This window comes from Shinella sp. M31 (genome assembly GCF_049199205.1).
Taxonomy (GTDB): domain Bacteria; phylum Pseudomonadota; class Alphaproteobacteria; order Rhizobiales; family Rhizobiaceae; genus Shinella.
In genome coordinates this window covers 1-54,424 of sequence record NZ_JBLZPH010000135.1, presented here as the reverse complement: position 1 = coordinate 54,424, position 54,424 = coordinate 1, and the positions used below count along the sequence as shown (strand labels likewise).

The following is a 54,424-nucleotide window of genomic DNA, read 5'->3' as shown; positions in this document are numbered from 1 at the left end:
CATCCTCGCCGATGCCGGTTACAAGGAAGTCGAGGGCTACGGCGCGCTCTATGCATCGCTCGACGATGCCGCGATCCAGCAGGTGAAGGCCGATCTCGACAGGAACGGCCTCACCATGCCGACCGCCCATTTCGGCCTCGACATGATTGAGGGCGAGCCGGACCGCGTCATCGAGATCTGCCGAACGCTCGGCATCGAGGCGGTCTATTGCCCCTATCTGCTGCCCGAACACCGCCCGACGGATGCCGCCGGCTGGCACGCTTTTGGCGCACGGCTTCAGAAGGCCGGCGAGCCGCTGCGTAAGGCGGGCCTGACCTTCGGCTGGCACAACCACGATTTCGAGTTCTTCGCGCTGCCGGACGGCTCTGTGCCGCAGGACCATATCTTTGCCGGCGGCCCGGATCTCACCTGGGAAGCCGATATCGCCTGGGTCATTCGCGGCGGAGCCGATCCCTTCGCCTGGATCCAGAAATACGGCAGCCGCATCACCGCCGTGCATGTCAAGGACATCGCGCCGAAGGGCGAGGCCACCGACGAGGACGGCTGGGCTGATGTCGGCCACGGCACCGTCGCCTGGGGCGATCTTGCCAAGGCGCTAGCCGGCACGCCGGCAAAACACTTCATCGTCGAGCATGACAATCCCAAGGACATCACCCGTCTCGCCACCCGCTCGATCAAGACCATCAAGGCATTCTGAGGACTGACCATCATGAGCAAGGAATACGGAGTCGGCATCATCGGCTGCGGCAACATTTCGGGCGCTTATTTCAAGCTGATCCCGATGTTCAGGAACCTGAAGCTTGTCGCCTGCGCCGATATCAACCCCGCAGCCTCCAAGGCGCGTTCGGAAGAGTTCGGCGTAGAGGCTGAGGAGATCGACGCGCTGCTCGCCAATCCGGCGGTCGACGTGGTCGTCAACCTGACGATCCCGGAGGCGCACTATCCCGTCTCGAAGGCCGCACTTGAGGCGGGCAAACACGTCTATTCGGAAAAGCCCTTCGTTCTGTCCATCGAACAGGGCGAGGACCTGCGCCGCATCGCCGACGCTAGGGGTCTCAAGGTCGGTTCGGCGCCGGATACCTATCTCGGCGGCTCGCACCAGTTCGCCCGCCATCTCATCGACAGCGGCAAGGTCGGCAAGATCATGTCGGGCACGGCGCATGTGCTCTCGCCCGGCATGGAGAGCTGGCATCCGAATCCGGACTTCTTCTTCGCGCCGGGCGGCGGGCCGATCCTCGATCTCGGTCCATACTACGTCAACAACCTCGTCAACCTCGTCGGCCCGGTCAAACGCGTCGTGGCGCTCGCCAACAAGGCGCGCGAGGAGCGCATCATCGGCAACGGTCCGCGGCTTGGCCAGGCCGTGCCGGTCATCGTGGCCACCAACATCCATGCCATCCTGGAATTCGAGAACGGCGCGCAGATCGCGCTGATGGCGAGTTGGGATGTCTGGGCGCATCGCCATCAGAATATGGAACTCTACGGCACCGACGGCGCCCTCTTCGTGCCGGATCCAAACTTCTTCGGTGGTAAGGTGGAAGTGGCCGGCAACGACCGCGAGCCGAAGGAAGTGGAGATCTGGGATCACCCGCTGACGGCGCAGAACTACCAGTTCGACTGGGGCCGCCAGGCCAATTACCGCGGCATCGGCCTTGCCGACATGATGGAGGCGGTGACGACCGGCCGCGACTATCGCTGCTCGCTGGATCGTTCGCTGCACACGATCGACGTTCTGACGTCGATCCTGCGCTCGGCGGAGGAGGGCAAGGCCGTCGATATCGTGACGACCTGCACCCAGCCGGAAGCATTGGGCATCGAGGAAGCGCGGTCACTCTTGCGCTAGCCTGCGAACAACCGGCCGGTGAGGGCGGATGTCCCTTGCCGGCTGGCATGTCCGGGCTGTACGAAACACGTCCCGATTCAAATAAAGGAATTTTACAATGGCCTGGCAGCCGGCGGACAACCGTTACGACAAGATGATCTACAACCGCGTTGGGCGCTCCGGCCTGAAGCTGCCGGCGGTGTCGCTCGGCCTGTGGCACAATTTCGGCGATGACACGCCGCATGACCGCAAGGTCGACATGTGCCGCACCGCCTTCGATCTCGGCATCACCCATTTCGATCTCGCCAACAACTACGGTCCTCCCGGCGGAACGGCCGAAACGGCCTTCGGCGAAATCCTGCGCACCGATTTCAAGCACCTGCGCGACGAGTTGATCGTTTCTTCCAAGGCCGGCTACGACATGTGGCCGGGTCCCTATGGCGAATGGGGCAGCCGCAAGTACCTGATCGCCTCCTGCGACCAGAGCCTGAAGCGCATGGGTCTCGACTATGTCGATATCTTCTACTCGCACCGCTTCGACCCGGAGACGCCGCTGGAAGAGACCTGCGGCGCGCTCGACCATATCGTGCGCTCCGGCCGTGCGCTCTATGTGGGCATCTCCTCCTACAATTCGCAGCGCACCCGCGAAGCCGCCGCGATCCTGAAAGACCTCGGCACCCCCTGCATCATCCACCAGCCGAGCTATTCCATGCTCAACCGCTGGATCGAGGAGGACGGCCTTGTCGACACACTCGATGAACTCGGCATGGGCTCCATCGTCTTCACGCCGCTGGCGCAGGGTCTGTTGACGGCAAAATATCTCGGCGGCATTCCGAGCGACAGCCGCGCGGCGCTGAACCATTTCCTGAAGTCGGATTCCATCCGTCCCGAAATTCTCGACAATATCCGCAAACTCAATGGCATCGCCGAGAAACGCGGCCAGACGCTGGCGCAGATGGCGATCGCCTGGGTGCTGCGCGGCGGGCGCATCACTTCGGCGCTGATCGGCGCCAGCCGCTCGTCGCAGATCGTCGATTGTGTCAAGGCCCTGGACAACCTCGACTTCTCGTCCGCCGAACTTGCCGAGATCGAGACCCTTTCGAACGGCGCCGATGTCAATCTCTGGAAGCGCTCGGCCGAAATCGATTGACGTTCTGGCCGCCCGGCAAAACCGGGCGGCCTTTTTCGCGCATAATCTGACGTACGTGCATCATTTTGGAGGAGACGATGATCCGCAACCCGATCCTGCCAGGCTTCAACCCGGACCCCTCGATCTGCCGCGTGGGGGAGGACTACTACATCGCGACCTCGACCTTCGAGTGGTATCCGGGCGTGCAAATCCATCATTCGCGTGATCTGGTGAACTGGACGCTGGTGCGGCGGCCGCTGGAGCGCAGGAGCCAGCTCGACATGCGCGGCAATCCCGACAGCTGCGGCGTCTGGGCGTCGTGCCTGTCCTACGCCGACGGGCTGTTCTGGCTGGTCTATACCGACGTCAAGCGCTTCGACGGCAGCTTCAAGGATGCACACAACTACATCGTTACGGCCGCGTCGGTAGAGGGTGAGTGGTCGGACCCGGTTTACGTCAATTCCTCCGGCTTCGACCCCTCGCTCTTTCATGACGAGGACGGGCGAAAATGGTTCGTCAACATGCAGTGGAACCACCGGCTGGAAAACCATACGGGTGCTGCGCACAATGCCTTTGACGGCATCCTGCTTCAGGAATGGGATGCCGGAGCGCGGCGTCTGGTCGGGCCGGTGAAGAACATCTTTCCCGGCACAAGGCAGGGCCTGGTGGAGGCGCCGCATCTCTTCCGCCGCAACGGCTGGTATTATCTCACGACGGCGGAGGGCGGCACGGGTTACGACCACACTGTCACCATGGCGCGCTCGCGGACGATCGACGGGCCCTATGAAACGCATCCGGATCTTTACCTGATCACCGCCAAGGATCACCCCGAGGCGCCGCTCCAGCGGGCAGGGCATGGACAATATGTCGAGACGCCGGAGGGCGAGGCCTATCACACCCATCTCTGCGGCCGGCCGCTGGCGCCCTTGCGCCGCTGCACGCTGGGCCGCGAGACGGCGCTGCAGAAATGCGTCTGGCGCGAGAACGACTGGCTCTATCTGGAGCATGGCTCGCCGGTGCCGGAGGTTGAGGTCGCGGCGCCGGGCGGAGCCGTCGCCATCGAGAAGCCGGCGAGCGTATCCTATGATTTTTCCGACGGCACGTTGCCGGCGGATTTCCAGTGGCTGCGCACGCCGGAGCCGGAGCGGATCTTTTCGCTCTCCGCCCGGCCGGGGCATCTGCGGCTGTTCGGGCGCGAAAGCATCGGCAGCTGGTTCGAGCAGGCGCTGGTGGCGCGGCGGCAGGAGCATCATGATTTTCGCGCCGAGACGGTGATCGAGGCGGAGCCGGAGGTCTATCAGCAGGTTGCGGGCCTCACCCACTACTACAACCGCTACAAGTTCCATGCGCTGGGGCTGACCCGGCACGAGGTGCTGGGCCGCACGCTGACCATCCTGTCCTGCCCGGGGGATTACCCGAACGGAAACCTGACCTTCCCGGCCGGCAGCGGCGTGGCGGTGGGCGAGGGGGCGCTGGAACTGGCGGCAGAGGTGCATGGCAACGATCTCCAGTTCTTCTGGCGCCCCGCCGGTACCGACGCCTGGCAGGCGATCGGCCCGGTGCTGGATGCCGGCGTGGTGTCCGACGAAGGCGGGCGGGGCGAACATGGCTCGTTCACCGGCGCCTTCATCGGCCTTTTCGCCTTCGATATTACCGGAGGCGGGCGCGGCGGGGATTTTGCCGGCTTCCGCTACACCGCGCTCTCCTGATCAGCCGGCCTGCCGGATCCAGGCGGGAAACGGGTCCGGCAGGTTCGCCCAACGGGCGGGCTCGAAGCTTTCCGCCGCGACGAGGCAGGCGTCCAGCCGGCGGCGGATGTCGTTTTCATCCATCGGGTCCGCGCCGATGAAGACGAGCTCCTGCCGCCGGTCGCCCCAGACGGGATCGGTGTTGGTCGCGATGGCCTCAAGCGCTGCCTTGTCCTCAGGCCAATGCTGGCGCGGCACGGCGGCCCACCACAGGCCGAGCCGGTCGCTCCTGACCAGCGCGCCCGCCTGGCTCATCTCTCCGACATGGTGCGGCCGCGTCGCCAGCCAGAAGAAGCCCTTGGCGCGGATGACGCCCGGCCAGCTTTCATCGAGAAACGCCTTGAACCGCGCCGGGTGGAAAGGCCTTCTGGCGCGGTAGACGAAGGAGCGGATGCCGTATTCCTCCGTCTCCGGTACATGGTCCCTGAAGCCGTGCAGCTCCTTGAACCACAGCGGATGTTCGCTCGCCTTGGCGAAATCGAACAGCCCGGTGCCGAGGATGTCGGTAAGTTCCACACGGCCGAAATCCGTCTCGATTATGCGGGCGGCGGCGTTGAGGCCGCCGACGATCTGGCGGGCGGCGATGAGATCGGTGGGGCTTGCGGCACCCGTCTTGTTGAGCACCACCACATCGGCGAATTCGATCTGCTCGACGAGGAGTTCCACCAGCGTGCGCGTATCGCCTTCGCCGGCCGTCTCGCCGCGCTGGGCCAGGAAGTCCTGGGAGCCGTAGTCTTTCAGGCGGTTTGCGGCATCGACCACCGTCACCATCGTGTCGAGCCGGGCGACATCCGACAGGCTCCAGCCGCTTTCGTCGCGGAAATCGAAGGTGGTGGCGACGGGCAGCGGCTCGGAAATGCCGCTCGATTCGATCAGCAGGTAATCGAAGCGGTTCATCTCGGCCAGCCGCCGCACCTCCGCCAGCAGGTCGTCGCGCAGCGTGCAACAGATGCAGCCATTGGTCATCTCCACCAACTGTTCGTCCGTGCGGGAAAAATCGGCCCCGCCTTCGCGGATGAGGGCGGCGTCGATGTTCACTTCGCTCATGTCGTTGACGATGACCGCCACGCGCAGGCCGCTGCGGTTGTTCAGGATATGGTTGAGCAGCGTCGTCTTGCCGGCGCCGAGGAAGCCGGAGAGCACGGTGACGGGGAGGCGGTTGTCCATCGTTTCTTGCCTTTAATGTTATACAATTACATTTTTCGGGCTGAAAAAGGCGGGATGGTCCCGCCGATTTTCTTGAGTTTGGGGCCTGCGCCGAAGGTTCATGCGGCGCTTGTGGTTGTGGATGCTCGGGTCGAGCCCGAGCATGACGGAGGAGAGGTGAGGCGGCGCGGCAAAGTTTAGGGGAAAAAACCGCTTGGGCGGTTGTTCAAGTTTCCGATGCTCTCGCGTCGTGCCCCTCAAGGTTTTTGCGTGCGATGATCTTTGCCTTGCCATTCTCATCCGGCCATGTTTCTCGCGTCGCCTTGACCATCCCCACCACGTCATCCTCGGGCTTGACCCGAGCATCCATGCGGCAACTATTGCCCCTCCAAATCAGCTCGGCTGTCCCAGGCAATCGCGCAGTGAGGTGGCGATGCTGCGCATCAGCGTGAAGTAGAGCTCCGGACCCGGCTCCAGCGTGGCGGCTTCCGGGTCGAGCACGCCGGACTTGGCAGACGTTCCCTCGATTACCACGTTGACCAGCTTCGGCTCGAACTGCGGTTCGGCGAAGACGCAGGTGGCGCCGAGGGTTTTGACCTTGTCGCGGATCTGCGTCAGGCGTTCGGCGCCCGGCAGGGTTTCCGGGCTGACCGTGATGGAGCCGGCGGCGTGCACGCCGTAGTGATGCTCGAAATACTGATAGGCATCGTGGAAGACGATGAAGGGCTTCTCCTTCACAGGGGCGACGGTCTCGGTGATTTCGGTGTTGAGCGCGGCGAGCTTGTCGGTGAGGGCCGCGAGGTTCTTGTTGTAGATCTCGGCATTGGCCGGGTCCTTCTCCGAAAGCGCGCGGGCGGCCTCGGTGGCGATGGCGCGGGCATTGTCCGGGCTCAGCCACAGATGCATGTCGAATTCGCCATGCTCCTCATGCTGATGGCCGGCTTCCTCTTCGTGATCGTGACCGGCGTCTGCCGCCTTGGCGTGGTCGTGACCTTCTTCCTCATGGGCATGATCGTGCCCTTCCTCGCCCTCATGCGTATGCGCCTCGAACGGGCCACCCTCGCGGAATTGCAGCTTCTCCAGGCCGGGCGCATCGTTGAGCTCGACGATGGTCGCCTTGCCGCCAAGCGATTCCAGCGGCTTTTCGAGGAAGGCTTCCAGCCCGTGGCCGACCCAGAAGACGAGGTCCGCATCCTGAAGGGCGGCGGCATTGGACGGCTTCAGCGAATAGGTATGCGGCGAAGCCGCACCCTCGACGATCAGCTTCGGCTCGCCCACGCCCTGCATGACGGCGGCGACGAGCGAGTGGATCGGCTTGATCGACACCACCACATCCGGCGCTTCGGCGCGCGCGGCAAGGGTGCCGGCGGCAAGGAGGGCGGTGGAGAGAAGGAGGGTGCGCACGGTCTTTTGCATGGGATACTCCGCTTGAATTCGAATGTAATGTTATTACATCAATTGCGTTATGCTATAACGTGTGCCATATCCTCACGCAACAGGCATTTTGGAAAAATCATGCTGCAGACCCCAACCAAGACCGTTCAGCCGCTCGTCTCGCTTGCGGGTGTCGGCGTGCGCCGTCAGGGCCGCTGGCTCGTGCGCGGCGTGGAATTTTCCATAGCACCGGGCGAAATCGTCACGTTGATCGGCCCGAATGGCTCGGGAAAATCGACGACCGCCAAGACGGCGATCGGCGTGCTGAAGGCCGACGAGGGCAGGGTGGAGCGCAAGGCGGGCCTCAAGGTCGGCTACGTGCCGCAGAAGCTTGCGGTCGACTGGACCATGCCGCTCACCGTCGACCGGCTGATGACGCTGACCTCCTCGCTCAAGGGCGCGGAGATCGATGCCGCGCTCGAGGCGACCGGCATCCGCCATCTTGCCCGCGCCGAGGTGCAGCATCTTTCGGGCGGTGAATTCCAGCGCGCGCTGCTCGCCCGTGCCATAGCCCGCAAGCCGGACCTGCTGGTGCTCGACGAACCGGTGCAGGGCGTCGATTTCTCCGGCGAGATCGCGCTCTACGATCTCATCAAGACCATTCGCAACACGACGGGCTGCGGCATCCTGCTGATCTCGCACGACCTGCATGTCGTGATGGCCGAGACGGACACCGTCATCTGCCTCAACGGCCATGTCTGCTGCCGCGGCACGCCCGATATCGTCAGTCAGAGCCCGGAATACCAGCGCCTGTTCGGCGTTCGCGGCGGCCAGACGCTGGCCTTCTACAATCACAACCACGACCACACGCATCTGCCTGACGGCCGCGTGCTGCATGCCGATGGCTCGATCACCGACGATTGCCGGCCTGACGACGGGCATCACCGCGATATCCTGCCGTCCGGCGGCCGCGCCGGGCCGATGCGCCTGGGGCTGGGCAGCGGACACGTTCACGGGCCGAATTGCGGCTGTGGTCCCGACACCGCGCCCCGGCCGGCAGACAGCAAGGGAGCGCGGCGCGATGCTTGACGACTTTTTCATGCGCGCGCTCGTCGCCGGCGTCGGGCTTGCGCTCACCGCCGGGCCGCTCGGCTGTTTCGTCGTCTGGCGCCGCATGGCATATTTCGGCGATACGATGGCCCATTCGGCGCTGCTGGGCGTGGCGCTTTCGCTGCTGATGGATTTCAACCTGCTGATCAGCGTCTTCATCGTCGCCGCCACCGTCTCGATCCTGCTGCTGCTGCTCCAGAAGCGCGGCACGCTTTCCACCGATGCGCTGCTCGGGATTCTCTCGCATGCCACGCTGGCGATCGGCCTTGTCATGGTCTCCTTCATGACCTGGGTGCGCATCGATCTCGTCGGTTTCCTGTTCGGCGATATCCTCGCCGTCTCGCGCGCCGATGTGGATCTGGTCTGGGGCGGCGGCATTCTCGTCACCTTCGCCATCGTCTGGATGTGGCGTCCGCTGATCGCCTCGACGGTCAATCCGGAACTGGCGGAGGCCGAGGGCATGGAGCCGGAGAAGACGCGGCTGGCCTTCATGCTCCTGATGGCGCTCGTCATCGCCATCGCCATGAAGATCGTCGGCATTCTGCTCATCACCTCACTTTTGATCATTCCCGCCGCCACGGCGCGGCGCTTTTCGACGAGCCCGGAGATCATGGCGGTGCTCGCCTCCGTCATCGGGGCACTTGCCGTCATCGGCGGGCTGTTCGGCTCCCTGAAATTCGACACGCCTTCCGGCCCCTCGATCGTCGTTGCAGCGCTTGGCCTGTTCATTCTAAGCCTGCTGACCAAGCCGAGGACGAGCGGCGTCGATTCTTCAACCGCCAGCCAGAGAGGCCAGGCATGACGACCCAGACTTTGACGCGCAACCAGGGCCTCGTGCTCGATGTGCTCTCGCATTCCCAGGGGCCGCTCAGCGCCTATACGATCCTCGACAAGCTGCGCGACAGCGGGTTTCGCGCGCCGCTCCAGGTCTATCGCGCACTCGACAAGCTCCTGGAGTTCGGCCTCGTGCACCGGCTGGAAAGCATCAATGCCTTCGTCGCCTGCGCCCATCCCGACGAGAGCTGCCACGCCCACGGCATCACCGCCTTCACGATCTGCGAGACCTGCGGCAAGGTCACCGAGTTCCACGACCATGTGATCGAGGACCGGCTGAAAAGCTTTGCGAAGGACCGCAATTTCAAGACCGGCAAGACGACGATCGAGATCCGCGGCACCTGTGCGGGCTGCGCTTAGGCGATCGGTTTCAACCCCTTCTTGAAGCGCTGCCAGTTACGGACATAGCTTTCGGCCGAGCGCTTCAGGCCCTCGACGGCCTCCGCGTCCAGCGTGCGGATGGCCTTTGCCGGGGAGCCGACGATCAGCGAATTGTCCGGAAAGATTTTGCCTTCCGTCACCAGCGCATTGGCGCCGACCAGGCAATTGTTGCCGATGACCGCGCCGTTCAGCACGGTCGCGCCCATGCCGATGAGCGAATTGTTGCCGATCGTGCAGCCATGGATGATGGCGCTGTGGCCGATGGTGCAGCCTTCGCCGATGACGACGGGTTTTCCGGGGTCCGTATGCACCACCACGCCCTCCTGGATATTGGAGCGGGCACCGAGGATGATCGGCTCGTTGTCGCCGCGCAGCGTCGCGCCGAACCAGATGCCGACATCCTCGCCGACGATGACCTTGCCGATGACATTGGCATCCGGCGCCACCCAGTAGCGGTCGTCGGCGGGCAGTGTCGGGGCGCGGTCGTCGAGGGCGTAAAGCGGCATGGTTTCCTCCGGCGGTTTGATTCCTCAGCCCACTCTAGCACCCGCCCGCCGGGACGGGGAAAGGGCGGAGGGTGGTTTTTGAAGACGGGATGGAGTATGAGCCCGGCCATGACGAAGAGAGCGACATTCTACAGCCAGGCCGTGACCGCGGGGACGAAGATTTTCGCCACCGCGCCGATGATCGATTGGTCGGACCGGCATTACCGCGTCTTTGCGCGGCAGCTCACGAAGCATGCGCTGCTTTTCACCGAGATGATCGTCGCCGATGCCATCCTGCGCGGCAATCGCGAGCGCCTGCTCGGCTTCGATGCCGTGGAGCAGCCGGTCGCCTTGCAGCTTGGTGGCAATAGCCCAGAGAAATTGGCGGAAGCGGCGCGGATCGGCGCGGATTTCGGCTATGCCGAGATCAACCTCAATGTCGGCTGCCCCTCGGACCGGGTGCAGTCCGGCACGTTCGGCGCCTGCCTGATGCGCGAGCCGGACCTCGTGGCCAATTGCGTGGCCGCGATGAAGGCGGCGGTGACCATTCCCGTCACGGTGAAATGCCGCATCGGCGTCGACGACCAGGACCCGGAGGTGGCGTTGCGCGACCTCGTCTCCCGCGTGAAGGCCGCCGGGACGGATGCCGTCTGGGTCCATGCCCGCAAGGCGTGGCTGCAAGGCCTGTCGCCGAAGGAGAACCGCGATATTCCGCCGCTGGACTACGATCTGGTGCGGCGGCTGAAAAGTGAAAACCCCGGTCTTTTCATCGGCCTCAACGGCGGGCTTCATAGTTTGAGTCACGCTGTCGAAGAGATGGACGGGCTTGACGGTGTCATGCTTGGCAGGGCCGCCTATCAGGATAGCGGTGTTCTCACGGGCGTGGATGAGCTTTTTCCGCATCCCCTGTCGGGTGGCCAGCCATCCGGTGCTTTCTCCGATCCGCAGGGGCTTCCCGTCGAGCGGTGGGAGGCGGTGCGGGATGCCATGGTGGCCTATGCGGCCGAGGTGATCGCCCGGGGCGGGCGGGTGGCGCATGTCACGCGGCATATGGTCGGGCTGTTCCAGGGCTTTCCGGGTGTCCGGCGCTACCGGCAGATCCTCTCCACCGATGCCACCAAGCCGGGCGCCGGGCCGGAGGTGATCGCCAATGCCTTCGCGGCGGTGCTGTCGGCGCGGGGCGAGGCGCGCGACGCGGCGGAGTAGCGCTTTCTGTGCATCGTCGCGGCGTGACCACAATTTCGTCCCCTCGGGGGCGGAAAACGGCGTAAACAACAAACGACGCATTCGAAGAACAACAGGTGCCTGCGTGATCGATCCCTACACCATGCTCGGACTGGAGCGCGATGCAGACGACAACGCGGTGAAGGCTGCCTATCGCAAGGCCGCCAAGGGCATGCATCCCGATTCGGGCGGCGACGCCGACCAGTTCGCCCGTTTGCAGACGTGTTACGATCTCCTGCGCGATCCCGTGCGCCGAAAAGTGTTCGACGACACCGGCTTCGACCCGCAGCTGGCCGATCCGCGCGACCTCAAGGGCCTGATGCTGCTCGAACCGCTGGTCAACGAGGTCATCCTCGACGAGCGCGAGCCGGGCAGCTTCGACCCGCTGGCGGCGATGCGCCGCAAACTCTCCGACGACATCGTCAAGAGCCGCTTCCACATCCTGGAGCTGGAACGCCACCGCAACCGCGTGCGCCAGCATATCGACCGCCTCGGCCGCAAGGCCGGCACGGACTTTTTGGGCTCCATGCTGCGCGCCCGCTCGCAATCGATCGCCGAGGCGATCCGCAATGCCGAGACCCAGATCCAGTCCATCGAGCAGGCCTATGCCATGCTGGAAGGCTATTCCTACGAACTGGCCGCCGCGCTCGAGCCCGGGCCGGTGCTCGTCAAGGGCGAGGCGGCCGAATAGGCCCGTTCACCAGTGCTTCGGCAGCGGCGGCGCCTCGCCCTCGTATTTCGGTGCGGGCTGCGCCGCGCGCATCTTTTCGAAGGCGCGAAAGGCCTTTCGCTTGCGGCCGGAAACGAGCGCGTGGGCGGTCTCGACGGCAGCGTCCTGATGGGCGCGCGTCTCGCGGTAGGACGAGCTCATCCTGATCTTGCTCGCGAGATAGCCGAAATGCTCGGCATCCGCCACGGTCTGCGCCAGTTCGTCGAAGAGGCGGCGCTGGTCGGCGTCGAGATTGGCAAGGCAGCAGGGCTGCTGCGTCGCAGGGAAGAACCAGTTGCAGCGATGCCGGCGCCGGCAGTCGCGACGGCGGCAGATGCGCTCCGGCAGAGCCAGCATTTCGGCGGTGCGGGCGAGCAGCTGGCGGCTGAGCGGGAGGGGTTCGCAGGGCATGGGGACTCCTGTTTTCGGGAAGGGAAGGCGGGCGATGCGCCCGGCGCGCGACATCCGGGGTGGTTTTCGCCGGGCCGGATCGGCCGTCGCCGGGCGCCGCCTTTGCGGCCTGCCGCTCGACGGGACGCGCGAAAAAACCGTCCCGCGCGTGAAACGCCACGCCGGGGTCTGGATCAGGCTTCGGACGGGGCGCTCAAAGCTGTCTCGTCAAAAGTTATAGAAGTGACACCTTTCAGCGCCCCGTTCAGCGTTTTTTGCCTGCGACTCCGGTCTCTCTGCAAAGGCTGGATTGGCGGCGGTTTGCCGTCGGTTTCCGGGGCGGGCCTTGGACCGGTTTTGACATCCGCGCAGAACTCTTCATCGAGCCCGGCCCGGACGGAAAGACTCATCGCCTTTCCCGGGAAGACACCGCTCCGGCGGACGATGCCGACGCATCCGCCAGTCCCAGCCCCCTTGTGTGCCGCACAGGCACATCCGGCGCGCCGTCAGGGGATGAAACCACGGGACCGGTCCGACGCCCCGCCGCTTCCCCCATGTCGCCGGAGGGAGACCACTTTCCGCAGACCCTTCTGGAGACGGCTTACGTCCGTCCCTCCCCAAAAGCGCCGACCCCGCCTCGCCGCAACGCCTTGCGGTGTATCCGCGGCGGGATGAGGGGAGTATGGCATGAGGCGTTGAGGCGGGAATTAAGTAGGGAAAATTCTCTGTATCGATCACCTTGGGCTAAATTCAAGGATAAATAAATTATGCAGCAAAATCAGATGGTTTGTTGGCGCAGGCGAAACCAAAGAAATACGATATGAATAAATTTTCTAATTTTGAATCCACGGAATAAGCTAAAAATGATCACCTAACCGGAGTCGACTGTTTTTCGTGCAAATTGGGTGAGTAGCGAAACTTCCGAAGAGTTATATTTAATTGTTCAAAAAAATGCATGATTGTATCGTGTGAAGAGTCATTTTAATTTGCAATCTTTCTAAGGTGGTTTTCCAGTGAAAATTCGAGTTTCTTATAAGGCCAAATCAATTCTTCATTTGGTTGAAAATTGGCCAGTTCAGAGAGATGGTTATGAGGTAAATTTTCGGCTTAATGGCAATAACGTTGTTGGAATAATAGTTGAATTTAACGTCACGGAAGATGATCTGCCTTCCGTTGAGTATGGAGAAGATAACTCAAGTGTAGCTGCACATATAAGTGTTCCCGAAATTAAGAAGCTGGAACACGTGCGTCCCTATGTGAGGCGAATACAGTCGTTTCTTGACTCTATGGCTCCAACAGAAGTCGATTTCAAGTCGGAAAGCATTGAGTGGGTTCCTGAAACTGAAAAGGAGCGGAGGGATCTGAAGTTACATCAATTCTCTCTTGCATCAGAAGGGACGCGATATGACTCTCAAATTGAGCTGACGTATGATTTCATAGCCGCCCTCACTTACCATGCTTATTCTGCTGTTCCTCAAGAAATATCTCTTTCATTTGTTCACAATGGGAACAAGGACTATGATGACGGTAAGTATATATCTGCATTCTATAACTATTTCTTCTCTTTGGAGACGCAGTTTTTTCCAGGGTATTCAGATCCAAAAAAAGTAAAAGTAAAATTGAAGGATAGTCTGAAGATTCGCGAAGCAATAAAAGATCTTCGGGAGGCCTTGGAAGTGCAGCGGAATCACGATCGCAATCAATTCGCGAAATTTAAAAAAATGAATGATGATCAGCTATTAGAGCATCTCGTTGATACCCGGGGGCATCTACATCACCATGCGCCTAGGGGCCCGGCTTCATGGCATCCTGACGAACAAGACGTTTACATGGAAGATGCGTTTGCATTGAAGGTTTTGTCAGCAAGCGTGGCCAACTCCTTCATCCTTGAGTCTGTCTATGCGACAGAAAAAGGGAAAGAATTCTTTCAGGCTTGCGAAGCGGTCGGTGCTATTGTTTGTATTACGGCGCGTGGAATTGAGGTAACCTTATCGGGCGATGAGCGTGATTTTGAGATGCGTATGAGAATACCAAGCAAAAATCCGCATCCCGCTTTAATTGAGAGCTTGAACAATAAGGTTCGTGAGCATCTATCGAAAAATAAATGCACTCCGAGGAGCTATAAAATGTATTCCGAAAATGGAGATGTCGTTGCTGAATATAATAATTTCAATTAGCTCTTTTATAGGTGCTCACTCTGTTTGCGCATTTCGGGTCCGTAAATAGATCCCATTTTTTTAAAAATCCATTTGGGTAGTATTTTATGTCTATCATTTCAATTATTTTTTGCTCTGCCATGTGTATAGCATGTGTAGGGATTTTCCCGTTCCTAAATGCGGAAGAGGGCACATCGTCTACCTTTATTTCAAAAAATTCTCTTTTACTGATAGTGCGTCGTTCGCCTTCTATATATTCGATCGCAGTAACTTCTGCGATTGCATAGAAACAGACGCGCAATTTTTGATCAATCGCTGATTTTCGCGTTGTCATACAATCGTTCCAGATTCTCGTTTCTAGCGGCCCGGCCGCCCCGTTTTCCCCTTCGTTCGCGCTTTTCGCTTCGCCTCCGCCGGGTCCTCATAGCTCCCCGCGCCAATCTTCCCTCGCCGGACCGGCTTTGCGTCGTCGGCACCGTCTGCACGCTCGGGCTGGCCTTCGAGGAGGGGGGCGTGGCGTTTTTTCGTGGAGAGGGTTTCCTCCGGGCGGGCGGGCAAGTCTCCGGTGACGGGTTTTTCGGTGCGGCCGACGGTCATTTCGTCGAGCGTGTTGCGGCGGAAGAGGGATTTGCCGGCGGGGGTGGCGACGTCGCGGCCCATTTCGTCCAGCGAAGGCTTGCGGAAGAGGGGGCGTTCGGTGTCGGTGCCCGGGCCCATGTCGTCGAGCGAGGGTTTCTGGAAGAGGGATTTTGACGGGGTGCCGGGGGCACCCCCCTCTGTCCTGCCGGCGTTCGTCGCTGCAATCGATTCACTGGATCGATTGCTCCGCTGCGCGGACCGTTCCTCACCCCCCTGGGGGGAGATTGACGAGGGGCTGGCGCCGGATTTCCCGCCGCCCTGTGCCTTAGCCGGGCTTTTGCCCTTTCCGCCACTTTCCTGACTTCTCGCTTCTTCGCGCGCCATCGGGTCGTCCATGACGGCGAGTTCGGCGGCCTTGAGGCGTTTGATTTCGTCGCGCAGGCGGGCGGCCTTTTCGAAGTCGAGATCGGCGGCGGCGTCGCGCATGGCTTTTTCCAGCGCGTTGAGATGGGCCTGCAGGTTGTTGCCGACGAGGTTGCCGCCATCGGCAAAGCCCTTGCCGGAGACGCCGGAAATGTCGGCGCGGACGTGGTCGCGCTCGTAGACCGAGTCGAGGATGTCGGAAATCTTGGCCTTCACCGATTCTGGGGTGATGCCGTGCGCCTCGTTATAGGCGACCTGCTTTTCGCGGCGGCGGGTCGTCTCGTCCATGGCGCGCTGCATGGAGCCGGTGATCTGGTCGGCATAGAGGATGACCTTGCCGTCGACGTTTCGCGCCGCGCGGCCGATGGTCTGCACGAGGGACGTTTCCGAGCGCAAAAAGCCTTCCTTGTCCGCATCGAGGATGGCGACGAAGCCGCATTCGGGAATGTCGAGGCCTTCGCGCAGCAGGTTGATGCCGACGAGCACGTCGAAGGCGCCGAGGCGCAGGTCGCGGATGATCTCGATGCGCTCCAGCGTGTCGATGTCGCTGTGCATGTAGCGCACGCGAACACCCTGTTCGTGCAGGTATTCGGTGAGGTCTTCGGCCATGCGCTTGGTGAGCACGGTGACGAGCGTGCGGTAGCCGGCCTGCGCCGTCTCGCGGATTTCGCCCAAAACGTCGTCCACCTGGCTTTTCGCCGGGCGCACCTCGACGGGCGGGTCGATCAGGCCGGTCGGGCGGATGACCTGCTCGGCGAAGACGCCGCCGGCCTGCTCCATTTCCCAGTTGCCGGGCGTGGCCGAGACGGCGATCGTGTCGGGGCGCATGGCGTCCCATTCCTCGAAGCGCAGCGGGCGGTTGTCCATGCAGGAGGGCAGGCGGAAGCCGTATTCGGCCAGCGTCGCCTTGCGGCGGAAGTCGCCGCGGTACATGCCGCCGATCTGCGGGATCGTGACGTGGCTTTCGTCGATGAAGATCAGCGCGTTGTCGGGGATGTATTCGAAGAGTGTCGGCGGCGGCTCGCCGGGGCGGCGGCCGGTGAGGTAGCGTGAATAGTTCTCGATGCCGGCGCAGGAGCCGGTGGCCTCCAGCATCTCGATATCGTAGCGCGTGCGCTGCTCCAGGCGCTGCGCTTCCAGCAGGCGGCCGGCCTTTTCCAGCTCGGCGAGGCGGAGCTTCAGTTCCTCCTTGATCGCCTTGATGGCGCCGTTCAGCGTGGGGCGCGGGGTGACGTAGTGGCTGTTGGCGTAGATTTTCACCGATTTCAGGTCGCCGGTCTTCTGGCCGGTCAGCGGGTCGAATTCGGTGATCGCGTCGATCTCGTCGCCGAACATGCTGATGCGCCAGGCGGCATCTTCCAAGTGGGCCGGGAAGATTTCGATCGTGTCGCCGCGAACGCGGAAAGAGCCGCGCTGGAAATCCATCTCGCGGCGCTTGTATTGCTGGGCGACGAGATCGGCGAGCAGCTGGCGCTGGTCGAGCCGTTCGCCGACCTCCATCTGGAAGGTCATGGCGGTGTAGGTCTCGACCGAGCCGATACCGTAGATGCAGGAGACCGAGGCGACGATGATGCAGTCGTCGCGCTCCAGAAGCGAGCGCGTCGCGGAGTGGCGCATGCGGTCGATCTGCTCGTTGATCGACGATTCCTTCTCGATGAAGGTATCGGAGCGGGGGACGTAGGCTTCCGGCTGGTAATAATCGTAGTAGGAGACGAAATATTCGACCGCGTTTTCCGGGAAGAAGTTCTTGAACTCGCTGTAGAGCTGGGCGGCCAGCGTCTTGTTCGGTGCGAGGATGACGGCGGGGCGCTGCGTCTCCTCGATCACCTTGGCCATGGTGAAGGTCTTGCCGGAGCCGGTGACGCCGAGCAGGACCTGGCTGCGCTCGCCCGAGGAGAGGCCCTCGACGAGATCGCGGATGGCGGTCGGCTGGTCGCCGGCGGGCTGGTATTCGCTGATCATGCGGATCGGGATGCCGCCTTCCGACTTGGCCGGGCGGGCCGGGCGGTGCGGCGTCCAGAGCTTGCCGTCCTTGAACAGCGGGTTGCCGCTCTCGATGAGCGCGGACAACGCTTCCACCGTGGCGGTCACGGCCGTGCCGGCATTGAGCGATGCGGCGTCTTCCAGCGAGACATCCATGCCGGAGACCGGGTTGAGGCCGGCGGCGGCGCGGGTCTTCGGATCGGACGAGCCGCCGATCGAGACGCCGCGGGAAGTTTTCGATGCGGTGACGTTTTCCGTGTGGCGACGGGCGGCGTTCTCCACCGTCTTGCGGTGCTTGCCGGCCTTGGAGGCGACCTCGCGGCGGCTTTCGACGCTTGCCGCCTCCGCTTCCGCCTCGAGCTGCTTCACCCAGTCGGAGACGCTGCCGGACAAAGGCTCGCCCTCGAAGGGCGCCCCAGTCAAAGGCGACTGCGGGGCTTCCTCGAAACCGGAGTTCGGGGCGGTGGGTTTTTTCGGAGCTTTGGCCATGCGGAGAATATGGAGAGAGTCATACGGAAAGAAAAGGGGTTTTGAGTACAAAAGGGAAACGAATTTGCGGCCGCCTCCGGCCGTTATGCGGGAAGGCAGGGCGAGGGGCGATCATGGATACGGTGATTGACGAGGCGGCACTGATGCCGAAGGCGGGCGCGCTGGAGGCGCTGCACACCGCGGTGGCGGCCTACAATGCCGAGCGCGGCCGGGTGACGAACACGCTCTATGTCAACATGGTGCTGCTATTCGGCGGCTATGTCGTCCTGGCCGGCATCTTCGCCTATATCGCCTTCACCGAAATCGACAAGGATATCGTCGGCATCGTGCTGGGGCTGCTGTTCTTCGGCGGCACGGTCGTCTGGCGCGTCGCGCGGGCGCCGTCGAAACGCTTCCAGCAGGATTTGCGCGACCGCCTGCTGCCGCTGGTCTTCGGCTTCATCGACGAGGTGCAGTATGGGCACGGCGTCGAGCCACGATTCATGGGCCGGATGCCGGGCAAGGAACTCGTGCGGCGTGACCGCAGCGAACATGGCGACATGATCGTCGGTCGTCATGAGGGGCTGACCTTCACGCTGTCGGAGACGGAACTGATCGCCGGCAGCGGCAAGAGCCGCGAAACCACTTTCAAAGGCCTGATTTTCTATTTCACGCGGGACGAAGAATTTCCCGGTGTGCTGCTGGTGGCCCGCAAACCGAATACCGTGCAATTGTTCATACGCGATCTTTTCGGCGGCAGCACGATGCCGCTGGTGACCAGCAGCAATCCTGAAATCGATGCCGCGCACGAATTCCGCACCGACCGGCCGGATGCCGCCACGCCCATCGTGCAGGGCGCGCTTGCCAAGGCGCTCGACTATCTCTCGACGGAATGGCGCGGCGACGTCGTGCGTCTGGCGCTGCGGCGGCGGGATTGTTTCATGCTGCTGCCCTCGAAGAAGGACTTTTTCGAGCTGCCGCCGGTCGATACGCCGATCGATTTCGACCGGCACCTGAAGCCGATGATCCGCGACCTCGTCGCCTTGCTGGCGATGGCGAAGCTGGTCAGCAAGATCGGTTAGGTCGTCAACGCGCCGAAAAGCGTCCGCACTTCATCCGCCACATGCCGCACCGCGCGGTCCTTGTCGCGGCGGCGGTGCCAGGCAAGGTGGAGGGGGAAGCCGGTAACGGGGATGGGCGGAAGGGCGACGTGGAAGCGCGTTGCGGCCTCGGGCGGCAGGCAGTGGCTGGGCATCATGGCGATGAGGTCGCTGTCTTCCAGAAGCGCGGGCACCATCAGGAAGCTCGGCACGACGATGCCGACGCGGCGGGTCTTGCCGAGGGCGGCAAGCTGGTCGTCGAAGGGCGTGCGCGTGTCGCCGCGGCCGGAGACGAGGATGTGCGGAAAGGCGAGCCACTGCTCCAGCGTGAAATTCATGGCGGCGGGATGGTCCCTGCGCATGGCGACGGCATAGTGCTCCTCGACCAGCGTCTCGCGGTGGAAGGCGGCCTCGTCCAAGGTCGGGAAGACCGAGAGGGCAATGTCGCTGGCGCCGCGGGCCAGCGATTCCAGTGCCTCGGGCGCGCCGTGCCAGGGCTGGATGACCAGGTCGATGCCGGGGGCCGACCGGGCGAGCGCGCGGTGCAGGGCGCCGGCGATCAGTATGCCGGGAAAATCGGCGGTGAGAATGCGCACGGTCTGGCGGATTTCCGAAAGCGGTTCCTCCGGCGCATCGACCACGGCGGCGATGCCGATGAGGAGGGCTTTTAGCGGGTCGCGCAGGCTTTCCGCCTTCGGCGTCAGGCGCATGCCGCCCTTGCCGCGCTCCAGCAACGGATCGCCGAAGAGATGGCGGCAGCGGTCGAGCGCGCTCGACGTGGCGGGCTGTGACAGGTTCAGCTTGGCGGCGGCGCGCGAGACATGGGCCTCGTCCAGCAGGGCATCGAGGATAACGAGAAGGTTCAGGTCGACGGATCTTAAATTCATGAAATCGATAATAGCATATATAAATCATCCATTGGAATGATTTCGGCATGCGCGGCATCCTGATGGCGTCAACACAGGAGACGACGCCATGAGCAAGACCTTGATCCTTCTCTTCCACCCCGATCTCAACCGCTCGCGCGCCAATGCGGCGCTGGCCGCTGCGGCTGCCCGCCTGCCGGGCGTGGAGGTCGCCGACATGTATGCGCTCTACCCAGATGGCGCGATCGATGCGGATCGCGAGGTGGCGCGGCTGCTCTCGGCCGACCGGATCGTGCTGCAGTTTCCGATCCAGTGGTATGCCACGCCGCCGCTGCTGCAGGCGTGGAAGGATGCGGTGCTGACCCGCATGTTCTACATCACCTATCCGACCGAGGGCCGCCTGCTGGAGGGCAAGCCGCTACTCGTCGTCGCGACCGCCGGCAATGTGCCGGAGGCCTATCAGCGCGGCGGCGCCAACAAGTTCACCATGGAAGAGCTGCTGCGTCCGCTGGAGGCGACGGCCCATCGGTGCAGTCTGCCGTGGCAGGCACCGTTCCTCGTCTATCGCGCGGACAAGCTCGACGATCTCTCGCTGCACGGCGCGGCGAAGGACTATGCGGCGATCCTCGAAACGTGGCGGCGGCAGGATGCGCAGCGCTTCCTCGTCGAAGCGTGGGGGTAGGCCATGACAATCATTGATTCCCCGGCGGCCTCTAAAACGCGGGCGGTGACACCATTCTGGTATGGGCAGGTGGCGCGCGCGGTGCCGGTGGCTATTCTCCTGCAATACCTGCTGGCGGGGCTCGGTTTATTCCACGATGGCCGGTTCTGGAGTTGGCACGGTGGGCTTGGCCTTCTCCTTTTGCTGCCTATCACGGCGATGGCGCTCGCCGCATGGCTGGGGCGGGCGGCTCGTCCCTTGCGCTGGTGGGCCGGATTGCTGGTGGCGCTCTATCTTGTGCAGGTGGCGTTGATTGCAGTCGGAAAGAGCAGCGGTTCGGGCGTTTTACAGGCGCTGCACCCGTTCAACGGCGGCCTGATGCTGGCGGTTTCGCTGGTTCTACTGGCCAAGGTAGAGCGGAACCGGGCACGGGCTGTGCGTGCTGGGAGAGCGTGACAAGCTGCTATGTCGATGGAATGCGGGGTCGGGCGCTTTGCCCGGCCATGTCTTCGCAGAGATGCGAATCTGCGACGGCGCCCAGGTGGACTACCCCGATCTGATGCGAAAGATTTTATTCCGGCGATTGAAAGTCTTGTTCGCTTTCCAACGCGTGGCTCTGTGCCAAAGACCTCGCTGTGCACGATAGAAAGCTGTTTTTGTTAACAATTTTGTGACGGCGGCCGCTTTCTCATGCAACCTGCTGATGGCAAAGGCTATTTTTGCTCGATTGACACTCCCGAAACGTCGGATCAGATAGCTCGCACAGGGTTCAAACGTCAGGAGGGATTAGGATGACGATACCACCCGGGGCATCACCGCAACTGTATAACGAGGACCTTGCGCCCGCGAAGGAGCGTAACTGGGGGGCCTTTTCCATTTTCAACGTCTGGACATCGGACGTGCACAGCCTGTGGGGCTATTACCTCGCCGCCAGCCTGTTTCTGTTCTGCGGAAGTTTCGTGAACTTCCTGCTCGCCATCGGCGTCGGCTCGCTGATCATCTTCTTCCTGATGCACATGGTCGGCCTTGCCGGTGTGCGCACCGGCGTGCCGTTCCCGGTTCTCGCCCGCGCCTCCTTCGGCATCTGGGGCGCGAACTTTCCGGCCATCGTGCGGGCCATCGTCGCCTGCTTCTGGTATGGCGCACAGACGGCGGCCGCTTCCGGCGCCATCGTCGCGCTGCTCATCCGCAACGAAAGCCTGCTGCAGTTCCACCAGTCGAGCCATATGCTCGGCCATTCGACGCTGGAACTGATCTGCTATGTCGTCGTCTGGGGTCTCCAGCTTCTGATCATCCAGAACGGCATGGAAACGGTGCGCAAGTTCCAGGACTGGGCCGGTCCCGCCGTCTGGGTCATGATGCTGCTGCTTGCCGTCTATCTGGTTGTCAAGGCCGGTGGTTTCTCGCTCAGCCACACGATCCCGATGGACGTGCTGCTGGAAAAGACCAAGGATGCCGGGGTTCCGGGCGTGCCGGGCTCGCTTGCCGCTCTCGGTGCGGTCGCCGCGATCTGGGTCACCTATTTCTCGGCGCTCTATCTCAACTTCTGCGACTTCTCGCGCTACTGCCCGAGCGAGCGTTCGCTGACGGTCGGCAATCTCTGGGGCCTGCCGGTCAACCTCATCCTGTTCTCGCTGGTGGCCGGCGTCACCACGATTGCGGCCTATAGTGTCTATGGCGAGGTGCTGCTGCATCCCGACCAGATCTCGGCCAAGTTCGACAGCGTGTTCCTGGCGCTGCTCGCCGCGCTCACCTTCGCGGTAGCCACGCTCGGCATCAACGTCGTGGCCAACTTCGTCTCGCCGGCCTTCGATTTCGCCAACGTCTTCCCCAAGCATATCGACTTCAAGAAGGGCGGCTATATCGCGGCGTTCATCGCGCTGGTGCTGTATCCCTTCGCGCCCTGGGAAAGCGGTGCGGCGCATTTCGTCAACATGATCGGCAACACGATGGGCCCGATTTTCGGCGTGATGATGGTCGACTATTACCTCATCCGCAAAGGCCGGGTGAATGTCGAGGCGCTCTACCGTGAAGACGGCGAGTTCCGCTTCGAGAACGGCTGGCATGTCAACGCGCTGATCGCGGCCGGTGTCGGCATCGTCTTCTCGTCGATCCTGCCGGGCTTCACCAGCATCATGCCGTCCTGGTGGGGTGTCTATGGCTGGTTCTTCGGCGTCGCCATTGCCGGCGTCATCTACTACGGCCTGCGCGCCTCCAGCCTGCGCAAGGCTTTGCCGGCCTGATCGCAGGCGCGGCGAGGCTCCTAGGCATCGCTTCAAAGGCCCCGGGCGGAAACGCTCGGGGCTATTTTTTGCCTTACCGGAAGGAAAATCTAGTGTTCGCCGGTCGTCTTGCGGGCCATCTGCGCGGCGTGCTGATCGAGCCAGCGCGGGATGTCGGCGGCCGGCATCGGGCGGGCGAAATGGTAGCCCTGGGCATGGCGGCAGCCGAGCATGCGCAGCACTTCGGCCTCTTCCTCGTTCTCGACGCCTTCCACGACGATATCGATGGACAGCGCATGGCCGATGCCGATGAGGGCGGCGATGAGGGCCTGGTTCTCGCGGCTGGTGGCGATGCCCGTGACGAAGCTGCGGTCGATCTTCAGCCGGTCGATATGCAGGCTGACGAGATAGGCGAGCGAGGAATGGCCCATGCCGAAATCATCGACCGCCAGGCGGAAGCCGGCCGCTTCCAGACGGGCGAGTTCGGCGCCCGCCGCCTGCGTGTCGAGCGTCGCCTCCTCGGTGATCTCGATTTCCATCAGCGCCGGGGAAATAGCGTGGGCCTTAACGATATCGGCAAGCAGGCGCGACAGCGTATCGCCGGAGAATTCGCGCGGCGAGACATTCACGGCAACCGCGGCTTCGGGCAGGCCGAGCCGGGGCAGGGTCTGCAAAAGCTCGGCGGCGCGGGTCGCGACATAACCGGTCAATGACGGCGAGATGTGCAGGGCATGGGCGGCGCGCACGATATCCGGCGGGCTGACGGCGCCGAGTTCAGGATGCATCCAGCGCAGCAGCGCCTCGAAGCCGGTGACGCGGCCGGTGGCAAGCTCCACCTGCGGCTGGAAGACGACGGTCAGGTCACGGTTCTCGATGGCCTCCGTCAGGCCGGCCTCGACAAGGCGCTGGCGCTCGATGCGGGCCTTGAGGATCGGATTGAACAGGCCGAGCCGGCGGCGGCCGCCTTCCTTGGCGGCGTAGAGCGCGATATCGGCACTGGCGAAGAGGTCGTCGGCCGTCTCGCCGTGCTGGGGATGGAGCGCAAGGCCGGCGCTGGCGCCGACGGTGACGGGACGCCCGTCGATGACGATGGGATCGGCGGCCAGCCGGACGATGCCGTCGCCGATTTCGCGGCCACGAGCCTCGGCATTGTCGCCTTCGATGATGACGGCGAATTCGTCGCCGCCGAGGCGCACGACCGTATCGTCAGGTCCGGTGAGGCCGGCGAGGCGGGTGGCGATCTGCGTCAGCACGGCATCGCCGGCGCCGTGGCCCATCGTGTCGTTGATCGCCTTGAAGCGGTCGAGATCGATCACCAGCAGGGCGAGCGTGCCGGCGGGCACGGTCCCGTCGAGCAGATCGCGCAGGCGCTGGTTGAACAGTGCGCGGTTGCCGAGCCCGGTCAGCGGGTCACGGTTGGCGAGCGAGGCGAGCTGCTCGTAGGACTGGCGGATTTCCGTATTGGCGTCCGACAGCGAGGCGGCGAGCGCCACGGCGTTCAACCGGTCGATCTGGCTGCGGATGAAGCCGGCCTCGCTGACTTGGCTGACGCGCAGCATCATGACGGCGAGCAAAAGCACGTCGGCGGTGACGACAAGGGTGGCCGTCGTTCCGGTGAGCAGGAGGGAGAGGGTGATCGTGGCGAGTGGCGGTCCCGCAAAGACGAGGGCGGTGCGGGCATAGGCGGTGCTCTGCATGAGGGAGCCTGCGCAGATGCCGGCGATGATGAATATCAGATAGGGGTTGAGGCCGGTTGCCCCGTAGGCCGCGCCGATGAAGGGCGGCAGGCTCCAGGCGAGGCCGCCGCCAAGCGCACCGAGCGACAGCACGCCGAGTGCGCGCTTCGGCCGCTCCACGGCGCAGTTGAGCCGGTGGACGATCCGCACGCCGATATAGCGGGCGAGATTGATGGCGAAGACGGTGGCGAGCCAAGCCAGGATGCCGATGCCCGGTTCGTCGAGCCAAAGCACGGCGGCGGTGGTGGCGGCGAGGAAGCAGTTCGCGCCAAGCGACAGCGTGATGCCGTCCAGCACGGACAGGGCCTGTGCGGAGAGTATCTGCCGTCGTGTCGCTTCGTCCTCCGGCATCAGCCGGGCCGCATCCGTCATGGTCTTCCCGGTCCGCAGGAATCGCCGCCGCGGCGATGTGGGCGGATGGTGTGGCGGTGGGCATAAGATTGTCTTAACGGGGGATCGCGAGAATCCATGACGTTCCGGCCTTGACGACGGCTGCCGCTCGGATATCTCGGGGCAGACAGTGTCTCCCAGCGTCAGGAATCGCCCATGCCCTTCAGCCTCAACCCCGCGGCCGTCTGGCCGATCGTGCTTCTCGCCCTTTCCAACGTCTTCATGACCTTCGCCTGGTACGGCCACCTGAAGTTCAAGTCGGCGCCGCTCTTCATCGCGATCCTCGCCAGCTGGGGCATCGCCTTCTTCGAATATTGTCTGGCCGTGCCGGCCAACCGCATCGGCCACGAGGTCTATTCGGCTGCCCAACTGAAGACGATCCAGGAAGTCATCACCCTCCTCGTCTTCGCCGGCTTCTCCGTCTTCTGGCTGAAGGAAAGCCTGACCTGGAACCATGCCGTTGGCTTCATGCTGATCGCAGCCGGCGCGGCCTTCGTGTTCAAGGGGTGAAGCGTCTCCCAAAATAGTCGCAATTCCACGCAAGATGAGTGGATCGGAATGAGGCTGTCGCGTGACCAGAAGCTTTGAGACCATGGCGTCGATGCGTTACGGCTATGGCCGTCGACCGGATGAGCAGCCACCGGGCAGTGTCGATGACCTGATCGCCCAGGTGAACCGGGGCGCGCGCGAACCCTGCTTCTTCCCCTATGAAGGTATAGAAGGACGCCGGGCGCGATTTCCCGCCTATCGAGCAGCCCAGCTGGCCGACGCCGACGCCCGCAAAAAGAATACGTCGATGCTGATCGGCGCGCGTGTCGTATATCCCTACACCGTGGCTCTGGCCAATGCGGTCCAGCGGGACCGGCATGCGAAAGTCCGGCAGGCGACCTTGTCCATGAATGGCTTTTTTGAAAGGCTCTCGACGTTCTGGGCTGGACACTTTGCCGTCGATGCCCGCAAGGGCGGCTATATGCGCGTTCTGACGTCGTTGCATGAAGCCGAGGCGATCCGGCCGAACCTAGCGGGCCGCTTTTCCGATCTTCTGAAGGCGGCGGTTCTCCACCCCGCCATGCTTTTCTATCTTGATCAGGCACGGTCGGTCGGCCCCAACTCCGAGCAAGGCATGAAAGCTCGCCTCGGACTCAATGAGAATCTTGCACGGGAGCTCATAGAACTGCACACGATGGGGGCGGGGACCGGTTACGATCAGAAGGATGTGCGCGCGGCGGCCCTCGTTCTGACCGGTGTCACATTCGGTATACCGGCCTTCAAGACCGTCTTTCGTCGGCGGCTCGCCGAACCGGGCACCCATACGGTGCTGGGCCGCCAATATGGCGGTGACAAACGGGATATGGTGCAGGTCTACGACCTGCTTGACGATCTCGCATCGCGACAGGAAACGAGCCGGCACATCTGCCGCAAGCTGGCCTCGCATTTCATTGCGGACGATGCGCCTGGGCCGGTGGTGGATAGCATGGTTGCGGCTTGGCGACAGCATGATGGACAACTCCTTGCGGTCTATCGCGCGATGTTGGATCATCCGCGCAGCTGGGAGGAGGGCGGTCTCAAGGCGCGGCAGCCCTTTGACTTCGTGGTCGCCGCGCTTCGTTCGCTGAATGCGCCAGAGGCCATGTTCGAGCCGCGCAAGCTCGACAAGGAAGCAAACTGGCGGCCTGCATCAGATGTCATGAATCTCGGTGACGTCATGATGATCACCGCTGACGGCAAACCCGCGCTCGGCGCCAATCCTTTCTCCGTCGGCGCGATCGAACGCCTCGGGCAGCCGATTTGGTCGGTACCGAGCCCGGCGGGCTGGGAAGAGGGGCTCTCGGCCTGGATAACTGCATCGCAGATTACCGAGCGCATCGCGTTTGCACGACGGCTCGTGGCGCGCTTTGGCGGTAACCTTGAGCCGAGTGCCTTTCTGGAGGCGACGATGGCGGATGCGGCACGGGCAGATACGATTGAAACCGTCGCGCGTGCGCCGAATCGTGAAGTGGCGATGGCGATGGTGTTGGCGTCACCGGAATTCAACAGACGTTAGGAGCTGACGATGACGAGCGAGATCAACCGTCGAGCCTTTCTGACGGGAGCCTGCTGCCTGGCGGCCGCACCGCTCGTGACGCCCGTCAGCTTTGCCGCCATGCCCGGCGACAACCGGCTGGTGACGATCGTGCTGCGTGGTGCGATGGACGGGCTGGCATTGGTGCAGCCCCATGGCGATCCGCTGCTGCGCCAGATGCGGCCGACGCTTTCGCTGGGGACAGATGACGGTCTTATTGATCTCGACGGCTTTTTCGGTCTGCATCCCGCGGCAAAGGACCTGTTGCCCCTCTGGAAGGCCCGGGAACTCGGTTTCGTGCATGCCGTCTCCACGCCCTATCGTGAGGCACGCAGTCATTTCGATGGGCAGGACATGCTGGAGAGCGGCGGGGCAACGGTAAAGGCGGAACGTACCGGTTGGCTCAACCGTGCTATTAGCACCATCCCACGGCCAGCCGAGCGCCGGGCGATCGACATCACCACGACGGCGGAATTGATCCTTTCAGGTAGAAATCCCGTCGATGTCTGGTCGACAAGGGCCAACCTCGCGTTCACGGAGGACGAGCAAGCCTTCTTCGTCCTGCTCTATAGGAACGACCCCGCTTTTGCGGCGGCTCTTAGCGAAGCGACGGAGACGGATATGTCCTCCGACCTCATACGCGCGGAAGAGGAAAAACGCAGCGCGGGTATTCGCGCCGTTGCGGAACTGACGGCCGGTATGCTGGCCGGCGATCACCGCATCGCGAATTTCTCTATCAACGGGTGGGACACGCATGTCAATCAGGCGAAGCTCTTTCCGAAGCCGCTCAAGGATCTTGTGACGGCCATCTCTACGCTGAAGGAAAAGCTTCCGCCTCCCGTCTGGCGCAAGACGGCGGTGCTTGCCGTCACGGAATTCGGTCGCACCGCACGTGAAAACGGTTCCAAGGGCACCGATCACGGCACGGGTGGTGTCGCCATTCTTGCCGGTGGTGCGGTGGCCGGTGGCAAAGTCTATAGCGAATGGCCATCGCTTGCCGAGGGCGATCTGCTCGAAGACCGTGACTTGAGGCCGACGGCGGATTTGCGACAGTTGGCGGCGGCGATGCTCTACCAACAGTTCGACGTTTCTCCCAACGATCTGGAGACCGCGGTTTTCCCCGGCTTAAGTTTCGACAAGCGGGCGTCCTTCCTGCGCGGTTGACTATTCCAGCATGTCGAACGCGCGAAAAATCCAGCTTAGCTGGTAGAGGATGCCGAGCGTCACGAAAGTGGTGTGGTAGCGGCGGCTGGCGGTCCAGGCGGCGGTGAGGCAGAGCAGGATGAAGACGGCGTTGCGCAACGGGTATTCGTAGCCGAAGGAGCCGAAATAGGCTTCGCCCTTGAGGGCCGTGTCGAGCAGATCGACGGCGAAGACGACAGCGAAGACGCCGAAGAACCATTTGCGGCGGGAGTAGAAATAGTCCTCGTAGCCGGCATAGTCGTCGAGCAGGGTGGGGAAGAGCAGCACGGCGAGCAGGAAGAACAGGCAGCAATAGCTGATCAGGAAGAGATAGACGCCGAAGCCGATCGTCGTCAGCGCCTGCAGGCGGAACTCCCACCACCAGAAATGCAGGAGGAACAGCAGGAGGAAACCCGCCCAGGCGAGATGTACGGGATAGGGCTTCACCTTGCCGGGATGCTGCACCAGAAGGGCGATGCCCGTCAGGATGCGGGCGATGCTGAGACTGACCACCATGCCGATGACGACACGAACATGACCGAACAGGGCGGGATCCGGGGCGGTGTGCTCCATCGCGCTGGCGTCCTCTATTCGACCGGAACCGGAGTGGGCTGGCCGGACTGGTCGAGCGCGACCATGATGAAGGTGGCGCCGGTGACCTTTTCCAGTGTCGTCGTCAGGTAGCGCTGCGCCCAGGCCTCGACGCTGAGCGTGATCGAGGTGCGGCCGACGCGGGCGATGTCGGTGTAGATGCTGAGCGTGTCGCCGATCTTTACCGGTAGTTCGAAGGCCATTTCCTTGACGGCCGCCGTGACCACGCGGCCGCGGGCGCGTTCAGCTGCACGGATACCGGACGCCAAGTCCATCTGCGCCATGACCCAGCCGCCGAAAATATCGCCGGCGGCATTGGCATCGCCGGGCATGGCGAGCGTGCGAAGGGTGAGCTGGCCGTTCGGCGTGCGGGTCTCTGTCATGCGGGTCCTCTCCATTTTCGAAAGGTCTAGCCGAATGCGGACGAGGGAGAAAGAGGCTGCTGCCACGCAGATACCCGGCTTTGTCGCGTATATGCGCGATCCCAAAATTGATGATTGCAATTTTAGACGATTTTAAAAGGTTTCCCGGACCCTCGGGCACAAGGCGCAGTGCGCCACAAGGTGGAGGAGAGCCCGGTGAAGAATTTCAGAATATCGACACGTCTATCGCTGCTGGTCGGACTTGCCTTGACCATCTTCGCTGCGGCTCTCGTCTATAGTCTTTATCATTATCAGGATGCGATGGTGGCCGAACGCAAGTCGAAGCTTGCGGCGATGGACCAGAGCATGCTGACATTGTTCAAGCATTACAACGATCTGGAAATGGCCGGCACGCTGACGCGCGAGGAAGCGCAGACCCGCGCCAAGGATGCGGTGCGGGCGCTGCGCTACGAGGGCAGCGGCTATTTCTGGATCAACGATATGAACGCGGTGATCGTGATGCATCCGATCAAGCCGGCGCTCGACGGCACGGACCAGTCGGCCATGGCTGACCCGACCGGCAAGAAGATTTTCACGGAATTCGTCAAGGCCGTGAAGGGCAGCCCGGACAGCCAGGCCTTCGTCGATTATCTCTGGCCGAAGCCGGGTTTTGACGAGCCCGTCCTGAAATACTCGCATGTCGCCGGTTTCGCGCCCTGGGGCTGGGTCGTCGGCACGGGCGTCTATGCGGATGACCTTGCGGCGATGTTCCGCAGCAATGCGATCGAGATGGCGATGATCCTCGCTATCGGTGGCCTTGCCATCATCCTCGCCGCCTACGGCATCGTGAAGAGCGTCACCGGCCCGATCCTGCGCCTCAAGGCATCGATGCAGTCGATTGCCGAGGATGATGTGTCCCGCGACGTGCCGGAAACGGAGCGCAAGGACGAAATCGGCGCGATGGCGAAGGTCGTTTCGGTGCTGCGCCAGTCGGTTGCCGAGCGGGCGGAGCTGCGCATCCGCGAAGGCGAGCAGCAGGGTCGTCTCGATGCCGAGCGTTCGGAAGGCGAGCGCCGCCAGCGGGCGGTGAGCCAGAGCCAGTCGGATGCCATGCAGACGGTCGGCGAGGCGCTGGAGCGTCTTGCGGCCGGCGACCTCACGGTGTCGATCAATGCGATCGCACCGGAATATGCCAAGCTGCGTGACGACTTCAACCGCGCCGTTGATGCGCTTTCGGGCACCGTCAACGCGATCGCCCGGTCCACGGACGTCGTCTATGGCAGCGCCGGCGGCATTGCCGAGGCGGCCAACAACCTGTCGCACCGCACCGAGCAGCAGGCGGCCTCGCTGGAGGAAACCGCAGCCGCCCTCGACGAGATCACCGCCACGGTGCGCAGCGCCTCCGAGCGGGCTGCCGAGGCAAGCCGCATGGTGGCCGAGACGAAGCAGTCGACCAGCCGCTCCGGCACGATTGTGCGAGATGCCGTCGCCGCGATGAGCCGCATCGAGGATGCTTCGAGCCGTATCAGCCAGATCATCGGCGTGATCGACGAGATTGCCTTCCAGACCAACCTTCTGGCGCTGAATGCCGGCGTGGAGGCTGCGCGTGCCGGCGAGGCGGGGCGCGGCTTTGCGGTCGTGGCGCAGGAGGTGCGCGAACTGGCGCAGCGTTCGGCCAATGCCGCCAAGGAGATCAAGGGCCTGATCAGTAACTCGGCGGCCGAGGTCGGTACCGGCGTGGCGCTGGTGCGCTCGACCGGCGATGCGCTGACGGAGATCGAAGCGCTCGTCAACAAGGTGAACGAGCAGGTCAATTCGATCGCGACCTCGGCGCGCGAGCAGGCGACCGGCCTTGCCGAAGTGAACACCGCCGTCAACCAGATGGACCAGATGACCCAGCAGAACGCCGCGATGGTGGAGGAAACCAACGCCGCCGGCCAGACGCTGACCCAGGAAAGCGAGCAGCTGAAGCGGCTGCTCGGGAACTTCCGGCTCTCGCCAGCCGGAGCGGCGGACCACCGGCGCCGCGCCGCATAAAAGCAAAAGACTTTTCTCCGGAAAACCTCGCCCCGGCGCCCCCGCGCCGGGGTTTTTCGTTCGGAAAGACAACGGTTCCTTTACCCTGTTGCGAGAAAATCCAGTGGAATTGCGGGGGTATGGTTCCCCGCGTCCGGTTTCGTGCCTGTGCTGTCCGAATGCGGACAAAAGCGGACTGCACCATTGCCGGACAGACACGGGACATCACGGACCTCGCATCGGGCGGGGCGGGTGCCAGGCGGAAGTGACAATGGGTATTGCGTTCGTTTCTCGTCTCCGCAGGCCGCTCGGGCTGCTTCTCATCCCGGCGATGCTGGCCGCCTGTTCGGGCGGCCTGGCGCCGCCCGAGGATATCGACGGCGGCGGCGTCGGCGCTATCCGGCCGATGAAAGAGGTTTCGCGAAACCAGGCCAGGGACATGGGGGATACGGGCGAGGACGTCAGCGTCTATCCCGTCAGCGAACCCACCGGAGGCAGCGACAGCATAGACACGGCAATGAATGCGCCGGTCGCCGAGAAGAAACGTCTGCCGATGATCGATAGCGACGAGGCCATGGGGATTTCCGATCCCGTCCAGGCTTCTTCCGGCGTGCTGACCCTGCCCGAGGGCGGCGTCAACATGGATGAGGGGCTGGGTGTCCAGCGCGTCGAGGGGCTGGCGGAAGCGCAGGCGAACGAAATTGCCGAGGGCAACGCCACGCAGGTCGTCGTCGATGGCATCGGCTCGGACACGCCGCAGCAGGTCGGCCAGCCGGACGGCATTCCGATGTCGGAGGCCGGTATGGAAATGAGCATGCCGGCGGAGAATGACGGTTTCCTGCGGGTGCCGGACAAGGCGACGACGCGCAAGCGTCAGGCCGTCGAGGGCGAACAGGTCGCCTTTCTGCCGCGGCTTTCCAATCCCATGCAGATGCCCGAAACGATGGGCGGCATGCCGGCGTCCGAAAAGGCCTGCCGGCAGCGGTTGCAGCGGCTCGGTGTGAAATTCCGTGATGTCCCGCGTATTTCGCGCGGGCGTTCCTGCGGCATCGAGTGGCCGGTCGAACTATCGGGGCTTTCCGGCGGCATCCAGATCAAGCCGGCCGCGCAGGTGAACTGCCAGATTACCGAGGCCTTCGCCCGCTGGGTGAAGGACGAGCTCGTGCCCTCCAGCCGCATGCGCTATCTCTCGGGCGTTGCGGCTATCCACCAGATGTCCTCCTATTCCTGCCGCACTATGAATTCGCAGAAGGGCGCCGCCATGTCGGAGCATGCCAAGGGCAATGCGATCGATGTCGGCAAGATCGTGCTGAAGAACGGCAAGGCCATCGTCATCGAGAAGAAAGGCTTCTTCGCCTTCCGCGAGAAGGGTCTCCTGAAGGCGGTGCGCGGCGACAGCTGCAAGTATTTCTCGACCGTGCTCGGGCCGGGCAGCGACCGTTTCCACAAGGACCATTTCCACTTCGACCTGCGCGCCCGCAAATCCGGCTATCGCCATTGCAGCCTTTAGAGGCACTTGCAAAAGTTCAGGCCTGATGTCGGAATTCTCCCCGGCCAACCGTCTTTCAGACGAGCAGCCAGGGAGAGAGACGATGACCGCCACGATCACCGCATTCGAAAGCTCGCCGGATCGCGGGCAGGGGCTGGCGCGCGACATGCGCGTGCGCTGGGCTCTGGAGGAGGTCGGCAAACCCTATGACGTGCGTCTTTTGACCTTCAAGGCGATGAAGCAGCCCGGGCATCTCGCGCTCAATCCCTTCGGGCAGATCCCGACCTATGAGGAAGGCGATCTTGCGCTCTTTGAATCCGGCGCCATCGTGCTGCATATCGCCGAGCAGCACTCCGGCCTGCTGCCGAGGGATGCGAAGGGCAGGGCGCGGGCGATCATGTGGATGTTTGCGGCGGTCGCGACGGTGGAGCCGCCGATCGTCGAGCGCTCGATGGCCGTGATCGTGGAGCGCGACAAACCCTGGTATGCCGAGCGGCTGCCGATGCTCGACGACCGAATTCGCGCGCGGCTTGGGGAACTCTCCCGCCATCTCGGGGAGGGCGAATGGCTCGACGGTGCCTTCAGCGCCGGGGATCTGATGATGATCCACGCGGTTCGCCGGCTGGAATCCTCCGGCCTGCTGCCGGAATATCCCCTCGTTGCCGCCTATATCGCCCGCGGAAAGAAGCGGCCCGCCTATCAGCGCGCCTTTGCCGCGCAGCGGTCGGTTTTCGATGCGGCGGTCGCCGGCAAATGACGGGTTTTGCGGGCAAAAAAAGACCGGCAGGGGCGCCGGTCAAAGAGGGGTTGGCAATCCGCCTTGGGGGAACGGATGCCTGGAACGTCACATTCCGACATCCCGGCCGGGCGACCGGCAGGGCTGGATGCGGTGCTTCCACGGGGAAGCGTGGCGGATGGGGCCGCCGGGGACTCCCTCAGGGTTCGGGAGCGAGGCCGTTGCGGAAGCAGGGGAACGGCAGGTGCGCGGGGTGCAAAACCGTCCCTTCGGCCTCGTCGCGACCATGCTGGATGCGGGTCACGGTTTGATGACAGGCGGCCGTCGGACCCTGAGAATTTTTTGCTGCCTGCGGGTGAAAACCTGGAAAGGACACGCCATATAGGGTGTCCTTCCGCATGACATCTCCTCTTTCCGGAGCCACCGATGGCGCCCATCGTTTCCATACGCAATCTCACCAAGAGCTATGCTTCCGGGTTCCAGGCGCTGAAAGGCGTCGACCTCGATATCGAGCAGGGCGAAATCCTCGCGCTGCTCGGGCCGAACGGCGCCGGCAAGACGACGATGATCTCCATCATCTGCGGCATCGTCACGCCGAGCGGCGGCACGGTCACCGTCGGCGGCCATGACATTCTCAGCGACTACCGCAAGACGCGCTCGATCATCGGCCTCGTGCCGCAGGAGCTGACGCTTGACGCCTTCGAGACGGTCGAAAACACCGTCGCCTTCTCGCGCGGCCTGCATGGCTGCCCGCCGAACCCGGCACTGATCGAGCGCATCCTGAAAGACCTCTCGCTCTACGACAAGAAGGACACGGTGCTGCGCCATCTCTCCGGCGGCATGCGCCGGCGCGTGCTGATCGCCAAGGCGCTGTCCTACGAGCCCAAGGTGCTGTTCCTCGACGAGCCGACGGCGGGCGTCGACGTTTCCCTGCGCAAGGACATGTGGCAGCTCGTCGAGCGGCTGCGGGCCAACGGCGTGACGATCATCCTCACGACGCATTATATCGAGGAGGCGGAAGAGATCGCCGACCGCATCGGCGTCATCAACCACGGCCGGATCCTGCTCGTGGAGGAGAAGAAGGCGCTGATGGCCAAGCTCGGCCGCAAGCAGATGACCGTCGAGCTTGCCGAGCCCATCGCTGCCGTTCCCGATGCCCTGGCGCCCTATGGGCTGGCACTTTCGGACGAGGGTACGCGGCTGACCTATGAATTCGTATCGTCCGGCGAGCGGACGGGCATCTCGTCGCTCTTGTCGGCGCTTTCGCAGTGCGGGTTGCGGGTCAAGGACATATCCACCGAGCAGAGTTCGCTGGAAGACATCTTCGTGGAGCTGGTGGGAGAGGGCAAATGAACTTCGAGGCGATCAAGTCCATCTACGCGTTCGAGATGGCGCGCACGCGCCGCACGCTGCTTCAGAGCATCGTCTCGCCCGTCATCACCACCTCGCTCTATTTCATCGTCTTCGGCGCGGCCATCGGCTCGCGCATGCAGGAGGTGAACGGCGTGTCCTACGGCGCCTTCATCGCGCCCGGCCTCATCATGCTGACGCTGCTCAACCAGTGCATCGGCAACGGTTCCTTCGGCATCTATTTCCCGAAATTCACCGGCACGATCTACGAAATCCTGTCCTCGCCGATCTCGATGATCGAGATCGTCATCGGCTATGTCGGGGCGGCCGCCACCAAGGGCCTGATCGTCGGCACGATCATCCTGATCACCGCCTCGCTCTTCGTCGATATCTCGATCAAGCATCCCTTCATGATGGTGCTTTTCTTCGTGCTGACGGCCGTCAGTTTCTCGCTGTTCGGTTTCATGATCGGCATCTGGGCGAAGGATTTCGAACAGCTCAACCTGTTCCCGATGCTGATCATCCCGCCGCTCGTCTTCCTCGGCGGCTCGTTCTACTCCATCGAGATGCTGCCACCGTTCTGGCAGACGGTCAGCCATTTCAACCCGGTGCTCTATCTCGTCTCGGGCTTCCGCTGGAGTTTTTACGAGATCGCCGACGTCAACCCGATCGTCAGCCTCGTGACGGTGCTCGGTTTCCTCGTCGTCTGCCTGTCGATCACCGCCTGGATCTTCAAGACCGGCTACAAGCTGAAGAACTGAACTTCACGCGCGGGACGTTGACGGTCCCGCGGCGCCCCCTTATCGCTTGCGCCATTCTTCCTGAGGCATGAGCGAGACCATGACATCCAGACCGCTAAACTCCATCCCCGCGACGGTCTGGGTGCTCGGCGTCGTCAGCCTGCTGATGGATATCTCCTCGGAGATGGTGCAGACGCTGTTGCCCTTCTATCTGGTCAGCGGGCTCGGCGCGTCGGCGGTCTTCGTCGGCTTCGTCGAAGGGCTTGCCGTTGCGATCGCGACCGTCACCAAACTCTTCTCCGGCATCCTGGCCGACCGCATGGCCCAGCGCAAGCCGCTGGCCGTGCTCGGTTACGGCCTCGGTGCCGTCTCCAAGCTGATCTTTCCGCTCGCCACGTCCGTGGGATGGATCGTCGCGGCCAAGGCCGTCGACCGCGTCGGCAAGGGCATTCGCGGCACGCCGCGCGATGCGCTGATCGCCGATGTGACGCCGCCGGAACTGCGCGGCGCGAGCTTCGGGCTGCGCAAGTCGCTGGATACGGTCGGCGGTTTCATCGGGCCGCTCATCGCCATCGGGCTGATGATCCTGCTTGGCGGCGATGTGCTTGCCATCTATTGGATCGCAGTCATCCCGGCTTTTCTCGCCGTTCTGCTGCTGATCGTCGGGGTGCGCGAGCCCAAGGCGCCCTTCGAGGCGAAGGCCGGCGGGCTGCCGCGGCTTGCCGATATCGTTAGGCTGAACGGAGCAGTGTGGATGGTCATCGGCGCGGCCTCGCTCCTGACGCTGGCGCGGTTCAGCGAGGCTTTCCTGCTCCTGAAATCGCAGGAGGCGGGGTTTGCGCCGGCTTGGATCCCCATCACCATGGTGATCATGCATGCCGTCTATGGCCTGACGGCCTATCCGGTCGGGGCGCTGTCGGACCGCATCGGACGGTCGGGGCCTCTGATCGCCAGCCTGTTCGTGCTCGTCGCCGCCTATGGGACGCTCGCCTATGCGGAAAACGTTTCCATCTTCATCGCCGGCATCGTGCTCTGGGGGCTGCATATGGGGTTGTCGCAGGGGCTGCTTGCCACGCTGATCGCCGACACCGCGCCAAAACATCTCAAGGGCACCGCCTTCGGCGTCTTCAATCTGATCACCGGCATCGTCGTGCTCATCGGCAACATCGCCGCCGGCTGGATCTGGGACAGTTATGGCTCCCGCGCGACCTTCCTCACCGGAGCTGCGCTTTCCACGGTGACGGTGCTGGTCGTGACCCCGCTGTTGCTGCGGGTGAAGTCCCCGGCGTGAGAAATCTCTCTAATTCAGCATGGGCTGCGGCCCGGTGCCTGAAATCTCAAATGGAAATCAGGCCCGGCTGTTTCGTTCCTCGAGCCAGCTTTCCAGCACGCGCCGTATCGCCCGTTCGGCCGGCTCCTCGCGGGTGAACGCCCACCAGATATGCGCGCCCTGCCAGATGCTCGCCATCTGCCAGGCGAGGCGTGTTCCTTCAGCGGCATCGTCCGACAGGCGCCGCGCAAGGGCCTCGGCCAGGCGATAGGCCCAGGCGGCGCCGCGGGCGCGAAGGGCCGGGTCCCGGATATCCTCGCGCAGAAGGAGCAGGCCGTCGGTCGCATTGCGTTCGGCTGTTTCCGCCGGCATCAGCCGCATTAGGAGATCGACGGCGCCAGCCGGGCTCAAGTCAGCTTCGGCGTCTGCCGCGTCGGTCTCCGCGTCCAGCCGGTCCCAGGCCCGCAGCAGCACGGCCCGCACCATCTTCTCGCGGTCGCCATAGCGTTGCACCAGCGTCGCCGCCGAGAGACCAGACGCTTTGGCGGCACGGGCGAAGGTGAGGCCCGCAGGGCCGACCTGCATTACGGTTTCCAGAAGGGTGTCGAGCAGCCGCTCGTCGGTAATTGTCTTGCGTCGCGCCATGGCTATATATAAATGAATGTTCGTTTATTTTTCAAGGGGATTCATATGGCCAGGATATTGGGTTACATCGCCGCCAGCCTCGACGGGCTGATCGCTGCCGAGAACGACAATCTGGATTGGCTCTTCAAATATGACGGGATGGATCTCGGCGAGCATGACTATCGCACCTTTCTAAACGGCATCCGCACCGTCGTGATGGGGCGGGGCACCTATGATTTCGTCGCGCGCGACCCGTCGCCCTGGGCCTATGACGGCAAGCGGACTTTCGTCGTCACGTCGCGGCCGATCGAAGCGCCGAAGGGGCCTCTCGAAATCCGCAGCGATATCGATGCGTTGATTGCGGAACTGCGCGCGCTCGATGACGGCGATGTCTGGATGCTGGGCGGCGGCAAGCTGCAGATGGCGTTTCTCGAACGCGGCGCGTTGGACGAGATCGAGATCTATGTCATCCCGGAAATGCTCGGGGGCGGGCATCCGCTGTTTCCGCTGACGGGGTTCCGCGCCAGCCCGACGCTCATCAGCGCCAAGGCGATCGACCGGGGATGCGTGCGGCTCCACTACCGCTTCGAGACCGCGGCCTGATCAATCCTTCAGCCGCAGCTCGTCGCGGGTAATCTCGATGGATCCGAGGGTTTCCAGGAAGCTCATGCCGAGCAGACTCTGGTCGAGCTGGCCGGGCTGGGTGACCATGCCGCGGATCGTGCCGCGCATGATGGGGCCGATGGCGACCTGGCGCAGCGTTACCGGGGCGGCCATGGCGCGGCCGTTGGCAGTGGAGACTTCGATGGAGAAGACGAGATTGTCGGCGTTGATGCCGAGCCGCATCGCGTCGTCATAGGTGAGCACGATCGAGCTTGCGCCGGTATCGACCATCATGCGCAGCGGCGTGCCGTCGATGCTGACATCGGCTTCGAAATGGCCGGAGACGCCTTTGTTGATCACGAGGATCTGCTCGCCGCCGGCGCCCGTCGTCACGACCGCGCGGCCGGGGATAAGGCCGGCTGTCAGCCGGTTGCCGACGTGCTGAAGGTCGAAGCGATAGAGATAGCCCGTTGCGAGGGCAAGGATGATGAGTAGCCAGATCGCGGCCTGACGCAGGCTTTCGCCCCATTGCCGGCGGCTGGCGAGAATGCCCGCGCCCATCATCGTGCCGATCGCCGACAGGGTGACGAGGCGGCCGAAATCATTGTTGTCGATGCCGAGCGTGCGGCCGCCGTCGTGATTGAGGATCAGGAGCACGAGGCCGGCGCCCAGAATGCCGAAGAGGATATAGAGCCTCATGCCTCGCCGCGCTCCCGCGCCATGCGCGTGCGGCGGGTCTCGCGGCGCGGCTTGCGCTCGACGGTTTCGAGACGGGCCGGCAGTTCGGCCATGATCGCGCGGCGCTGTTCGGACGTGTAGAGCGACCACGCGCCGATTTCATCGCGCGTGCGGCCGCAGCCGAAACAGTAGCCGGTCACCATGTCGATCGAACAGACGAGGATGCAGGGCGATTCCATTGCGTCTCCGGAGATCCCACTTGTGCTTTCGCAGTCCTATATCGTCAGCTCACAGCGCCAAGGCAAGAGCCGTAAGGACCGACATTTCCGTGAGCTGCTGCGTGGCGCCGATCGTATCGCCGGTATGGCCGCCGATTTTGCGCAGCGTGATGCGGTTGAACACCAGCACGGCGGCGATGGCGGCGACGAGCGAAAGTACCAGCGAAAAGATCGTCGCGTGCGGCATGAGAAGGGCGGCGGCAAGCAGGATGCCGGTGACGAGCGCCACGACGGTTGCCGTGCGGTCCGGCTCGCCGACCGAGGCGGCCACCCCATCGCGCCGGGCGGGCGGCAAAAGCGACCAGTGCCAGACCATGGTGGTGCGGCTTGCGGCCGCGGCGGCGAGCACGGCCATGGCAAGGCCGGCGGGCGTCAGGACGAGGGCGAGCGCTGATATGGCGGCGCTGCGGATACCGAAAGACAGGACGAGCGCGACGACGCCATAAGAGCCGGCGCGGCTGTCCTTCATGATGGCGAGCGAGCTGTCGCGGTCGCGCCCGCCGCCGATGCCGTCGGCGCTGTCGGACAGGCCGTCCTCATGCAGCGCGCCTGTTATCAGCACCTGCAGGCCGAGCACGGCGAAGGCGAGCAGCAGCGGCGGGGCGTGGAAGGCGAGCAGCACGGCGGCAAGCGCTGCCGGCGGCAGCACGATCAGCACGCCGGCGATGGGAAAAGCCGCGACGGCGCGTGACAGCTTGCCGTCATGGCCGATGAAATGGCGCTGCGGTACATGCACGCGGGAGAGAAAGGCGACGGAGCGGGCGATGTCGTCGATATAGTCCTGGATGGTCACGCTTTGGGCCCCTGCTGGCGGGCGGCCGGACTGGCTGCCGACCCCTGGAAGAATAGTCCCCGGAGCATGCTCGAGGATGGAGGAGGGTGCTGACCGCCGCGCAGTCTTCGCACCCGTGTCGGCATCGTAGAACCCGTATCGCCGGGCCACTTTCCGATGCGCGACACCTGTCGCCGCCTGCCGCCGCAAAAGGCGGCAGCCTCTGCCGCAAATGCGGTTGTCGGCGCCGCGCCCTGCCTCTATTAGGAAGCACCTGCCTTTGAAAGCCCAACCAAGGAATTCCCAAGATGAGTGCCAGCGGCCTGCCGTTCGATGATTTCCGTGAATTGCTGCGCAATCTGCCCGGTCCGGATGCGGCCGCGCTGGTGGCCGCGCGCGAGCGGGACGCACAGCTGACCAAGCCGCCGGGTGCGCTCGGCCGCCTGGAAGAGATCGCCTTCTGGCTTGCCGCCTGGACCGGCCGCGCTCCGGCCGTGACGCGCCCGCTGGTCGCGATCTTCGCCGGCAACCACGGCGTCACCAAGCAGGGCATCACGCCCTATCCGTCCTCCGTCACGGCGCAGATGGTGGAAAACTTCGCGGCCGGCGGCGCGGCGATCAACCAGATCTGCGTGACGCACGATCTCGGCCTGAAGGTCTTCGACCTCGCGCTCGATTATCCGACGGCCGACATTACCGAAGAGCCGGCGCTGTCGGAACGCGACTGCGCCGCCACCATGGCCTTCGGCATGGAAGCCGTTGCCGGCGGCACGGACCTGCTCTGCATCGGCGAAATGGGTATCGGCAACACGACGATCGCCGCGGCCATCAACCTGGCGCTTTACGGCGGCACGGCTGCGGAATGGGTCGGTCCGGGCACCGGTTCGGAAGGTGATGTGCTCCAGCGCAAGATCGCCGCCGTCGAGAAGGCGGTGGCGCTGAACCGCGATCACCTTTCCGATCCCCTGGAAGTTCTGCGCCGCCTCGGCGGCCGCGAGATCGCGGCGATGGCCGGCGCGATCCTTGCCGCGCGCATGCAGAAAATCCCCGTCATCATCGACGGCTATGTCGCGACGGCGGCCGGCGCCATCCTGCGCGCCGCCAATCCATCGGCCCTCGACCATTGCCTGATCGGCCATGTCTCGGCGGAGCCGGCGCATATGAAGGCGATCGAGAAGCTCGGCAAGACGCCGCTTCTGGCGCTCGGCATGCGTCTGGGCGAGGGCACCGGTGCGGCCCTTGCCGCCGGAATCGTCAAGGCGGCGGCCGCCTGCCATTCCGGCATGGCGACCTTCGTTCAGGCGGGCGTCAGCAACCGTTCGTAGCGAGCGGTCGGCAAAGAGCCTTGATGGCGTGGATTGAGACCCCCAAGCATTTCCAGCCGAAGCGAGATCGCGTCGACTGGAAATGCGGCAAACAAATTGCCGGGGTATTTGCTCCACGAGTGCGGCAAGAACAGGATTGAAGAATGGGTCAGGGACCAATCGAAAAGAAGACGGGCTTCAGCCACCTGATCGCCGCGGCGACCTATTCGGCTGCCGGCGCTCGGCGCCTGCTCGGCGAATCCGCCTTCCGCCATGAGCTGATCGCCTTCGGCGTCGCCATGGTCATCTTCGCCATCGTCGGCGCCAACTTCTTCCAATATGTGGCGATGGCGATCCTCTTTTTGCTGATGATCGCTTTCGAGGCGCTTAACACGGCCATCGAGGAGATCGTCGACCGGGTATCGCCGGAGATTTCGGAGATGGGCAAGCACTCGAAGGACCTTGGGTCCTTCGCGGTGTTCTGCCTGATCGTCGCCAATGCCGGTTATGCCGGGTATGTGGTGATTTCGCAGTTCATCTGAGGTTTTACGGGCTCAGGCAAAGCTTTTCCGGCGCGGCGAAACGGCCTGGGTTTCCGTAACGGCGGGCAGGCTTTGCAGCACGCGCTTGGCGGGCAGGATGGCGATGGCTTCGGTGCCTTCGCGCAGCTTCGATTTCAGGATGAATTCGCCATTGTGCTTGGCAAGAATCGCCTGGACGATCGGCAGGCCGAGGCCGGTGCCCTGTTCGGCGCTCTTGATGGCGATGGAGCCCTGACCGAAGGCCGAGAGCACGATGGGGATTTCGTCCTCGGGGATGCCGGGGCCGTTGTCCTTGATGGAGAGATATTGCCCGCCGCCGGCTGTCCAGCCGGCCTTGACGACGATCTCGCCGCCCTGGGGCGTGAATTTCACGGCATTGGACAACAGGTTCAGCACGACCTGGCGCAGCGCCTTCTCATCCGCCCAGAGAGCCGGCATGCCGCCTTCGACCTGTTCGGCAATCGTAATGTTCTTCGCCCGCGCGCGCAGTTGCACCATGCCGATGCAATCCTCCGCGATATCGACGAGATGCACGCTGTCCTCCGACAGGTCGTACTTGCCCGCCTCGATGCGCGAGAGGTCGAGGATCTCGTTGATGAGGTTGAGCAGGTGCTGGCCGGAGCGGTGGATGTCCGAGGTGTATTCCTTGTAGACCGGGTTGTTGAGCGGCCCGAGCACTTCCGTCGACATGACCTCGGAGAAGCCGAGGATGGCGTTCAGCGGCGTGCGCAACTCGTGCGACATGGAGGCGAGGAACCGGGATTTCGCGAGGTTGGCTTCCTCCGCGCGGCGGCGGGCCTCGTCCGACATGGATTTGGCCACTTCCAGCTCGGCGATCAGGTCGTCCTTCTCCGATTGCGAGGAGAGGAGCTGGGCGCTGGTCTGGCGCAGGCGATGCGTCATGAAGATGAGGAAGGCGAGGGCGGCGGCGATGATCGCCGCCATGGCCATCGTGGTCGGAGCGGGGCGCAGCAGGGCCGAGAGGACTAGGGCTGCCACCGTCGGCGCGAAGGCGAAAAGCACCGCGTGGCGTAGCATCAGCGTCGTGATCGTCGTGACGGCAAGCGCGACGAGGAGGGCGGTGCCCTGATAGAGCTCGAAGGTGACGCCGGTGCACTTGCCGCAGGTCTGGAGCGCAAAGGTTGCCCAGGCGATGCCCATCAGCAGCTGCGCCGCGAGGAAGCGGCGCTGCCAGCGCTGGACGTTGTCGACGGTGATATCTTTTCCGCGCGCGCGACGCGCGATGATCATGCCCACCGCATGCACGCTGAGCGCCAGCACCGCCCAGGCCGTCAGGCCGATTTCCTGCGTGAAATAGATGCCGATGGCGGCGATCATCACGATGATGGCGGGGATGATGAGCGCGCTCTGCACCACGGAGGCGATGTGGAGCTGCAGCATTTCCCGCTCGAGGCCGGCGGAAATCCCCGTCGCCGTCTGCAACCGTTCGCGAGTCGCGCGGACAGCCCGCGAAACAGCCTTGTTTCTGTGGCTGCGCGACTTGTCGACGATGATCTTGTCGGTCGAGGTACTGACGCCGGTACTCATCACGATTGAAACGGTTGCTGTTGGCGTTGAATTCTAGGGGGCAATCCTTAAGAAGATGCTGCCGTGCATAAACCATTTACGAACCATTCCGACATTTTCCGTAGCGTGAACGCGGCGGCGTTTCGGATATGACGCTGCGTCAGGACAAAACGGTAGAAAGCGGAATTTCATGGGGCTTTCCAAAGGGGCGCGTGATGTCGGGGTGGCGATGGCGATCCTGGCGCTGACGGCGCTGATCGTGCTGCGCATCGGCGGCGAAAGCGGCGAGACGATCACCGGGACGGCGCGCGCCGCCGACGGCGACACGCTGACGCTCGACGGGCACCGCATCCGTCTCGTCGGCATGGATACGCCGGAGATGATGCAGATATGCAAGCGCGACGGCGAGGACTGGCGCTGTGGTGTGGCCGCCCGCTCGCGGCTCGCCGAGTTTTTGCGTGCGGGACCGGTGACCTGCCGGATGCAGGGCAGGGACAAATACGACCGGCTGCTGGCGCGCTGCGAGACGGAGGCCGGCGATCTCGGCGCGCGCATGGTGCGCGAGGGACTGGCAGTGGCCTATGGCGGCTACGAGGACGAGGAGCAGTTCGCCAAGGCCGAACGCAAGGGGCTTTGGGCCACGGAATTCGATTTGCCGCAGCAATGGCGCCGCATGAATGGTCGGCCGCAGGAGGATACACATACGGGGGAACCCGGCGTGCTCGATGCCATCCTGTCGACGCTGGGTTTTGGCTGACGGATGGCGCGATGAACGAGCGCAAGCCCGCGGACGATATCGCCGCGCTCAGCGCGGCCATCGCGGCCTGTCGGCTCTGTCGGGACGCACCGGCCGGGGGGCCGGAGGATCGTCTGCCGCACGAGCCACGGCCAGTCGCCGTTCTCTCCGCGACGGCGCGCATCCTGATTGCCGGACAGGCGCCGGGGCTTCGGGTGCATGAGAGCGGACTGCCTTTCAACGATGCCTCCGGCGACCGGCTGCGCGAATGGCTGGGCGTGACGCGGGAAGAATTCTACGCCCCGGAAAAGTTCGCCATCGTGCCGATGGGCTTCTGTTTTCCCGGTTATGACGCGCATGGCAGCGACCTGCCGCCGCGGCGGGAATGCGCGCCGCTCTGGCGTTCACGGGTCATCGCGGCCATGCCGCAGGTCGAACTGGTGCTGGCGATCGGCCAATACGCGCAGGCCTGGCATCTCGGCGCAGCGAAGGGAAAGAGCATGACCGAGACGGTACGCGACTGGCGCCGGCATCTCGGCCGCAATGCGGCGCCCGCCGTTCTGCCGCTGCCGCATCCGAGCTGGCGCAACAGCGGCTGGCTGAAACGCAATCCGTGGTTCTCGGACGAGGTTCTGCCGGAACTGCGAAAGCGGGTGAAAACTCTCGCGGATGTGAAATGACATTCTTCCCATTTGCCGAAATCTCGGTATATGAGGGAATTAAATTTCTTTGGGGACTGTTAGGGGACTATAATGGATCGTCTGGATCGAAAAATCCTGCGCCTTCTGCAGGAAGATTCCACGCTGGCTGTGGCCGACCTCGCCAAGAAGGTCGGACTGTCGACCACGCCCTGCTGGCGGCGCATCCAGAAGATGGAAGAGGACGGTGTGATCCGCAAGCGCGTCGCGCTGCTTGATCCGGTCAAGATCAACACCAAGGTTACCGTCTTCGTCTCGATCCGCACCAATTCGCATTCGACAGAATGGCTGAAGCGCTTTTCGGAAGTGATCGTCGAATTCCCCGAGGTCGTCGAATTCTACCGCATGAGCGGCGAGGTGGATTACCTGCTGCGCGTCGTCGTGCCCGATATCGGCGCGTATGATGCCTTCTACAAGCGCATGATCGCCCGCATCGAAATTCGCGATGTCTCCTCGGCCTTTGCCATGGAGCAGATCAAGTACACGACCGAGCTGCCGCTCGATTACATGACCGTCGACAACCAGAAGAACAGCGACGAATGATCAGCGCTTGAGGCGGGCGAGAGTTTTCTCGTCCGTCAGTTCCCGCACCGCATCCTTGCCGATCCAGCGGGCCGTGCTGTCGCTGCTGCCGGCGAGGGTTCTCGCCAGGGCAAGCGCCGGCGCATGGCTGGCCTGGCTGCGCTTGCCGACGTTGCGCAGCGCCCAGTTGACCGCCTTCTTGACGAAATTGCGCGGATCGCCGGCGTGGTCTTCGACGAGATCGAGCCAGCCGATCAGCGTTTCGTCCGGCTCCGTCTTCATATGCACGGCTGCACTTGCGATCATGGCGAAGGCGGTGCGGCGCACGAATTCCCGCTCGTCGGCCGCGAATGCCGGGATCAGTGAGGCAAGGTTCGCCTCGATAAAGATATCGGCGGCGTTATCGACCACTTCCCAGGAGTTGAAGTCCTCGGCAAGACGGAGCGCCTCGTCCGGCGTCAGCTTCTTCGGCTCCAGCGTGTAGAGCGCCAGCATGCGGGCTTCGCGGATATCGCTGGCCCACAGGGTGAAGGTGCGGGCGTGATCCTTACCCGTCAGGCGGCCGATTTTCTGCAGGTCGGGGTTGGAAATGCCGAGCGCCGTTTGCGTGACGATGCCGAAGCGCTTCATGCTGGCGATGGCGTCCTCCGATCGCAACGACCGGAGGTATTCGATGATCTCGCCGGCGGTGGAGGACTTTCCGATCATTTCCGTTCGAGGCGGGCAAGCAGCGAAGACGTGTCCCAGCGGTTGCCGCCCATATCCTGCACGTCGCCGTAGAACTGGTCGATGAGGGCGGTGGTGGGAAGCTTTGCGCCATTGCGGCGGGCTTCGGACAGGACGATGTCGAGGTCCTTGCGCATCCAGTCGATGGCGAAGCCGAAATCGTATTTGCCCGCGATCATCGTCTTGTGGCGGTTGTCCATCTGCCAGGAGCCGGCCGCCCCCTTGGAGATGACCTCGATGACCGCCTCCATGTCGAGGCCGGATTTCTTGCCGAAATGGATGGCCTCGGCGAGGCCCTGCACGACGCCGGCCACGCAGATCTGGTTGACCATCTTGGCGAGCTGCCCAGCGCCTGCCTCGCCCATGCGGCCGACCATGCGGGCATAGGCGTCGATGACGGGTCTGGCCTTTTCGAAAACCGCTTCTTCGCCGCCGCACATGACGGTCAGAACGCCGTTTTCGGCACCGGCCTGGCCGCCGGAAACCGGGGCGTCGATGAAATGCAGGCCCTTGGCCTTGCATGCGGCATCGAGCTCGCGGGCGACTTCGGCGGAGGCCGTGGTGTTGTCGATGAGCGTAGCGCCGGACTTCATGCCTTCGATCACGCCATCCTTGGCGGTGGTGACGGATCGCAGGTCATCGTCATTGCCGACGCAGGTGAAGACGAAGTCGGCGCCCTTTGCCGCCTCTGCCGGGGTGCGGAAGGCCGTGCCGTCGAATTCGGCCGCCCATTTCTCTGCCTTGGCGAAGGTGCGGTTATAGACCGCGACCTCATGGCCGCCCTTGACCTTCAGGTGACCGGCCATGGGATAACCCATGACGCCGAGACCGATGAACGCAACCTTTGCCATGCCGTAACCTCCTGCGCTTGCTGGCAGGAGGTTTAGCGGATCATCGTTTCCGGCGAAAGTGTTTCTCTTGCGTCGGGGGCAATGCGCCCCAGACGTCAGCCGCGATATTTCGCCAGCACGAGATGGCCGGCGATCGGCTCACCTTCTTCCATTCGGACCGTGATATCGGTGATCTCGACGAAGTCGAAGCCGGTCTCGTCGAGCCGCTGGCGGACATAGTCAGGCGCGTGGGCAAACCGCTGATGCGGGCCGACCATGAAGGGGCGACCGGCGAAGGTCTCGGCCGGCAGCGTTTCCGAGGAGAAGATGAAGTGTCCGCCGGCCACGAGGTTCTCGGCGGCGCCGAAGAACAGCGGCTCCAGCGCGCCGAGATAGGGCAGCACGTCGGTGGCGGTGATCAGGTCGAAGGGCTCATCGTCGTTGTCGTCGAGGAAATCAACGGCCTCGGCGACGTAAAGCGTCTCGTAAAGATCCTTTTCATGGGCGACTTCCACCATGTTTTCCGACAGGTCGACACCGGTGATATCCTCCGCCATGTCGCGCAGCGCGCCGCCGGTCAGGCCCGTGCCGCAGCCGAGGTCGAGCACGCGATGGAACGGACCCATCTTGAGATCCTGGAAGCGCTGGCGCACAAGAAGCGGCACGCAATAGCCGAGCTGTTCGACGAGCACGTCCTCGAACACTTCGGCATGCTGGTCGAAGAGGGTGGCGACATAGGCGTCCGGCGCCTTTTCCGGCGTGTCGCCGCGGCCCATGGAGGCTAGGCGCACGGCCGCACCGCCATGGTCTTCCGGGTCGAGCGCCAGCACTTCCGCATAGGCTTTGGCGGCGGCATCGAAATCGCCGGATTTCTCCAGCGAGAGGGCGCGGTTATAGGCTTCCGCGAGCGCATCTTCGTCGATCTTTTTCATGCGGCGTCTCATACGGGTCGCCCGGCATTTTGGCAATGGAGAAGGCTGTGCGCCAGTGGCGGCCGGAAGCGGAAACATCGGCCCAAAGTCTGTCGGCATCAGAATGAACCTCACAGACTTTTGGCTTCTTTGTTGTCGTTTCTCTGTTCGGGAAAACCGGTTCCCACTTTTCCCTGACAAACTCGTAAGTGCAAATAGGCATTTATCAATTGGCGAAAGTGGCGCATGATCTCCCCAAGACCAAAAAGACAATTGGAGGAAAGAATGCCCGCCGATATGTCCCCCTCGTCGCTTTCCTCCGAGGCCAAGCGCACAGGCAGTCCCGCCCTGCCGGCGACGCCGATGGAAACGATCAACACCATGGTGCACTATTACCGCGGCGAGCTTGGCCGCATGGCCGGCTGGCGCGACCGGATCGACCGAACGTCGAACTGGGCGATCACGGTGGTGGCGGCGCTGCTCTCCGTCTCGCTTTCGACACCGACCTCGCATCACGGCGTTCTGCTCTTCGCCATGCTGCTCGTCTCGCTGCTCCTGATGATCGAGGCGCGGCGCTACCGCTTCTTCGACGTCTACCGGGCGCGCGTGCGCCAGCTGGAGCGCTTCTACTTCGCCGAAATCCTCAATCCGCGCGCAGCCCTCGATCTCGACTGGGCCGCGCCCATTGCGAAAAGCCTGCGCAAGCCGGAATTCCTGATCAGCTACCGCGACGCCACCTGCCGTCGGCTGCGTCGGAACTATTGCTGGCTCTACCTCATCCTGCTGCTCGCCTGGGCGCTGAAAATCTCGTCCTCCATGATGCAAAAGCCGGCGACGGCGGGACGGGACATGACGCTGGCAATGGAGCACGTGGTGGCGAATGCAGCGCTCGGACCGGTTCCGGGCCTGGTGGTCATCGGCTTCGTTGCCGCATTCTATGCCGTCATCGCCTATTTCTCGCTGAAGGTGGACATGTCCGACACCGAGCTGGCGCACGGTTCGGTGCATGTGTAAACTGTTTAGACGAAGCTGCAGTCTGTTCGCCATTAGAAATTTCAGAGCTTACGAATATGCGTTTTTCTGACTATCGACCACGTCATGTTCTGTGCATCTTGGGCAAAAGGGGAGGCTTTTTAGAGCTTGTTCGTTCGATGGAGTTGGCAATCGATGATTTCGCCGATGGCTTTGAGGTCGATGCAGAATTCTCCCAGGATACACCCGATGAACGCATGGCCGAAGCCTTCAACGCCTCGTGGGATCGTGTTCACGAAAGTGCATGGGATGCTACGGATGGCATCGCGGTGCGTGAGCATGGTTGTGTAGTGTATGTGCTTGTCCGTATATGGATCCGGGAAGTGCAGTTGAAATATCTGCAATTGCTCTCCGATTGGTCATTCATGCTCTCAATAATGGAGCTACGGCGGTGAAGGGGGAAAGCGCCGGCGTTGCACATGGCGTAGCACGATGGAGGCAAATTGGCCGAGATGCGGAAACGCTTGTGGAAGGGCATTTGCTGGCCCGACTTTGTCGCCTGGCTTTCAGCCGGCGGCCACTGTGCGATGATGGTTCATTTCTCAGCGTCGGGTTTCACCTTATAGGGCTGCCTGAAGTGTTCGTGTCAACGGCTCTTGCTGAGGACGAATTGGGGCTTACTGCAATATTGGACGCTATTGCGGAGGAGCTTTATATTCACGGTGTTGAGAAGACGCTCGCGCTTCGCAGTGCGGTCTTGCTGCCGGTTGATGGTTATGACGAGGACGAACTAAAGTATAATCCTTACGGCGCTGTTCATGTTCAGTCTTTTGATGAGCACGAGTTGCAAGACTGGTCGAGTGAGCGGCCAGTTCTGCTTTCTTAGGTCTTCAGGCATATCAATTGCGCACTTAATGTCATCACGCCACCACCAAAAGTGGGGCGCACATTCGCTACCGTTCAATTGATGACGAACTCGCCCTTCAGCGCGCGCCACTCCGTCGCCGAGATCAGGCGGCGGTGGATGTAGCGGACGGAGTGGATGGGGCCGTCGAGCTTTTCCTGCCAGAACTTCAGGAAACTCTTCATCTCCGGGAAATCCGGGGCGAGGTCGTAGTGCTGCCAGATATAGGTCTGCAGGAACTGCCGGTGATCCGGCATGCGGTAGAGGATTTGGGCCGTGGTCATGCCGTAGCCCTTGAGCTGCATTGCCATGTCGTTCGTCATAGGGACCTCATCGCGTGATGAATGGTGGTCCCTATAATTGAGCGCCCGCAAGGTTAACGACACCTTAAAATGCCGTAGCGTAAAGGAAGATTTCTTGTGAAATCAAAGTCTTGGCAGCGCTCCGTTCGGAGTGCTGCCAAGCATGTCAGCGCTTCAGGTGGCGCGTCAGGCGGGTTTCGAGCCAAGCCCAGACGTTACGCAGCAGTTCCACCATCAGCAGATACATCAGCGCGGCCCAGAGATAGGCCTGGTAGTCGAAGGTGCGCGAGAAGGCGAGGCGGGTCTGGCCCATCAGGTCGAGGACCGTGACGATGGCGACGATGGCCGAACCCTTGATCATCAGGATGATCTCGTTGCCGTAGGGGCGCAGCGCCACGATAAGGGCCTGCGGCAGGATGACCTTGAAAAAGGCGACCTTTTTCGGCAGGCCGAGCGCGTCGGCGCCTTCATGCTGGCCGCGCGGCACGCTCTGGATGGCGCCGCGCAGGATTTCGGCCTGGTAGGCGGCGGTGTTGAGCGTGAAGGCAAGCAGCGCGCAGTTCCAGGCGTCGCGGAAGAACCACCAGACGCCCATGGCCTTCAGCTCGGCGGAGAAGCTGCCGAGGCCGTAATAGATCAAGAAGAGCTGGGTGAGCAGGGGCGTGCCGCGGAAGAAATAGACATAGCCATAGGCGATCCACGACAGGACCGGGTTCTTCGACATGCGCGCAAAGGCGAGCGGCAGCGAGATGAGGCCGCCGAGCACGACCGAGCAGACGACCAGCAGCAGCGTGACGCCGAGACCGGACAGGTAGTTCGGCCCGTATTTCGCGAATTTTTCCGGATCCCAGCCGCCGACGATCATCATGAATATACCGACGGCGAGCGCCAGCCAGACGCCGAGGAAGGCATTGCCGAAGAAGCGGGCGGCGGTGAAGGCCTTTGGCGGTGCCGGCGGCGGGGCCTGCGGCTCGATCAGGGTGGTGACGAAGCTCATCGTGCGGCCTCCGAACGCTTGGCCCAGCCCTCGATGCCGGAGAAGACCAGCGAGGAGAGGAAGGCGAGGACAAGGAAGAGCACGCAGGCGATGACGTAGAACTCGAAGGCTTCCTTGGTCACGCGGGCGGCGACGCTCGTCTGGCGCAGGATATCCGGCAGGCCGACGACGGAGACCAGAGCGGTATCCTTCAGGAGGGCCATCCACAGATTGCCAAGGCCGGGCAGGGCGACGCGGATGAGCTGCGGCAGGATGATGAGCTGCATGGTGCGGCCGTTATGCAGGCCGAGCGCATAGCCGGCCTCGTACTGTCCGCGCGGAATGGCCTTGAAGGCCGACAGCAGCACTTCCGAGCAATAGGCGGAAAAGACCATGGCGAGCGCGATCATGCCGGCGAAGAAGGCGTTGATCTCGACCGTGCCCTCGTAGCCGACGGCGGTCATGAAGTTCTGCACGACGATCTGCAGGCCGTAATAGATGATGAAGAGCGTCAGAAGCTCCGGCAGGCCGCGGAAGAGCGTGGTGTAGATATTGGCCGAGAGCCTGAGCGACTTTTCTTCCGACTGCTTGGCGAGCGCGATGAAGAAGCCGAGGAACAGGCCGACGGGCAGCGTGGCGATGGCGAGGCTCGCCGTGACGAGGAAGCCGAAGGCGATCTCGTCGCCCCAGCCCGCGGCGCCGCAGGCGAGCAGCGTGTTGCCCGCGAAAAGATTGAAGATGCCGACCGGACCGCAGAGGGGATCAATGATTCCCAAAAATGCGGATACCGCCTCGACGATGGCGGTGAAGAACCCGCTCATGCCAGAATTACCCCCGATGCGCGTTTTACGCTTCTTGTTGCGGCGCTTGCCGCGCCCGTTTTCTTTATGTGCAACTTCTCAAACAAAAGGAGCGGGAGAGCAAGCCCTCCCGCCCGTGCATTCTGGTGATGGGGTCAGAAAAAACCCGCATCAGCCGGATGTGTCGTGTCTTATTCGCCGTAAACGTCGAAGGGGAAGTACTTGGCGTTGATTTCCTGGTACTTGCCGTTGGCGCGGATCGCCGCAATCGCCGCGGTGAACTTGTCGGCCAGCGGATCGCCCTTGCGCACCGCGATGCCGGCGCCTTCGCCGTTGATGACCGGGTCGATCGGCAGCGTGCCGAGCAGCTTGCAGCATGCGCCGGCGTCGGTCTTCAGCCATTCGGAGAGCACGACGACGTCGTCGATGGCGGCGTCGATGCGGCCGTTGGCGATGTCGAGCTTGTACTCGTCCGAGGTCGGATACATCTTGATGTCGGCATCCTTCATATGCGCCTGGGCATAGTTGGAGTGGGTCGTGGAACCCTGCGCGCCGAGCGCCTTGCCGGCGAGCGCCTCAGGCGTCGCTTCCTTGATGTCGGAATCCTTCGGCACGATGATGGCCGGCGGCGTGTTGTAGTACTTCTTGGAGAAGTCGACCTTCTCCTTGCGCTCGGCGGTGATCGACATGGACGCGACGATGGCGTCGAACTTCTTGGCGACCAGCGCCGGAATGATGCCGTCCCAGTCCTGCGTCACGAAGGTGCATTCGGCCTTCATTTCCTCGCAGAGCGCCTTGGCGATGTCGATGTCGAAGCCGGTCAGCGTGCCGTCGGCCTCGAGATTGTTGAAGGGCGGGTAGGCGCCTTCCGTGCCGATCACGATCTTCTCGCCTTCAGCCATCGCGGAGGTCGCGAAGAGGGCGATGACCGCAGCCGAGGCTGCGAGCGTGAAACGTTTGGAAATACGCATTGTGATCCTCTCTGTTGAAGGCTCTCGGGTTTTTCTTGTTGTCCGGGCCTTGAATGGAAGCGGGCAGGCCTGCCCGCTTGGGTTGGATAATCGAACTCTTTCTTATAAAAAATCAACTGCTTTTCCGTCGCGCCTGCGTCCCGTTTCCCAGACAATTTTATGGCTGCCACTGGTCTTGGCGACGGCGCGACCTATCTCGCCGGTCGATCAGGTCGTTCAGGCGCGGTTCACACCCGGCTGACTAGGCCTGTACAGGAAACGGGCGTTGCCGGCCGGCCGAAAGAGCCGGGAAGCAGCGCCTCATAGAGATAGACGGGACACCGTGAGGACAGAACGATGACTTTCCGCTCCAGACTTTTTGCCACCGTGGCTCTGCCCCTGCTGTCAGCCTCGCTGATCGCAACGCCGACGCTGGCCGATGCGCTCCTGAAACCCTTCGATGTGGCCCAGGCCAGCGACGAAGGCCAGCCGAGCGAGGAGGAACTGCTGAAACAACAGCAGGAAGAACAGCAGCGCGCCGAGCAGGAAGACCAGCAGCGGCAGGCCGATGAGCAGAAGGCTGCCGAAGACCAGCAGCGCCAGGCTGATGAGCAGAAGGCTGCTGAGGACGATCAGCAGCGGCAGGCCGACGAGCAGAAGGCGGCTGAGGATCAGCAGCGTCAGGCCGAGGAGCAGAAGGCCGCTGAGGATCAACAGCGGCAAGCCGATGAGCAGAAGGCGGCGGCTGAAGACCAGCAGCGACAGGCCGATGAGCAGAAGGCTGCCGAAGACCAGCAGCGTCAGGCTGATGAGCAGAAGGCCGCTGAGGATCAACAACGTCCGGCTGATGAACAGAAGGCTGCCGGGGACGAGCAGCAGCGTCAGGCCGATGAGCAGAAGGCGGCTGAAGATCAGCAGCGGCAAGCCGACGAGCAGAAGGCTGCCGAGGATCAACAACGTCAGGCTGACGAACAGAAGGCCGTCGGAGAGCAGCAATCCGAGCAGCCTGCCACCGAACAGGGCCAGCAGGCCGGCGAAGAAACACCGGCGACCGAACCGGTGCCGGAGGTGGTCGAAACGCTGACGGAAGAGCAGAAGCAGGAGATCGCGCAGGATCCCGGCAAGACCGATGAGACGGTGGTCCTGCCGGTCGAAAATGGCGCGGCCGTGCTCGACAGCGACAAGGACGCCGACAATGCCGGCGGCCAGAAGAGCCGCGACAACCGCCGCAAGCAGCGCGAGGAACAGCGCGCGCAGGAAGAGGAGGTGCCCGTTCCAGACACGGACGACAGCGCGCAGGCGGCGATTTCCGAAGAGGTGCGCGAAGCCGTGCCCGGCCGTATCGAGGCGGCGATCAAGGAAGAGGGCAAGCGCGTCGAAGAAGCACCGGAATTCGTGGTTCCCGAGACCACCAATATCGTCAACAACACGGTCATCAACAACACGACGATCGTCAACAACAATACGATCGACAACAGCGTCACACAGGTCAATGTCGTCGAGCGCGTCGAGAACCGCACGGTTCTGGAGGTGGGTGACCAGTTGATCGTGCGCGGCGACGACCGTCCGCGTCTGCGCCGTGATTCCGAGGATGTCTTCTACGACAACCTGGCCCGCGGCCGTGTGCGCGAAACGATCCAGCGTCCCGGCGGCGTGCGCATCGTAACGATCTACAACCGGTACGGCGATATTATCCAGCGCTCGCGCGTCGGCCGTGACGGGCGTGAATACATCCTCGTCTATGCGCCGGAACTGGAGGACGATGCGCCGCGTCCGGGCCTCGTCGATGTCGGTTACGAGCTGCCGCCGATGCGCCTGCGCATCCCCGTCAACGACTACATCATCGACACATCGAGCAATCCGGACCGCGACTATTACGAGTTCCTCGCCGAGCCGCCGGTCGAGCGTGTCGAGCGCGTCTATACGATCGACGAGGTCAAGCATTCGGCACGTCTGCGTGACAAGGTGCGCCGTATCGACCTCGACACGATCACCTTCGCGACGGCAAGTGCCGAGGTGCCGATGTCGCAGGCCC

Annotated in this window: 57 protein-coding genes (1 of these 57 cut by a window edge); 34 read left to right on the top strand and 23 right to left on the bottom strand. The window is 63.1% G+C overall.

Annotation, left to right across the window (positions count from 1 at the left end):
* The 4 genes from ACOZKU_RS21640 to ACOZKU_RS21625 form a co-directional block, all read left to right on the top strand.
* Nucleotides 1-697: the 3' portion of a sugar phosphate isomerase/epimerase family protein gene (locus ACOZKU_RS21640; RefSeq protein ID WP_421580630.1), read on the top strand. 65 nt of this gene lie to the left of the window's left edge; only the last 697 of its 762 coding nucleotides appear in the window; its start codon lies beyond the left edge, outside the window; the stop codon is at nt 695-697.
* Between the two features lie 12 nt (nt 698-709).
* Nucleotides 710-1,843 carry a Gfo/Idh/MocA family oxidoreductase gene (locus ACOZKU_RS21635; RefSeq protein WP_314084466.1) on the top strand — a complete coding sequence of 378 codons (1,134 nt, stop codon included), beginning with the start codon at nt 710-712 and terminating at the stop codon, nt 1,841-1,843.
* A 97-nt stretch (nt 1,844-1,940) separates the two neighbouring features.
* Nucleotides 1,941-2,972: an L-glyceraldehyde 3-phosphate reductase gene (gene mgrA / locus ACOZKU_RS21630; RefSeq protein ID WP_421580629.1), complete on the top strand. Its 1,032-nt coding sequence runs from the start codon at nt 1,941-1,943 to the stop codon at nt 2,970-2,972.
* A gap of 77 nt (nt 2,973-3,049) precedes the next feature.
* Nucleotides 3,050-4,660: a glycoside hydrolase family 43 protein gene (locus ACOZKU_RS21625; protein ID WP_421580628.1), complete on the top strand. Its 1,611-nt coding sequence runs from the start codon at nt 3,050-3,052 to the stop codon at nt 4,658-4,660.
* Here the strand turns inward: ACOZKU_RS21625 and zigA are convergent, their stop codons facing one another.
* On the bottom strand, nt 4,661-5,866 hold the full coding sequence (gene zigA, locus ACOZKU_RS21620; RefSeq protein ID WP_421580627.1) for a zinc metallochaperone GTPase ZigA: 1,206 nt from the start codon (nt 5,864-5,866) through the stop codon (nt 4,661-4,663). It lies immediately after the preceding gene.
* 372 nt (nt 5,867-6,238) lie between these two features.
* Nucleotides 6,239-7,261, bottom strand: a complete 1,023-nt coding sequence (znuA, locus tag ACOZKU_RS21615; protein WP_421580626.1) for a zinc ABC transporter substrate-binding protein ZnuA — start codon at nt 7,259-7,261, stop codon at nt 6,239-6,241.
* A 99-nt stretch (nt 7,262-7,360) separates the two neighbouring features.
* On the opposite strand from znuA, the gene ACOZKU_RS21610 reads away from it, so the two are divergent.
* From ACOZKU_RS21610 to ACOZKU_RS21600, 3 genes are read left to right on the top strand one after another with little or no spacing between them, the layout of a single operon-like run.
* Nucleotides 7,361-8,308 (top strand): ATP-binding cassette domain-containing protein, encoded by a 948-nt coding sequence (locus ACOZKU_RS21610; protein ID WP_421580625.1) that lies wholly within the window; start codon nt 7,361-7,363, stop codon nt 8,306-8,308.
* Entirely contained in the window at nt 8,301-9,131 is an 831-nt protein-coding gene (locus ACOZKU_RS21605; protein ID WP_421580624.1) for a metal ABC transporter permease, read from the top strand. Before ACOZKU_RS21610 ends, ACOZKU_RS21605 begins: the two co-directional genes overlap by 8 nt.
* Complete coding sequence (locus tag ACOZKU_RS21600) at nt 9,128-9,523, top strand: Fur family transcriptional regulator (protein ID WP_421580623.1); 396 nt, start codon at nt 9,128-9,130, stop codon at nt 9,521-9,523. Before ACOZKU_RS21605 ends, ACOZKU_RS21600 begins: the two co-directional genes overlap by 4 nt.
* On the opposite strand, the gene ACOZKU_RS21595 is transcribed toward ACOZKU_RS21600, so the two are convergent.
* Nucleotides 9,520-10,050, bottom strand: a complete 531-nt coding sequence (locus ACOZKU_RS21595; protein ID WP_421580622.1) for a gamma carbonic anhydrase family protein — start codon at nt 10,048-10,050, stop codon at nt 9,520-9,522. The two genes, ACOZKU_RS21600 and ACOZKU_RS21595, sit on opposite strands and share 4 nt — an antisense overlap.
* A gap of 108 nt (nt 10,051-10,158) precedes the next feature.
* On the opposite strand from ACOZKU_RS21595, the gene dusA reads away from it, so the two are divergent.
* Together dusA and ACOZKU_RS21585 are read left to right on the top strand one after the other, a co-directional pair.
* Nucleotides 10,159-11,235 (top strand): tRNA dihydrouridine(20/20a) synthase DusA, encoded by a 1,077-nt coding sequence (gene dusA, locus ACOZKU_RS21590; protein ID WP_421580621.1) that lies wholly within the window; start codon nt 10,159-10,161, stop codon nt 11,233-11,235.
* Between the two features lie 121 nt (nt 11,236-11,356).
* Complete coding sequence (locus tag ACOZKU_RS21585) at nt 11,357-11,944, top strand: J domain-containing protein (RefSeq protein WP_314086998.1); 588 nt, start codon at nt 11,357-11,359, stop codon at nt 11,942-11,944.
* Nucleotides 11,945-11,950: 6 nt separating this feature from the next.
* Here ACOZKU_RS21585 and ACOZKU_RS21580 read toward each other — a convergent pair whose 3' ends face one another.
* Nucleotides 11,951-12,373, bottom strand: coding sequence for a hypothetical protein (locus ACOZKU_RS21580; RefSeq protein ID WP_421580620.1), 423 nt, complete (start codon nt 12,371-12,373; stop codon nt 11,951-11,953).
* A gap of 992 nt (nt 12,374-13,365) precedes the next feature.
* Between ACOZKU_RS21580 and ACOZKU_RS21575 the strand changes: the two genes are divergently transcribed.
* The gene (locus tag ACOZKU_RS21575) at nt 13,366-14,529 is read left to right on the top strand and encodes a hypothetical protein (RefSeq protein ID WP_314084437.1); all 1,164 of its coding nucleotides are present in this window, start codon (nt 13,366-13,368) and stop codon (nt 14,527-14,529) included.
* Here the strand turns inward: ACOZKU_RS21575 and ACOZKU_RS21570 are convergent.
* Entirely contained in the window at nt 14,522-14,842 is a 321-nt protein-coding gene (locus tag ACOZKU_RS21570; RefSeq protein WP_421580619.1) for a hypothetical protein, read from the bottom strand. The genes ACOZKU_RS21575 and ACOZKU_RS21570 overlap by 8 nt on opposite strands.
* Nucleotides 14,843-14,865: 23 nt before the next feature.
* Nucleotides 14,866-17,982: an excinuclease ABC subunit UvrB gene (gene uvrB / locus ACOZKU_RS21565; protein WP_421580618.1), complete on the bottom strand. Its 3,117-nt coding sequence runs from the start codon at nt 17,980-17,982 to the stop codon at nt 14,866-14,868.
* 113 nt (nt 17,983-18,095) lie between these two features.
* Here uvrB and ACOZKU_RS21560 point away from each other — a divergent pair, with 113 nt between their 5' ends.
* Nucleotides 18,096-19,043 (top strand): DUF3137 domain-containing protein, encoded by a 948-nt coding sequence (locus tag ACOZKU_RS21560; RefSeq protein ID WP_421580617.1) that lies wholly within the window; start codon nt 18,096-18,098, stop codon nt 19,041-19,043.
* Here the strand turns inward: ACOZKU_RS21560 and ACOZKU_RS21555 are convergent.
* On the bottom strand, nt 19,040-19,948 hold the full coding sequence (locus ACOZKU_RS21555) for a LysR family transcriptional regulator (RefSeq protein ID WP_421580616.1): 909 nt from the start codon (nt 19,946-19,948) through the stop codon (nt 19,040-19,042). The genes ACOZKU_RS21560 and ACOZKU_RS21555 overlap by 4 nt on opposite strands.
* 88 nt (nt 19,949-20,036) lie before the next feature.
* Between ACOZKU_RS21555 and ACOZKU_RS21550 the strand changes: the two genes are divergently transcribed.
* From ACOZKU_RS21550 to ACOZKU_RS21540, 3 genes are all read left to right on the top strand, one after another.
* Nucleotides 20,037-20,609: an NAD(P)H-dependent oxidoreductase gene (locus ACOZKU_RS21550; RefSeq protein WP_421580615.1), complete on the top strand. Its 573-nt coding sequence runs from the start codon at nt 20,037-20,039 to the stop codon at nt 20,607-20,609.
* 3 nt (nt 20,610-20,612) lie between these two features.
* The gene (locus ACOZKU_RS21545; protein WP_314084420.1) at nt 20,613-21,044 is read left to right on the top strand and encodes a DUF6220 domain-containing protein; all 432 of its coding nucleotides are present in this window, start codon (nt 20,613-20,615) and stop codon (nt 21,042-21,044) included.
* 335 nt (nt 21,045-21,379) lie between these two features.
* Nucleotides 21,380-22,831, top strand: a complete 1,452-nt coding sequence (locus ACOZKU_RS21540; RefSeq protein ID WP_421580614.1) for an NCS1 family nucleobase:cation symporter-1 — start codon at nt 21,380-21,382, stop codon at nt 22,829-22,831.
* An 89-nt stretch (nt 22,832-22,920) separates the two neighbouring features.
* On the opposite strand, the gene ACOZKU_RS21535 is transcribed toward ACOZKU_RS21540, so the two are convergent.
* A complete protein-coding gene (locus ACOZKU_RS21535; RefSeq protein WP_421580613.1) occupies nt 22,921-24,918 on the bottom strand; it encodes a putative bifunctional diguanylate cyclase/phosphodiesterase in 1,998 nt (665 codons plus the stop codon).
* A 174-nt stretch (nt 24,919-25,092) separates the two neighbouring features.
* Between ACOZKU_RS21535 and ACOZKU_RS21530 the strand changes: the two genes are divergently transcribed.
* The 3 genes from ACOZKU_RS21530 to ACOZKU_RS21520 all read left to right on the top strand — a co-directional run bounded on the left by ACOZKU_RS21530 (nt 25,093) and on the right by ACOZKU_RS21520 (nt 28,162).
* On the top strand, nt 25,093-25,446 hold the full coding sequence (locus ACOZKU_RS21530) for a DMT family protein (protein ID WP_298100209.1): 354 nt from the start codon (nt 25,093-25,095) through the stop codon (nt 25,444-25,446).
* 82 nt (nt 25,447-25,528) lie between these two features.
* Complete coding sequence (locus ACOZKU_RS21525) at nt 25,529-26,980, top strand: DUF1800 domain-containing protein (protein WP_421580612.1); 1,452 nt, start codon at nt 25,529-25,531, stop codon at nt 26,978-26,980.
* A 9-nt stretch (nt 26,981-26,989) separates the two neighbouring features.
* A complete protein-coding gene (locus ACOZKU_RS21520) occupies nt 26,990-28,162 on the top strand; it encodes a DUF1501 domain-containing protein (protein WP_421580611.1) in 1,173 nt (390 codons plus the stop codon).
* Here ACOZKU_RS21520 and ACOZKU_RS21515 read toward each other — a convergent pair whose 3' ends face one another.
* Together ACOZKU_RS21515 and ACOZKU_RS21510 are read right to left on the bottom strand one after the other, a co-directional pair.
* A complete protein-coding gene (locus ACOZKU_RS21515; RefSeq protein ID WP_421580610.1) occupies nt 28,163-28,753 on the bottom strand; it encodes a hypothetical protein in 591 nt (196 codons plus the stop codon). It abuts the gene before it with no gap.
* 14 nt (nt 28,754-28,767) lie between these two features.
* Nucleotides 28,768-29,154, bottom strand: a complete 387-nt coding sequence (locus tag ACOZKU_RS21510) for an acyl-CoA thioesterase (RefSeq protein WP_314084401.1) — start codon at nt 29,152-29,154, stop codon at nt 28,768-28,770.
* A 195-nt stretch (nt 29,155-29,349) separates the two neighbouring features.
* Here ACOZKU_RS21510 and ACOZKU_RS21505 point away from each other — a divergent pair, with 195 nt between their 5' ends.
* The 3 genes from ACOZKU_RS21505 (at nt 29,350) to ACOZKU_RS21495 (ending at nt 33,395) form a co-directional block, all read left to right on the top strand.
* On the top strand, nt 29,350-31,170 hold the full coding sequence (locus ACOZKU_RS21505) for a methyl-accepting chemotaxis protein (RefSeq protein ID WP_421580609.1): 1,821 nt from the start codon (nt 29,350-29,352) through the stop codon (nt 31,168-31,170).
* A 256-nt stretch (nt 31,171-31,426) separates the two neighbouring features.
* On the top strand, nt 31,427-32,659 hold the full coding sequence (locus tag ACOZKU_RS21500; RefSeq protein WP_421580634.1) for an extensin family protein: 1,233 nt from the start codon (nt 31,427-31,429) through the stop codon (nt 32,657-32,659).
* Nucleotides 32,660-32,741: 82 nt separating this feature from the next.
* A complete protein-coding gene (locus ACOZKU_RS21495; RefSeq protein WP_421580608.1) occupies nt 32,742-33,395 on the top strand; it encodes a glutathione S-transferase family protein in 654 nt (217 codons plus the stop codon).
* 178 nt (nt 33,396-33,573) lie between these two features.
* On the opposite strand, the gene ACOZKU_RS21490 is transcribed toward ACOZKU_RS21495, so the two are convergent.
* Nucleotides 33,574-33,774 (bottom strand): hypothetical protein, encoded by a 201-nt coding sequence (locus ACOZKU_RS21490; protein WP_421580607.1) that lies wholly within the window; start codon nt 33,772-33,774, stop codon nt 33,574-33,576.
* 26 nt (nt 33,775-33,800) lie between these two features.
* Between ACOZKU_RS21490 and ACOZKU_RS21485 the strand changes: the two genes are divergently transcribed.
* From ACOZKU_RS21485 to ACOZKU_RS21475, 3 genes are all read left to right on the top strand, one after another.
* The gene (locus ACOZKU_RS21485; protein ID WP_421580606.1) at nt 33,801-34,727 is read left to right on the top strand and encodes an ABC transporter ATP-binding protein; all 927 of its coding nucleotides are present in this window, start codon (nt 33,801-33,803) and stop codon (nt 34,725-34,727) included.
* Nucleotides 34,724-35,485, top strand: a complete 762-nt coding sequence (locus tag ACOZKU_RS21480; RefSeq protein WP_117366303.1) for an ABC transporter permease — start codon at nt 34,724-34,726, stop codon at nt 35,483-35,485. Before ACOZKU_RS21485 ends, ACOZKU_RS21480 begins: the two co-directional genes overlap by 4 nt.
* 79 nt (nt 35,486-35,564) lie before the next feature.
* Nucleotides 35,565-36,755 carry an MFS transporter gene (locus tag ACOZKU_RS21475; protein WP_421580605.1) on the top strand — a complete coding sequence of 397 codons (1,191 nt, stop codon included), beginning with the start codon at nt 35,565-35,567 and terminating at the stop codon, nt 36,753-36,755.
* Between the two features lie 57 nt (nt 36,756-36,812).
* On the opposite strand, the gene ACOZKU_RS21470 is transcribed toward ACOZKU_RS21475, so the two are convergent.
* Entirely contained in the window at nt 36,813-37,379 is a 567-nt protein-coding gene (locus ACOZKU_RS21470; protein ID WP_421580604.1) for a TetR/AcrR family transcriptional regulator, read from the bottom strand.
* A 45-nt stretch (nt 37,380-37,424) separates the two neighbouring features.
* Between ACOZKU_RS21470 and ACOZKU_RS21465 the strand changes: the two genes are divergently transcribed.
* Nucleotides 37,425-37,961: a dihydrofolate reductase family protein gene (locus ACOZKU_RS21465; RefSeq protein WP_421580603.1), complete on the top strand. Its 537-nt coding sequence runs from the start codon at nt 37,425-37,427 to the stop codon at nt 37,959-37,961.
* On the opposite strand, the gene ACOZKU_RS21460 is transcribed toward ACOZKU_RS21465, so the two are convergent.
* The 3 genes from ACOZKU_RS21460 to ACOZKU_RS21450 are packed head-to-tail and all read right to left on the bottom strand — an operon-like array spanning nt 37,962 to nt 39,710.
* A complete protein-coding gene (locus ACOZKU_RS21460; protein WP_421580602.1) occupies nt 37,962-38,660 on the bottom strand; it encodes a retropepsin-like aspartic protease family protein in 699 nt (232 codons plus the stop codon).
* Nucleotides 38,657-38,878, bottom strand: coding sequence for a DUF1289 domain-containing protein (locus ACOZKU_RS21455; RefSeq protein ID WP_314084372.1), 222 nt, complete (start codon nt 38,876-38,878; stop codon nt 38,657-38,659). The genes ACOZKU_RS21460 and ACOZKU_RS21455 overlap by 4 nt, the downstream gene beginning before the upstream one ends.
* Before the next feature lie 49 nt (nt 38,879-38,927).
* Nucleotides 38,928-39,710, bottom strand: coding sequence for an adenosylcobinamide-GDP ribazoletransferase (locus ACOZKU_RS21450; RefSeq protein WP_421580601.1), 783 nt, complete (start codon nt 39,708-39,710; stop codon nt 38,928-38,930).
* A 287-nt stretch (nt 39,711-39,997) separates the two neighbouring features.
* Here ACOZKU_RS21450 and cobT point away from each other — a divergent pair, with 287 nt between their 5' ends.
* Together cobT and ACOZKU_RS21440 are read left to right on the top strand one after the other, a co-directional pair.
* Nucleotides 39,998-41,014: a nicotinate-nucleotide--dimethylbenzimidazole phosphoribosyltransferase gene (gene cobT, locus ACOZKU_RS21445; RefSeq protein WP_421580600.1), complete on the top strand. Its 1,017-nt coding sequence runs from the start codon at nt 39,998-40,000 to the stop codon at nt 41,012-41,014.
* Between the two features lie 143 nt (nt 41,015-41,157).
* Complete coding sequence (locus ACOZKU_RS21440) at nt 41,158-41,535, top strand: diacylglycerol kinase (RefSeq protein WP_421580599.1); 378 nt, start codon at nt 41,158-41,160, stop codon at nt 41,533-41,535.
* A gap of 12 nt (nt 41,536-41,547) precedes the next feature.
* Here ACOZKU_RS21440 and ACOZKU_RS21435 read toward each other — a convergent pair whose 3' ends face one another.
* Complete coding sequence (locus tag ACOZKU_RS21435; protein ID WP_421580633.1) at nt 41,548-43,083, bottom strand: sensor histidine kinase; 1,536 nt, start codon at nt 43,081-43,083, stop codon at nt 41,548-41,550.
* Nucleotides 43,084-43,252: 169 nt separating this feature from the next.
* Between ACOZKU_RS21435 and ACOZKU_RS21430 the strand changes: the two genes are divergently transcribed.
* The 3 genes from ACOZKU_RS21430 to ACOZKU_RS21420 all read left to right on the top strand — a co-directional run bounded on the left by ACOZKU_RS21430 (nt 43,253) and on the right by ACOZKU_RS21420 (nt 45,039).
* Nucleotides 43,253-43,819 (top strand): thermonuclease family protein, encoded by a 567-nt coding sequence (locus tag ACOZKU_RS21430; protein WP_421580598.1) that lies wholly within the window; start codon nt 43,253-43,255, stop codon nt 43,817-43,819.
* Between the two features lie 11 nt (nt 43,820-43,830).
* A complete protein-coding gene (locus ACOZKU_RS21425) occupies nt 43,831-44,478 on the top strand; it encodes a uracil-DNA glycosylase family protein (protein ID WP_421580597.1) in 648 nt (215 codons plus the stop codon).
* Nucleotides 44,479-44,550: 72 nt separating this feature from the next.
* Nucleotides 44,551-45,039 (top strand): Lrp/AsnC family transcriptional regulator, encoded by a 489-nt coding sequence (locus ACOZKU_RS21420; RefSeq protein ID WP_117366291.1) that lies wholly within the window; start codon nt 44,551-44,553, stop codon nt 45,037-45,039.
* Here ACOZKU_RS21420 and ACOZKU_RS21415 read toward each other — a convergent pair whose 3' ends face one another.
* The 3 genes from ACOZKU_RS21415 to ACOZKU_RS21405 form a co-directional block, all read right to left on the bottom strand.
* Nucleotides 45,040-45,726, bottom strand: coding sequence for a DNA alkylation repair protein (locus ACOZKU_RS21415; RefSeq protein ID WP_421580596.1), 687 nt, complete (start codon nt 45,724-45,726; stop codon nt 45,040-45,042).
* Nucleotides 45,723-46,595 carry an NAD(P)-dependent oxidoreductase gene (locus ACOZKU_RS21410; RefSeq protein WP_421580595.1) on the bottom strand — a complete coding sequence of 291 codons (873 nt, stop codon included), beginning with the start codon at nt 46,593-46,595 and terminating at the stop codon, nt 45,723-45,725. Before ACOZKU_RS21410 ends, ACOZKU_RS21415 begins: the two co-directional genes overlap by 4 nt.
* A 95-nt stretch (nt 46,596-46,690) precedes the next feature.
* A complete protein-coding gene (locus ACOZKU_RS21405; RefSeq protein WP_421580594.1) occupies nt 46,691-47,518 on the bottom strand; it encodes a methyltransferase in 828 nt (275 codons plus the stop codon).
* Nucleotides 47,519-47,770: 252 nt separating this feature from the next.
* On the opposite strand from ACOZKU_RS21405, the gene ACOZKU_RS21400 reads away from it, so the two are divergent.
* The 3 genes from ACOZKU_RS21400 to ACOZKU_RS21390 are packed head-to-tail and all read left to right on the top strand — an operon-like array spanning nt 47,771 to nt 49,343.
* Complete coding sequence (locus ACOZKU_RS21400) at nt 47,771-48,499, top strand: DUF2270 domain-containing protein (protein WP_421580593.1); 729 nt, start codon at nt 47,771-47,773, stop codon at nt 48,497-48,499.
* Between the two features lie 56 nt (nt 48,500-48,555).
* The gene (locus ACOZKU_RS21395; RefSeq protein ID WP_421580592.1) at nt 48,556-48,912 is read left to right on the top strand and encodes a hypothetical protein; all 357 of its coding nucleotides are present in this window, start codon (nt 48,556-48,558) and stop codon (nt 48,910-48,912) included.
* Nucleotides 48,909-49,343 carry a hypothetical protein gene (locus ACOZKU_RS21390; RefSeq protein WP_421580591.1) on the top strand — a complete coding sequence of 145 codons (435 nt, stop codon included), beginning with the start codon at nt 48,909-48,911 and terminating at the stop codon, nt 49,341-49,343. The genes ACOZKU_RS21395 and ACOZKU_RS21390 overlap by 4 nt, the downstream gene beginning before the upstream one ends.
* Before the next feature lie 74 nt (nt 49,344-49,417).
* Here ACOZKU_RS21390 and ACOZKU_RS21385 read toward each other — a convergent pair whose 3' ends face one another.
* The 4 genes from ACOZKU_RS21385 to ACOZKU_RS21370 form a co-directional block, all read right to left on the bottom strand.
* Complete coding sequence (locus ACOZKU_RS21385; protein WP_314084338.1) at nt 49,418-49,684, bottom strand: aspartate-semialdehyde dehydrogenase; 267 nt, start codon at nt 49,682-49,684, stop codon at nt 49,418-49,420.
* Nucleotides 49,685-49,829: 145 nt separating this feature from the next.
* Entirely contained in the window at nt 49,830-50,660 is an 831-nt protein-coding gene (locus ACOZKU_RS21380) for an ABC transporter permease (protein WP_421580590.1), read from the bottom strand.
* Nucleotides 50,657-51,460 carry an ABC transporter permease gene (locus ACOZKU_RS21375; protein ID WP_421580589.1) on the bottom strand — a complete coding sequence of 268 codons (804 nt, stop codon included), beginning with the start codon at nt 51,458-51,460 and terminating at the stop codon, nt 50,657-50,659. The genes ACOZKU_RS21380 and ACOZKU_RS21375 overlap by 4 nt, the downstream gene beginning before the upstream one ends.
* A gap of 170 nt (nt 51,461-51,630) precedes the next feature.
* Nucleotides 51,631-52,410, bottom strand: a complete 780-nt coding sequence (locus ACOZKU_RS21370) for an ABC transporter substrate-binding protein (RefSeq protein WP_314084323.1) — start codon at nt 52,408-52,410, stop codon at nt 51,631-51,633.
* Here ACOZKU_RS21370 and ACOZKU_RS21365 point away from each other — a divergent pair.
* Both ACOZKU_RS21365 and ACOZKU_RS21360 read left to right on the top strand, forming a co-directional pair.
* Nucleotides 52,388-52,651, top strand: coding sequence for a hypothetical protein (locus tag ACOZKU_RS21365; RefSeq protein WP_421580588.1), 264 nt, complete (start codon nt 52,388-52,390; stop codon nt 52,649-52,651). The two genes, ACOZKU_RS21370 and ACOZKU_RS21365, sit on opposite strands and share 23 nt — an antisense overlap.
* 95 nt (nt 52,652-52,746) lie before the next feature.
* Nucleotides 52,747-54,424: hypothetical protein (locus tag ACOZKU_RS21360; protein WP_421580587.1), on the top strand; the 1,678-nt coding region annotated here is incomplete at its 3' end.

Bases quoted from the DNA above. Each gene is read 5' to 3' on its own strand.
- ACOZKU_RS21635 (WP_314084466.1), top strand. From the start codon at position 710: ATGAGCAAGGAATACGGAGTCGGCATCATCGGCTGCGGCAACATTTCG.
- mgrA (WP_421580629.1), top strand. From the start codon at position 1,941: ATGGCCTGGCAGCCGGCGGACAACCGTTACGACAAGATGATCTACAAC.
- ACOZKU_RS21625 (WP_421580628.1), top strand. From the start codon at position 3,050: ATGATCCGCAACCCGATCCTGCCAGGCTTCAACCCGGACCCCTCGATC.
- zigA (WP_421580627.1), bottom strand. From the start codon at position 5,866: ATGGACAACCGCCTCCCCGTCACCGTGCTCTCCGGCTTCCTCGGCGCC.
- znuA (WP_421580626.1), bottom strand. From the start codon at position 7,261: ATGCAAAAGACCGTGCGCACCCTCCTTCTCTCCACCGCCCTCCTTGCC.
- ACOZKU_RS21610 (WP_421580625.1), top strand. From the start codon at position 7,361: ATGCTGCAGACCCCAACCAAGACCGTTCAGCCGCTCGTCTCGCTTGCG.
- ACOZKU_RS21605 (WP_421580624.1), top strand. From the start codon at position 8,301: ATGCTTGACGACTTTTTCATGCGCGCGCTCGTCGCCGGCGTCGGGCTT.
- ACOZKU_RS21600 (WP_421580623.1), top strand. From the start codon at position 9,128: ATGACGACCCAGACTTTGACGCGCAACCAGGGCCTCGTGCTCGATGTG.
- ACOZKU_RS21595 (WP_421580622.1), bottom strand. From the start codon at position 10,050: ATGCCGCTTTACGCCCTCGACGACCGCGCCCCGACACTGCCCGCCGAC.
- dusA (WP_421580621.1), top strand. From the start codon at position 10,159: ATGACGAAGAGAGCGACATTCTACAGCCAGGCCGTGACCGCGGGGACG.
- ACOZKU_RS21585 (WP_314086998.1), top strand. From the start codon at position 11,357: ATGCTCGGACTGGAGCGCGATGCAGACGACAACGCGGTGAAGGCTGCC.
- ACOZKU_RS21580 (WP_421580620.1), bottom strand. From the start codon at position 12,373: ATGCCCTGCGAACCCCTCCCGCTCAGCCGCCAGCTGCTCGCCCGCACC.
- ACOZKU_RS21570 (WP_421580619.1), bottom strand. From the start codon at position 14,842: ATGACAACGCGAAAATCAGCGATTGATCAAAAATTGCGCGTCTGTTTC.
- uvrB (WP_421580618.1), bottom strand. From the start codon at position 17,982: ATGGCCAAAGCTCCGAAAAAACCCACCGCCCCGAACTCCGGTTTCGAG.
- ACOZKU_RS21560 (WP_421580617.1), top strand. From the start codon at position 18,096: ATGGATACGGTGATTGACGAGGCGGCACTGATGCCGAAGGCGGGCGCG.
- ACOZKU_RS21555 (WP_421580616.1), bottom strand. From the start codon at position 19,948: ATGAATTTAAGATCCGTCGACCTGAACCTTCTCGTTATCCTCGATGCC.
- ACOZKU_RS21550 (WP_421580615.1), top strand. From the start codon at position 20,037: ATGAGCAAGACCTTGATCCTTCTCTTCCACCCCGATCTCAACCGCTCG.
- ACOZKU_RS21545 (WP_314084420.1), top strand. From the start codon at position 20,613: ATGACAATCATTGATTCCCCGGCGGCCTCTAAAACGCGGGCGGTGACA.
- ACOZKU_RS21540 (WP_421580614.1), top strand. From the start codon at position 21,380: ATGACGATACCACCCGGGGCATCACCGCAACTGTATAACGAGGACCTT.
- ACOZKU_RS21535 (WP_421580613.1), bottom strand. From the start codon at position 24,918: ATGACGGATGCGGCCCGGCTGATGCCGGAGGACGAAGCGACACGACGG.
- ACOZKU_RS21530 (WP_298100209.1), top strand. From the start codon at position 25,093: ATGCCCTTCAGCCTCAACCCCGCGGCCGTCTGGCCGATCGTGCTTCTC.
- ACOZKU_RS21525 (WP_421580612.1), top strand. From the start codon at position 25,529: ATGGCGTCGATGCGTTACGGCTATGGCCGTCGACCGGATGAGCAGCCA.
- ACOZKU_RS21520 (WP_421580611.1), top strand. From the start codon at position 26,990: ATGACGAGCGAGATCAACCGTCGAGCCTTTCTGACGGGAGCCTGCTGC.
- ACOZKU_RS21515 (WP_421580610.1), bottom strand. From the start codon at position 28,753: ATGGAGCACACCGCCCCGGATCCCGCCCTGTTCGGTCATGTTCGTGTC.
- ACOZKU_RS21510 (WP_314084401.1), bottom strand. From the start codon at position 29,154: ATGACAGAGACCCGCACGCCGAACGGCCAGCTCACCCTTCGCACGCTC.
- ACOZKU_RS21495 (WP_421580608.1), top strand. From the start codon at position 32,742: ATGACCGCCACGATCACCGCATTCGAAAGCTCGCCGGATCGCGGGCAG.
- ACOZKU_RS21490 (WP_421580607.1), bottom strand. From the start codon at position 33,774: ATGCGGAAGGACACCCTATATGGCGTGTCCTTTCCAGGTTTTCACCCG.
- ACOZKU_RS21485 (WP_421580606.1), top strand. From the start codon at position 33,801: ATGGCGCCCATCGTTTCCATACGCAATCTCACCAAGAGCTATGCTTCC.
- ACOZKU_RS21480 (WP_117366303.1), top strand. From the start codon at position 34,724: ATGAACTTCGAGGCGATCAAGTCCATCTACGCGTTCGAGATGGCGCGC.
- ACOZKU_RS21475 (WP_421580605.1), top strand. From the start codon at position 35,565: ATGACATCCAGACCGCTAAACTCCATCCCCGCGACGGTCTGGGTGCTC.
- ACOZKU_RS21470 (WP_421580604.1), bottom strand. From the start codon at position 37,379: ATGGCGCGACGCAAGACAATTACCGACGAGCGGCTGCTCGACACCCTT.
- ACOZKU_RS21465 (WP_421580603.1), top strand. From the start codon at position 37,425: ATGGCCAGGATATTGGGTTACATCGCCGCCAGCCTCGACGGGCTGATC.
- ACOZKU_RS21460 (WP_421580602.1), bottom strand. From the start codon at position 38,660: ATGAGGCTCTATATCCTCTTCGGCATTCTGGGCGCCGGCCTCGTGCTC.
- ACOZKU_RS21455 (WP_314084372.1), bottom strand. From the start codon at position 38,878: ATGGAATCGCCCTGCATCCTCGTCTGTTCGATCGACATGGTGACCGGC.
- cobT (WP_421580600.1), top strand. From the start codon at position 39,998: ATGAGTGCCAGCGGCCTGCCGTTCGATGATTTCCGTGAATTGCTGCGC.
- ACOZKU_RS21440 (WP_421580599.1), top strand. From the start codon at position 41,158: ATGGGTCAGGGACCAATCGAAAAGAAGACGGGCTTCAGCCACCTGATC.
- ACOZKU_RS21435 (WP_421580633.1), bottom strand. From the start codon at position 43,083: ATGAGTACCGGCGTCAGTACCTCGACCGACAAGATCATCGTCGACAAG.
- ACOZKU_RS21430 (WP_421580598.1), top strand. From the start codon at position 43,253: ATGGGGCTTTCCAAAGGGGCGCGTGATGTCGGGGTGGCGATGGCGATC.
- ACOZKU_RS21425 (WP_421580597.1), top strand. From the start codon at position 43,831: ATGAACGAGCGCAAGCCCGCGGACGATATCGCCGCGCTCAGCGCGGCC.
- ACOZKU_RS21420 (WP_117366291.1), top strand. From the start codon at position 44,551: ATGGATCGTCTGGATCGAAAAATCCTGCGCCTTCTGCAGGAAGATTCC.
- ACOZKU_RS21415 (WP_421580596.1), bottom strand. From the start codon at position 45,726: ATGATCGGAAAGTCCTCCACCGCCGGCGAGATCATCGAATACCTCCGG.
- ACOZKU_RS21410 (WP_421580595.1), bottom strand. From the start codon at position 46,595: ATGGCAAAGGTTGCGTTCATCGGTCTCGGCGTCATGGGTTATCCCATG.
- ACOZKU_RS21405 (WP_421580594.1), bottom strand. From the start codon at position 47,518: ATGAGACGCCGCATGAAAAAGATCGACGAAGATGCGCTCGCGGAAGCC.
- ACOZKU_RS21400 (WP_421580593.1), top strand. From the start codon at position 47,771: ATGCCCGCCGATATGTCCCCCTCGTCGCTTTCCTCCGAGGCCAAGCGC.
- ACOZKU_RS21395 (WP_421580592.1), top strand. From the start codon at position 48,556: ATGCGTTTTTCTGACTATCGACCACGTCATGTTCTGTGCATCTTGGGC.
- ACOZKU_RS21385 (WP_314084338.1), bottom strand. From the start codon at position 49,684: ATGACGAACGACATGGCAATGCAGCTCAAGGGCTACGGCATGACCACG.
- ACOZKU_RS21380 (WP_421580590.1), bottom strand. From the start codon at position 50,660: ATGAGCTTCGTCACCACCCTGATCGAGCCGCAGGCCCCGCCGCCGGCA.
- ACOZKU_RS21375 (WP_421580589.1), bottom strand. From the start codon at position 51,460: ATGAGCGGGTTCTTCACCGCCATCGTCGAGGCGGTATCCGCATTTTTG.
- ACOZKU_RS21370 (WP_314084323.1), bottom strand. From the start codon at position 52,410: ATGCGTATTTCCAAACGTTTCACGCTCGCAGCCTCGGCTGCGGTCATC.